A 56,913-nucleotide genomic window follows, 5' to 3' on the forward strand; every position below is an offset into this window, starting at 1 on the left:
TTTCTGCAACCGGATCACTTTACCCACAGTTCAACATCCGTCCCGATCCGCCGCGCCTTCAACCCTCCCGTCCACCCGAACAACAGGCAGGTCAGTGAGCAAGGATTCCCGGCCGGTCCGGCCCAGCGCCATTGCAGGCTATAAGAACTGGCCTGCCTACGTCCGTGACCGGCCGCGCTACCAGGCCGCCACACCGGCCGCGCAGGACCTTTCGGACGCACTGGGCGTTCCGGCAGTTGTTGTCCCGGCGGACGTCACCGTCCACAGGGAGGGAACGCACGACGGCGTCACCACCTCCCAGCTCAGCTGGCAGTTGGGCTTCGGCCCCCGCACCACGGGGTGGCTGATGCGGCCGGCCGGGAGTTCCGGGCCGCTGCCCGGCGTGCTGGCCCTGCACTGCCACGACGGAAACAAGTTCGGCGGAGCGGACCGGCTGGTCACGCTTCCCGAGCCCCACCCCTCCGCGGCGGAAGCCCGCACCGGGCACTACGGAGGGCGCGCACTGGCCACGGAGGTCGCCCGCCAGGGCTTCGCCGTCCTGGCCCACGACGCCTTCGCATGGGGCAGCCGGCGCTTCGACCTGTCCACCCCGCCGTGGCGGACGGAATCCGCACTGGAGGCGAGGAAGTCGCAGTGGCGGCAGGCCGGCGTCGTACCTTCCGACGCCGAACTGTACAACGCCGCCGCGGGAATCCACGAGGACACCGTGGCCAAGGCCGCCGGCCTGCTGGGCACCAGCCTGGCCGGGATGGTGGCCCACGATGACTTGGCCGCCCTGGAGATCCTTGCCGGCCTGCCCGGGGTGGACGCGGAGCGGCTGGGGTGCATCGGGTTCTCCGGTGGCGGCGGCCGGGCACTGGCCCTGGCGGTCCTCAGTCCGCGGATCCGGAACTACGTGGTGACGTGCATGATGACCACGTTCCAGTCGCTGCTGCCCGCCTACCTGGATGCCCATTCCTGGCTGCTCCAGACCCCGGGCCTCTGGAAGCTGGGCGACTGGCCGGAACTGACCGGACGATCCGGCGCCGACGGACTACTGGTGCAGTACGCGCTGGCCGATGAGCTGTCCCCGGAAGAAGGGATGCGGGACGCCCACCGGATCCTGGAGTCCCTGCACCGAGCAGGCTCCTACACCGGGAGTTTCTGGCCGGGCGGGCACGTCTTCACGGTCGAGATGCAGAATGAAGCCATCAGATACCTGTCCAGGACCCTGGGCGCACCGGGTCCCGCCACCCACAGCCTTTTCGCCCCTGCCGACCCCTTAGCCACCGAGGACCCCAGATGATTCAGCAATCCGCCCCCGCGGCACCCGCTAGCTCTGCAACGGAAGGTGACGTTCCGGCAACCCTCCCGCGCATAGCCCTCGTGGGTGTGCACGGTTTTGGCGAATCGCACCTGGCCAACCTCGCCAGGCTTGAGCAAGCCGGGGCCCTGCACCTGGTGGCAGTGGCGGACCCCAACCCACCGGAGACGGGCACGCTGGCCGGGTCCGTGGCCGTCTTCAACACCCTGGACCAGCTGCTGGCGGCCGGGCCGGTCCCGGACGTGGTCATCCTGGCCACCCCCATCCAGACGCACGCTCCCCTGGCCCTGGCTGCGTTGGCCGCCGGTGCCGACGTGTACGTGGAGAAGCCGCCGGTTGCATCCATGGCCCAGTTCCAGGAGGTGCTGGCCGCCGCCGAATCCGCCGGACGGCTCGTGCAGGTGGGGTTCCAGAGCCTGGGCTCGCTGGCCCTGCCGGAAATCCGGAACATCATCGCGACCGGCGGCATTGGAGAGGTGCTGGGACTCAGCGCCACCGGCATGTGGCTCCGGACCAGGGGCCACTTCAAGCGCTCCCGGTGGGCCGGCAAACGCAGCCTGGACGGCATCGACGTGGTGGACGGTGTGGCCACCAATGCCTTGGCGCATGCCGTTGCCACCGCCCTGAACATGGCCGGCGCCCACACGGTGGCCGACGTCGCTTCCGTGGAGACGGATCTTTACCGCGCCCACGACACCCAGAGCGACGACACCTCGGTGATCCGGGTGCGCACCGCCGCCGGGGCCACACTGCTGTGCGCGCTCACCCTCTGCGCCCCCGAACAGCAGCGGCCCTCCGTCACGGTCCACGGGACGAAGGGGGACATCACGTTTTTCTACACCGAGGACGAACTGGTCACCACGACGGCGGACGGCGAGCGCCGCGGGACGTTCGGCCGGACCGACCTGCTGGAGAACCTGCTCGCCGCCCGGGCGGCCGGCGCCCCCTTGCCCGGCACCCCCATGCTCAGCGCGCTGCCGGATGCCGGCGCATTTATGTGTGTGCTGGAAGCCATCCGTACCGCCCCCGCGCCCCTGGAAATCGACGCCGGCCATGTCAGCTGGGAGGGCGACGGCGATGATGCCCACCCCGTGATCCACGGCATTGCCGCGCTGATCGAACGCGCCACCAAGGCACAGGCCACCTTTGCCGAGCTGGGCGTCCCCTGGGCCAGCAGCCTGCCGCCGGTCCGGACCTTCGACCTTGCCCGGCATCCCGTGGCGGACTATCAGGACGGCAGCCGCGTCCGCGCCGTGTCCTCTCCCCGCCCGTACCTGCACCCCGTGCGCACCCTGGCCGGGACCGTTGTGACGGACCACCAGCCGCTGGACCACGTGTGGCATCTGGGGGTGGGGGTGGCCCTCCAGGATGTGGACGGCGTCAATTTCTGGGGCGGGCGCACCTACACCCGGGCGGCCGGCGAGTACGTCTGGCGCCCGGACCACGGCAGCATCGTCCGCGCGGACGAACCGTCTCCCGGCGAACCGTCCGCCGCGGAGGGCGAGCTGACCGAGAACCTCGCCTGGAACGGGCCCGACGGCGCTCCCGTCCTGACCGAACAGCGCACCTGGACGTGGGCCGCCGTCGGGCCTTCCGTCTGGCGCCTCACCCTGGACTTTGCACTCTCCCCCGCCGGCAACCAGCCGGTGAGCCTGGGCAGCCCCGGTTCCAACGGCAGGGTTGGGGGCGGGTACGGCGGGTTCTTCTGGCGGCTTCCGGAATGTTCCGGGGCGCGCGTCTGGACGCCTTCGGGGGCGGGTGAGTCCGCCGTGCACGGGAGTCTCGCACCGTGGCTCGCGTGGTCGGGCGGGTTCACGGGAACGTTCGACGGCGGGACTCACCACAGTGGCGCGGCTCCCGACGGCGCGGCTCCCGACGGCGGGGAAGCCGGCGGCGGGGAGGCTGGCGGAGCGGCCACCCTCGTGTTCGTCGCCGCCGCGAATTCAACGGACCCGTGGTTCGTCCGCGTGAACGGATATCCGGGAGTTGGCCAGTCGCTGGCCTGGGACGCGCCGGTCATCGCCGAACCCGGCAGCACGGTTCGCCGCAGCGTGACCGTGTTCATCGCCGACGGGATTTTGGGTACGGAAGACATCGAGACATTGATCAACACACAGGGGGACAACTCATGAGCCAGACAACCACCGCTGCTACACCGCCGTCGCAGCTGACTGAAGCCACGACGTTTGCGGGCCAGGGCCGCCGCACGCCGCCCGCCTCTACCGCCGACCGTGCCATCAAGCGGCGACGCGTCCTGGACATTCTGGATGCCAAAGGGCAGGACTCGTTGCTGCTGACCACGCACACGGCGCTGGCCTGGTACCTGGACGGCAGCCGCGTCCACATCAGCCTGGCCGGTGACCCCATCGTCGCGCTGCTAGTGGACCGGGACGGCGACCACCTGGTGACGTTCAACAACGAGGCGGGGCGGATCGCGGCCGAGGAGCTCCCCGCCGGGGTCGCCCTCCACACCGCGCCCTGGTACGGGAACCTGCACGAGGTTGCCGCCGCCGTCGGACATTCTTCCGGAGGGGGCACCGACACGGGCTCCGGCACCCCACTGGCCGAAGCCTCGGTGGCCACCGAGCTTAGGGCAGCCCGGCAGCAGCTGCTGCCCGGCGAGTCCGCCCGCTACGCCCTCCTCAGCGCGGAACTGGCCGGCATCATGACCGATGTGCTATCCACGGTCCGGCCGGACACCACCGAATTCGAACTGGCGTCCGCCCTGGCCGCCCGCGTGGTTGGCGCAGGCGCGGAGCCGCTGGTGCTCCTGTGCAACGGCAGCTCGCGGAGCGACTTCCGGCACCCGCTGGCCACGCACGCACCCCTCGGACGCCGCGCCATGGCCGTGGTGTGTGCTCGCCGGGACGGCCTGGTCGCGAACATCACCCGCTGGGTTAGGTTCGACGCCGGAACCCCCGAAGAGCGCGACGCCGAGTCCCGGATCGCCGCCGTGGAGGCGGACATCTTCGACGCAACCTTCCCCGGTGCCAGACTGGACCGCGTCTTCGGCGAGATCAAGGCCGCCTACGCCCGCCACGGCTTCGGCGCGGAGCAGTGGGAGCAGCACCACCAGGGCGGACCGGCAGGCTATGCCGGACGGGATCCGCGCGTCACCGCGGCCACCACCGACACCGTTGTGCTCAACCAGCCGTTCACCTGGAACCCGTCGGGACCCGGAGTGAAGGTCGAGGACACCGTCCAGCTCACCGAGTCCGGCATGAAGGTCCTGACTGTGGATGACCGCTGGCCCGCTGCTACCGTGAACGGCCTCAAGCGGCCGGTGACGCTGCAGTTGTAGGCCCCCGCCGTTAGACGGCATGGAGGTCGGTGATCGAACCGGGGGTCTTGTGGCACAGGCTGTCTTGAGCGAGACTCATTGAGCACGCGATGAACTCATCATTTGGATTGCAGGACAAAACCAGCGGGAAGGGGACGCAACGGCGCGTCCGTTTCTGCTCCGTGGCAACGACGCCGCGGGGCAGAGCCCGCAGACCGGGAGGATTTGATATGGCCGGAATGTTCGAACTGTTCATTGACGCGGAGTCGTATTTCAGGTTCCGTCTGACCGCGCCGGATGGCACCGTGATGGCAGTGTCCAAGGCCTTTGACAACAAGAACGCAGCTGTTGCCGGTATCGCTGCCGTGCGTGAGTACGCCGGTATGGGACTGATTGCCGATGTTTCCCCGACGGAGCGAAGGGCCACGCCGCCGGAGGCACGTGACGTCGCTGTCCAGGTTCGTGAAGTCCGGCGCATTCCGGCTGCTGACCTTCACGCACGTTCCAGGGAAATCCACCGGGCCCCCAGCGGAAGTCGATGGGCCGGCGCAGTTTAACGCTCTCGACTCCGACAACCCGGCCCGGGCCCTTCGTTGACGTCGCCGTAGTTAGTGCGCGCTCCAGCCATCGGGCTGTAAACCATCTATGTCGGTGAATCCGTACTCTCTGGCAAGTTGAGCGGAGCTGACCGACTGCTGGTTCCATTTCGCGCGGTCAGGGTCCGCTGCCAGCGCAGCTACGGCCCGACCGACATAGCGGGGTGACTCCGAGAAAGCGAAACCCGCGGGGGCGTCTGGGTATCCGCCCACCAGGCCGGGGTCCAAAGCGTCGCGCCAGTTGGATTCGGTGACGCCGAAGCGATCGAGCATCATCTCCGACCGAAGCCATCCAGGCGTGATGGCGACCGCCGTGGCTCCGTGCGGTTCCAGTTCGTGGCCTTGAGAAAAGGCCAACCGATTGACCGCGACCTTGGCCAGGTCGTAGAACACCGAGATCCGGTACTCAGTGGCGTTGAATTTGGTAGTCCCATCGGTGACCTCAATGAGAAGTCCCCCACGCTTGGTGATTAGCAGCGGAAGCAGATGGTGCGAGGTGATCAGATGAGTGTCAATGCCTAGTCGCAGAATGCGCAGCCCTTTGTCTAGGTCGTGCTCCCAGATAGGGGTGTTCCACTCGGCTGGGCCACCTTTCAGGACCTCAGCACCCCAGATGTCGTTGACCAGCACATCGAGACCGCCATATTCAGTTCGGATCCGCTGGGCCAAGCTTCGGACCTCTCCGGAGTCGAGATGATCGACCTGGATGGCGACCCCGTCGCCGCCAAGCTGTGTGACCAGATCGGCCGTCTCCTCAATCGTCTCGGGCCGGTCGTAGTCCGACCTGCTTCTGCCGGCCGCACTGCTGCGTCCAGTGCAGATTACCGTCGCCCCGGCTTCACCCAGAGCAGCGGCTATGCCGCGTCCAGCGCCTCGGGTCGCTCCTGCGACAACTGCAACTCGGCCTCGCAGGGCATCAGGATCCGGGGACCAGTGCATGGTTTCAGTGTGGCGACAGGATCCAGGGCAAGCAAGACCGGCTCGCTCATGGACATTTCGCCGGCTGAGCGTCTTCATCGTGCCGTCAGCCCATCGGCTTGGGGGCAATCGTCCCGGAACTTGTTCAGTCGAGTCCGGGGTCGCCACTGGAGCTAATCGGTCCGCCTTGGTAGCTTCAACGCATGGCCATCAAACTTGAGAACGTCGGTATCGCCGTTCGCGACCTCGAGGCAACAATCGCCTTTTTCACCGACCTCGGGCTCACGGTCGTCGGCCGTGACACCGTCAGCGGCGAGTGGGCCGACACTGCCGTCGGACTTGATGGCAACCACGCTAAGATTGCGATGCTCCAGACGCCGGACGGTCATGGCCAGCTTGAGCTCTTCGAATACATCCACCCCACCGCGATCGAGACCCACCCAGCCCGGCCCAACGACATCGGCATGCACCGCGTGGCCTTCTCGGTGGACGACATCGACGTAGCCCTTGAGATCGCTGCGAAGCACGGATGTACACCGCTACGCGGCGTGGCGACCTACGGTGACGTCTACAAACTCACGTACCTCCGCGGACCCAGCGGAATCCTCGTAATGCTCGCCCAGGAACTGAAGAAAGTCTGACACCGCCGATCGGCCCACGCCTGCGGCGCGACCAGCGGCGACCCTTCTCGTCTCGCGGCCGCCGTCCCGACGGCTTCCTTGCAGTGGAACGGATATCCGAACGGCCGAGCCGTAGCATTGGGCAGATGAAGGTTAGCAAGGTCCACGGACTCTCAGAGCGGAAACTGCAATGACCGGCGACAGGGATCGCGATGCTTCAAGGCGCCCCCGGCAGGCCCGGCCACGTGACGCTCTTGGACGGCCACTGCCGTACGGAAGCGCTGGCGTGGAGCCGGTCTCCGAGGAGCCGCTGCCGCCGGTGGAAACGTTGGTCTCGGCCCGGAGCTTGGTGGAAGCGGGCCGGCCCTTCGCCGCGCATGAGGTACTTGAGGCCCGCTGGAAAGCTGGGCCGGCCCAAGAACGCAACCTTTGGCAAGGTCTCGCCCAGATCTGCGTCGGGCTCACCCACGCCGCCCGGGGGAACAGCGTTGGCGCGCTCCGGCTCTTCGAGCGCGGTGCGGCCCGACTCGAGGAGTACGGTTCAGGCCAAGGGCCGACCTACGGGCTCGATTTGTCCGCCGTTGTGAGTTGCGCGCGTGATCGGATGGACACCGCCCGCTGATCTCGCTACCAGCATCCTCGCGGCAGGCGCCGGAGGCACTATTTACGGGAGACTGCTGAGAGTTTGCTTGACCATTAACTTGTCCCATAAGGGGAACCCTCTGCGGCACGGTCCGCTAGGGGATCGGTCTACGGTGTGCCTCAGTCAGACGCCAGCGGCTCTGTCCATTCATTTGCTGGCAGCCTTTCTCGCAGCAATGCGGGTTGACCTGATCCAAGAATCATCTCGGTGTCGAGATGGGCTGGGTCGACTTGTCTGATGAGCTCGCGACAGCGTCAGCAGGGAGGTAAAACGCAGCGCAAGCCGTCACCGTCTCGCCAAACGGCGACGATCTTGGCGACTTGGTACTCGCCGCTGTGAGCTGGCCAAGTCTCGCCCGCACCTCAACATCCCTGGTGGCTGCACCATCGAGTTTCACGAGGCGCAGCCAGTCCCCGGATGGTGAGCCCATGCCACGTAGCTGCAGGATGCGCCGCCGATTCGGCTCCGCCTGCACTGCAGCTACGGGGCTCGGATCCCGTCCGGATCTACGACCCACCAGAGCCCCCCGTGGGTCGAGACGTTGTGGCACTTCACCTCGCCAGGCCCCTCGTGCGCGTAGAAGTAGAGCGGATGCCCGTTGTAGGTGACCTGGGTCGTGCCGTCCCGCCGCTTCGTCGTCCCCAGCAGCGCTGAGTCGACCTCGCCGCTAGCGGCCGGCGCTCCGTCGGTCAGCACGGGTGGCCACGCTTCAGCGCAGTCGTCGTAACACTCCGGCCTGATGCTCTCCTCACTCTCCCAGATATAGATGGCCTGCTTTTTGGCATCGAAGAGCATCTGGCCGAAGTCGCTCGCGGCTGTGGTGATCGTGGTGCCCGGCTCTCGCGCGCTGGATGGCTGACTCGGCGGGGGTTGCGGGCTCTCCGGTGTCGTAGTGCTCGCCCTCGGAGGCGGGGTAAAGTCCGGGGCCTCGCTCGAGGTGCTGCTTGCGCAAGACGACGCGACGAGTGCGAGGACCACCGCAGCCGCCGCTCGCAGTCCGGGTCTGGACACGCTGTGCTCCTATCGGCAGTAGCGGGCGCCCCCGGCCAGGTCTTCGGGGTTGGGTGATGATCAGACAGTGGGGCAGTTCGGTTCCCATTATCTCAGCCTTTGTCGAAAATCGGCGGGCGGAAGGCGGCGAGTCCGGTGGCGGGGGACTGCCACGCGACTCGCCTGGGTCAGTGAGCGGCTGTGGCCGTCAGGGTGCGGGGCGACGGCGCCCGTCAAGCAGGACGGTGCCGAGCAGCAGCTTCAGGACGACGAGGCCGAAAATCGCGCCGTACAAGGGGTCGCTTCAGAAAAAGGAAAAAATCGTACGCTAAGGCCGCGTGGAGAAAAGTAACGGCTGGACCGCAGCTTGTCGATGGAAGCGGGCCAAAGTCCGTCCGTAGGGGGATCCTCCAGCGTGCAGATGCTTCTGCTCAGGACACGAGGATGATCTGTGACTCGGATGGAAGCTCAACGCCCATCGGGGTCTCAAACGCGATGGGCATTCCCCGCGCCCGTGACCATTGAGTGCTGTCGGTGACCTGCACATGCACATGCGGTTGCGTACTGTTCCCTGAGTTTCCACACTGACCGATTAGCTGGCCGGTTTCGACCACTTCACCGACATCGACGCAGACCGAACCCTTGCGCAAGTGTGCGATCAACACGAACGGCCCGTCATCGCCTAGGGCTATTACGACATGATTGCCAGCTATCGCGCCTGCACCTCGCTGGATGCGCCGTGCCTGCCCCGCCATGTATGGGAAGAGCGTGAGTTGCGATCTTCGAGCCTCGTGATCGTCTTCGCCGTCATGAGTGATGACCACGGTGCCGGTGCTAGGTGCCACTACGGCCGCACCGAATCCGACGAACCTTTCCGGTCGTTCCGTCGCTACAACTGCCCGCCAGTTCCAGGCAGCTGACCGCCCGTGAAGATCCACGGGGATGAAGTCGATGGCGAAGGTGGTACCCATCAAATCCGTACCATGACTTGGCACCCGTCGCGCGGGGCTATTCCGCGCACGGAACCTACCCGCCAGCGGGTACTTCAACACGATTGGACGGCGGCTATTTGGCAGCTGGATCATGCGTTTCATTCTCATGCTCGCACTTCACGAAAACTAGACCACACCCGCCCGTTAGCCGGTCCCCCACCGGAGCAAACACTTCTCAAATTTCCGGATCGCGTGTCGTTTTCAGAAGTCGCCTGCACGGGCGCCCGCGGAATTCCGGGGTAGTGCAGACGAGTATGGACATTGAAATGTCAGAAGTGCCCTGCACGGAACTGCATTCCGCTCAATAGTCGACTGCACCAACAGTCGTTTTTTCAGAAGTCGCCTGCACCAGCCAGCAGGAACTACTTCTTTGGTGCCTCGGTCGCGCCTGTTGCCGGGACCCATCGGTAGAGGGTGTGCACGGAGACTCCTATGGTGTCGGCAACGTCCCGGGGCGGCGTTCCCTGGTGGCCCGATCTGCTGGTTAACGACGCATGATGACCCACTGACATTGGTTCGCCTCTTTTGCCCGAAGGTTGTCCTTCGCCTGACAAAAACGCTTGTGGCGGTATACGCTTCCAGAAATCTCGGCCTAGGCGGGGGGCTATGAAGAATCTTAAGGTATTTGCGTGCCTCACTGCTGTTCTGTTCACGGGAATGACGGTTGCCTCGTGCGGTTCCAGCACGGGGGCGCCGAACCCAGGCCAGACATCACCGACGCCATCGAGTGCATGTGCCCAGTTCGTGTCTGGGGCCCCTTGCGAGAAATACACCAGCACGGCCGGCTCCGATGACGGCGCACCAATCTCCTGGGTAACTGCCGGGGAGGTAACGGCACAACTGTCCAAACGCGGTTCGGATACCTACCTCACGGTTGTGATGCCCTGCGGTCCCCTTGATGCCGTTGTGACGATCAATGGCAAGATCATGCGAATTACGGGGCAGACGGCGCTTGGCGCCTCAGGCTGCATAGAGAACCTTGGAGAGAGACAGGGTTGGGTCCTTAAGCTCCTCGAGGGGAGCGTGGAACTGGGCTACAGCAACAACACGTTGACCTGGACGAACGGTAAAGACTCGCTTTCTTTCGTTACCGGCTGACCTTTCCGGCCAGACTGCGTCCCAGTTGCGGAACGCTAAACGGGCCGATCACTGAGACGGCCGAGACTCTCCCTGTGATCCATCTCCGAGATGTCAACCAGGATCGCTGCTATTTTCACGTTGTTCTTCATATTGTTGAAATCCCGGGGAAGTCGTCTGAGCTGCCTTACGCCAAGAAACAAACTGATAATGAGGATGACGACAACCGCTACCAGGATCGGCACTTCTTCTGACGTGGGGCCTCCTGACATCAGCAGGATTAGCGCCGTGACAAGAGCACCGACACCTATCACCATAAGGGTTGAAAAATGCCACCTGGCGCGGCGCTCCCTCGGATCGATCCACGGTTTCATGCCTCGCTCCCTCTCTTCCTAATCGAAGCGTCACCTATTTGTTGGTGGCATTCAATAGCCAACCTTGAACGCGACAAATGCTGGGATTGGTCCACCTAGGGACGGTGTCAGCTTTCAATGGGCCTCGAATCAGCTACCGCCCATACGTTCAAGGACCTCTTCATTTTGCTTCCGTAGTTTCCGAAGATCGCCTGCGGGATCTTGCCTTGAAGATAATGGTCAGGACTATGGGAAGACCGGCGACAATAGTCTGGGCGTATCGGGGATGGAATGACTCAACGGTGGATCCGTCAGTCATTGTGTACGAGCAGTAGAGTCCCAAGGGCAGGAACACGTAGTCTCCTCCCACCGGCGGGTAATTCTCCGGGTTATGTATGGTGCCCTCTGGAAGATGCTCGTTGAGGCAGGGAGCGGTAATCGAATGCTCCAGCCGGATAACTGCACCCCTGTCGAAAAGACCCACGAAGCCGTACCACAGGATGGACAAAACGGCTGCGAGAAGAAACGGCCGCCACTTTTCTGCCATATCCGACCCCCGACGCTGTTGCCTGGCGCCACTATCGCACGTCAGAGCCCGTCCTGTATGTAGCCGGTGAGTCTACGAAGGGAATCGGCGAGTTGCACGGACACGGCCGATCCCGATTGGGGAACGGCTAACGGGCACCAACAGTGCGGTGATCGACTGGCCTGCGGGCACTGGCCCTAGGGTGTAGCCGGCGGCGTAAGTGCAACGTCGATGGCGGACTCGACTGCATCGCGGCACGCGTCGGTCGATTGGACAAGAAGCGACTCGATAGCTTGGATCAGCACCACAAGCCTGGGGGTTCGGATCGTTGAAAGGCGTTCCATCGAAGTGGCAAGCGATTCCCTGACGAGGACGTCTACGTGCTCTCCGAAGGCGCCCGCGTGAGACCCGTCAGGAGCTATATAGCTGCCTCCGATCGAGATGTCGCCTAGGAGCGCTAGCAGAGGTACGCGGATCCCGTCCGGAACATCGCCGGCCGCGACAGCTGCGATGAACGGCACCGCATGGGCCGTTGCTTGATATACCGTGCCCTGATGACAGATGTTCGAGTAAAGCCCTTCACTGATTGCCAGGGAAGGATCAGCTCGAAGCGCAGCCAACGATCGCGACACGTCGCCTGCGATGGCGAGCGACACGTTCCCGGCATCACCCAGCGAAACGACCCCTTTTCCGTAGCAGTGCTCCAACCGGCTCCAGTCGACCTGGTCGAGTTCGTCCAAAGCAGCGAAGCCTGTCCCGTTCGGCTGATATGGCGCATCCATACAAGTGAGAATAGCCAACCGAACGGGGAAGGATCCTTTCGGGGGTCTCCTTACACCTGTTCGTCCGCGCGCCGAGCGCTTCATGGGTCCCGTGCTCGATAGTCTCGGCGAGTGACGGATTATCGGCAACATCCCAGCGTCGTGGCATATTGGCAAGGCGACTCACTGCAGCCTCTTCCTGAGGCCTCGGAATCATCAGAGACCATATGGTTCGCGATGCCTCCCGAACCAGACGCCGAGCCGTCGTGGGAAGGACTGCGAGGCCGCTTGGAACCCGACGGCACGGCTACCGTTCTCGCCGTCCCCGCCTATCTCTACGACGTCAACTATGGCGATCGGGTGACCGTGAAGCGATCAGATGAGAACGCCCTCGTTGCAACAGGAATACATCACGACGCTCTCAACTTCACATTCAGAGTCCTGCTGAAATCTGACGACGCCAACGCGTGGCGGCCGCTGGCCACTGAGCTCGCCGAACTCGGGTGCCTCCTTGATGTCATATCTCCGCGATTCTTCGCCATTTCCTGCGGTGAACCCCTGGCACAGGAAGTCGCCGACAGACTCCTCGCCCTGCAACACGACGGCGATCTCCACTACGAAACAGGCCGAACTCGGCTACCAACGCAGAAGTAGCCCTAGCTGCTCACACTCCGGTGCTCTGCTAGCCGTGCCGTGGGAATTGAAGTTCCGCGAGGCACGGGCCACAAGGCGATGAGCTAAAGTGAGGCGCCCGGTAAAGGATCCCTTAGCGGGCGAAAGCCTCAAGCGAGAGCTGGCGCGCAATGTCGCGTGCGCACCCTTCCGTTGAGCTATGCGTGGTGTCGACCTCGACGTCGTAAACAACTCCGCCGTGCACGCTTAGGGCTTGCTGTCGCGCCATCCCTTCCACGCGGTCGACGCGTCGTGCCTCGCGGGATGCGGCGACGTCCGGGTCGCAGCGCACGGCCACCCAAATCAGCTCCACATCGCTGAAGGCTGACCGCAGACGCTCCTGTCCCGCTCCCCCTGACAGAAGGACCTCATCGAGGATCAGGTGGGCCCCTGCGCGGGCCATACCGCTGAGTCCGGTGTACCAACTGCGTTCCAAGGCCCGATGCTCAGCACTGAAAGTGATGGTGCCGTCCTGCTCGAAGGTGATTCCCGCGCGCGGGCTGTCACCCCCAGCCGGAAGTGCGTCGATGAAAGTGTCGACGCCGAAAGTCAACCAAATGCCCGGGAGGATTTCCTGAAGAGCCCGAGCAATTGAAGATTTACCGGAGCTTGAGCCGCCGTTCAGTACGATCACTTGGGGATTCTGGCTGGTAGACACCCGGCGAGCCTAGTACGGAATTGAGGATTGAGGCACGCTCGTAAGCCGGTCCCCCACCGGAGCAAACACTTCTCAAGTTTCCGGATCGCGATCGCCATGTTTCCGCGGCCGGTCCATTCCCGTAAGACCCGCCCGCAAAAATGCCCGGTGAGCGAGCGGCGAATTCTATTGGTCGACGCAACAGATGAATGAAAATGGAGGGTGTTGTCCCAGTATTTCGAGGCTACCCCAGTGTGGCCATTGGTGCTTGGCTTTCGGCCTTGAAGCGTGCGGCCGGGGTGTCGTAGGCCATGGTCTTTCTGGGCCGTGTGTTCAGTTCCCGCATGACGTGGGAGACGTGCTGGGGACTATGAACGGCGAGGTTGGTTCCTTTGGGGAAGTATTGGCGGACGAGTCCGTTGAAGTTCTCGTTGGCGCCGCGTTGCCAGGGGCTGGATCGCTCGGCGAAATAGACCGGGACTCCGGTTTCCTTGGTGAGTTCTTCGTGCCTGGCCATTTCGATTCCTTGGTCCCACGTCAGTGTTCGCTTCAAAGCAGGCGGCAGTTTGGCGAATGCGCCGATGATGGCGTCGTTGACGCTTGCAGCTGTGTGGTCGCGGGGCAGATTGACGATGATTCCATACTGGGTTTTCCGTTCCCTCAGGGTCACCATCGCCGAGACGGAACCGACCCCGATCACGAGATCCCCTTCCCAGTGGCCGGCTTGCAATCGTGTTTCGACTTCTGCTGGCCGTTGGTCGATCATGGTCATGTTGCGGATCCGTGAGCCCTGCCCTGTGCGGGTGCGCCAGCGGGTCTTGCGGATTCTTCGACCGGTGCGCAGTTTGGTGGCGTAGCGCTTGTGCAGTCCTCGGCTCTCGCGCAGCAGCAAGGCCCGGTAGATCGTCTCGGGGCAGAGCCGCAGGCTCTGGTCGTCGGGGTAGGTTTTCTTCATCCATCCGCTGATTTCATCCGGAGACCAGCATCGGTTGAGCTTACGTTGCACGAGCCCGCGCAGGCGGGGGTTCGTGGCGAGTTTATGGGTCTTGGGCCGTGCCCGTTGCGCCCGGGCGTCGTGATCGGCCGTGCGGGGCAGATAGCGGCCTTCAACGTCTCGATGGCGGTCCAACTCTCGTTTGATGGTGGAGGCGTGTCGGCCCAATTCACGGGCCACCGCCCGCATTGAATGTCCCAGCTCCAGGAGGTCGGCGATCTGTAGCCGTTCCCGGGACTGGAGGTAGCGGCCCGTCGCTGCTGGCACAGGTGTGAGGGAGGGGATCTGGTAGTTGTTGGCGCGCCGGAGTGCCGTGCCTGTTCGTCTGTGCATACCGAGGAGTCTGCATGCTTCGGCGTTGCTCTTGCCCTCGCGCATCAGCTGCCAGTACTTCGTGTCCCGTTCCGTGCGGCGTCGTTGCGCTTCGGAAACTGTTGAGGCCGCTACCTGATTTGCATAGCGGCTCGAGGACGAGATGGCTGCGTGCTGGGCAGCTATTGCCGTATTCCGTTCCTTTGCCAGTCGGGCGCGGCGTTCGCGTTCGAAACTGTGGCAGCGTTGATCAGTCAGCCGTAGAAGCGCTTGGCAACGCTTCGGGGTGACCTTCTGGCTCCGGAGCTTCTCGAACCGCTCGCGAAGCCATCGATACGCCGTGGAACGGCCAACCCCGGCCGGTAGAGCCGACTGCGACGGGCTTTGGCCGCGGTCGAAGGCCTCCCAAAATATGGCTTCGTCCTCAATGCTTGCTTGTAGATGGTGGCGGCCCGTAGTTCCGGCTACTGCTGCTTCCCACGCTGGGAGCTTGGCGGTGGTGAACCCAAGTAACGCCGTCACCTCCGCGGGACTTGATCCATCCTGGCGTAACTGCACATATCTCTCACGCAACCAGCGGTAACCGACCTCCTTATGGATGCCGGACGCCCGGGCGGAAGAATTGAGACTATTTCCTTGCTTGATCGAGGCAAGAAAGCGGACCCCTGCCGGAGACGAAGAACGAGGAAGCATATCGAACCACCTTGAAGAAGGTGTTGCTTCGATCGATAGAATCCCGCGAGCCCTATACGGGACACATGAAGAAGGATGCTCGGGTGATGGCGATGTCCGGTCCCTGAATCGCTCTCCAGAGCATGCTGTGGCTCGGACTCGGCACGCGTCGCAGGAGGAAACCTAGGCAGCGTCGTATGGGGTGTCGAACAGAGTGACTCCCCATTCCGGGTTCTGCTGGACGATACCGGTCTCCCGTTGCACGAACTGGAGCGGGTCCTGGAGATACATTGCCATCCGCTCCTGCTCCAAGTCCCACGGGAAGCCGCAGGCGCCCACAAACTTTCCAGCGTTCCCGGATCAGGCGTGATGGCTTGGCCGACAATGGTGACTCTAAGCGCGTATGAAGCGCAGCGGATCCGCACGGACATCCATGGACTGCCGCCCACGCTGGCGAACCTGATGGCGTAGTCGCCCGAGCCCACCCCCGACCGGAGGGTACGTCTGCCGGGACCATGGAGCCGGAAGTGAAGTACTGGCACACCAGCACTCCGTTGGTGAGAGCATCTTCCGGACCTTGACCTAAGCTAAGCAGTCGTCGGCGCAGGCCAATGGCAGTGGCATGCCCCATCAAGGCAGAGATCAACCCTTCTAGTTGACCCCTGCCTTGATGGCCCGCGAACAGTTACGGAAGAACCAGCTCACCGTCCACGCGCCGCGGGATGCCCAGCGGGTTGCTTTCGCGCAGCGCCGGGTGCAGCACCGTTTCCGGAGCATCCTGGTAGGCGACAGGGCGCTGGAAGCGGCGGACCGCCGTCGCGCCCACCGAGGTGAACAGGGACGTGGTTGCCGGGTACGGGCCGCCGTGCTGCTGCGCCCAGTTCACTGCGACGCCGGTGGGCCAGCCGTCGAACAGGACCCGCCCGGCGAGGCCGGACAGCTGCGCCACGAGGACCCCGACGTCCTCGCCCGGCTGGGCGTGGACAGTGGCGGTGAGGCTCCCGGGAACTTTGGCCAGAACGGCGGAGAGTTCTTCCTGGTCAGAGTATTCGATCAGCATCGTGGTGGGGCCGAAGCACTCCTCCAGCAGCTCGTCCGGGCGCTCCAGGGCATTGGCGGCGGAGGTGGAAAACACCACCGGCGCGGCGCCGTTGAGGGTTGCGTCTTGGTCCGCGGTGCCGCTCACGATGGTCACGTCGGGCAGCGAAGCCACGTTGCGCAGGCCCTCCGGGTAGGCGTCGGAGATCCGGGTGGTGAGCATGGCCGCCGTCGGCTTGTCCTTGCTGGCCTCAGCCAGTTCCGCGGCGAATTCTGTGCCCGCCGGGATGAAGACCAGGCCGGGCTTGGTGCAGAACTGGCCGGCGCCCATGGTGAATGATGCTGCAAGTTCCGCCGCGAGCTGGCCGGAACGTTCGGCCAGCGCGGCCGCGGTGATGACCACCGGGTTCAGGCTGCCCAGCTCGCCGTAGAACGGGATGGGGTCGGGCCGCGAAACCGCGAGGTCAAAGAGCGCCCGGCCGCCCGGGATGGACCCGGTAAAGCCCACGGCCTTGATGGCGGGATCCTGCACCAGCGCGGTACCTACCTCGCGACCTGCCACAAGCGCGAACAGCCCCTCCGGCGCACCGGCGGAATGCAGGGCTTCGGTGACCACCTCGGCCGTCCGCTCGGACAGCTTCAGGTGGCCCGAGTGGGCCTTGACGATCACCGAGGAGCCCACGGCCAGGGCGGATGCGGTGTCGCCGCCGGCCACGGAGAACGCGAACGGGAAGTTGGAGGCCGAGAAAACTGCCACCGGGCCGATGGGACGCAGGATGCGGCGCAGGTCCGGCTTCGGCGGCGTCGCGGACGGGTCCGCGTGGTCAATCACGGCTTCAAGGTAAGAGCCTTCGGTGATCACTCGGGCGAACAGCCGCAGCTGCCCGGAGGTGCGGGCCACCTCGCCGGTCAGTCGGACGGTGCCGAGGCTGGTCTCCGAATCGGCGATCTCCACCAGTTCGGCCACGTTGGCGTCCAAGGCGTCGGCGACGGCGGTAAGCCAGCCTGCGCGCTCGGCATCGGAGGCGGCAGCCGCGATGGAGGCCGCCCGGGTGGCGGCGGCCGTGAGCTCGGAGAGGGAAAGGGTTGCAGTTGTCACTGGGGTACCTGAATTTCGTCGGGAGGTGTTGTGTCTGCGGTCAGTCGTGATTGCAAGCTGTCAGCCCTGCGGGTTCTCGGTGAACCGGAAGCCAAGTCCCGGCTGGTCCGTTAGCGTGAGGCGGCTGTTGCTGAAGCGGACCGGCGCGGGCCCGGCCAGGATGCCCAGCTGTTCGAAGGACGCGTCTTCCACGTCCTCCACCAGGGTGGGCTCGGCCAGGGTAAGGGCGAGCTGTCCGGACAGCTCCGGCAGCAGGTGCGGCATCACGCGGATGCTGTTGGTCCGGGCCAGCTCCACGATCCGCCGGAACGGCGTGATGCCGCCGACGCGGATGATGTTCGGCTGGATGATGTCCACAGCCTCCGCCTCAATAAAATCGCGGAAACGGTAGATCGTGTGCAGGTTTTCGCCCAGGGCGATGGGCACCGGTGAATGCTTCCGCAGCCTGCGGTACGCCCAGAGGTCGTCCGCGCGGAGGGGCTCCTCGAGCCATTCCAGCCCGTACTCCGCGAGCACGTCCAGGGCCTTGAACGTAGTGGGCAGGTCCCACCGCTGGTTGGCATCGATCATAAGCTTCCGGTCCAGTCCGAGGACGGAGCGGACTGCGGCGACGCGCTCGGCGTCCTCGCGGATATCGGGCTTGCCCACCTTGATCTTGACCGCCCGGTGGCCCGCGGCGATCCAGCGCTCCGTCTGTGCCACCAGCTCCTCCAGCGTGTACTGGAGGTTCACACCCGAGCCGTACACCTCCGCGGACTCGTGCCGCTGGCCCAGCAGGCCCGTGACCGACGTAGCGGCACGGCGTGCCTGGAGGTCCCAGAGGGCAAGGTCGACGCCGGCCATGGCGATGGTGGTCAGTCCCCCGCCTCCGGCCTCGTGCAGCCGCTTCCACAACGCGTCCCATACCGTCTCCGGATTGGCGGGCAGCCCCGCAATGAAAGGTGCGATGTCGTAGTCGAGGAGCGCTTTAACGGCCTGCGGGCCGATGGTGGGCGTCCACGAAAAACCGTGCCCCGCGCCGCCGTCGTCCGTCTGGATCTCCGTGACGATCACGTGGTTTTCCGGTGCCTCCACTCCCCAGCTGCGGCGCAGCGGGACAGTCAAGAGGCGGGTGGTCAGACCGGTAATGAGCGGAACGGTCCGGACGGCTTCGAGCGCCGGCGCACTCATCAGCGGCCGGCCAGCTCGTAGCCCTTGGCCAGGATGGACTTCAGCTGGAGCAGCTGGTCCTCGGTGGGGTCCACCAGCGGCGGCCGGACCGGGCCAACAGGAAGTCCGCCCAGCCGCAGGCCGGCCTTGACCAACGAGACGCCGAAGCCGGGGGTCTGGTCCCGGAGCCGCACCAACGGAGCGTAGAAGCCCTCCAGCAGGGCGTTGCGGCGGTCCTCATCGCCGGCCATGTACGCGTCGTAGTATGCCTTGGCGATTTCCGGTGCCATGGCGAATGCCGCCGAGGAGTAGAGCGGAATGCCCAGGCCCCGGTAAGCGCCCTGGGTCAGTTCGGCCGTCAGGAGCCCGTTGAAGAACGCGAAGTCCTCACGCCCCGTAGCGCGGACCGCGGACACAATCTCCTGGGCCAGGCCCACATCGCCCAGCCCGTCCTTGAGGCCGATCACCTTGGGGTTAGCGGCGAGGCGGACCATGGAGGCGGCTGTGAACTTGGCGTTGCCGCGGTGGTACACGATCACCGGGAGGCTGCTGGCGTCCGCCACTGCCTCGATGTACGCCACCAAACCGTCGGTGGGGCCGGTGACCAGGTACGGCGGCAGAACCAGGAGTGCATCGGCGCCGGCTTCCTCGGCAACACGGGCGGCAGCAAGGGCGTGCCCCAGCGGCCCGCCGGCTCCGGCCACCACCGGAACCTTCCCTGCCACAACCTCGACGGCGGCGGTCACCACGGTGCGCACCTCGTCGATGCTCAGGGCGTGGAATTCGCCGGTGCCGCAGGCAGGAAACACGGCGCCGGGTCCGAACGGCAGCCGCGAGCCGATGTGCTCCTTGAGGAGCTCCACATCCACGGTGCCTTCCGGCGTGAACGGGGTGACGGGAAAGAACAAAACGCCGTCGAATTTCATGATGTCTCCTTGGCACCGCTGCCGGCGCTTACCAGCCGGGCGGATGTCTCGTCGTTGAGGTGGTTGGTTGTCTTCAGTTCGGTCCGCCAGCTGCGCTTGGGTTCCCAGCCCAGCAGGTCACGGGCCTTCGCGATGGAGAAGGCGGGGCTGGTGCCGGTCAGGCCGGCGGCCAGGGCCTGGCTGCCGGGCAGGAAGCGGGGCATCAGCTCGGCCAGCGGTGTCGTGGCCAGGGCATCCGCGGCTCCGACAAAGAAGGTCTCGCCGTTCGGGATGCTGTCCATTTTCTGCAGGAGCACGTCCAGGAAGTCGGCCACATCGCGGGCGTCCACGTAGTTGAACAGTGCTGGCGCGGACAGGGCCGGATCGGCCAGGCGTTCGGCCAGAGTGTGGCCCTGCTGTGTGGGCGCGCCGTCCCATTCCTCCGGTGAGATGACGTAGCACGGGCGGAAGGCGGCGTAGCGGATCTTCTCCCCCTTGGCCGCGGCAAACATCTGCACGGTCTGTTCGGCGATCAGCTTGGACAGCGCGTAGGCGTTCCAGGGCTTTGGCACCGTGCGCTCATCCAGCGGGAAGCTGTCCGGCAGCCAGCCGGCCGGGCAGCCGTAGCCCAGCACCGTGGGGCTGCTCGCCGTGACGATCTTGCCGATCCCCAGTTCGGTGGCCGCGCTGATGACAGCGAAGGCCATGCGGGTGTTGGTGGCGAAGATGACGTCCTCCGGCGCGCTGAACGGAACGGCGATCGCTGCAAGGTGGATGACGGCGTCGGGCATGGTCTCCCGGAGGAGGCGCAAAGCCTCGCCCGGGGCCAGCAGATCGCCGGTTTCCTGCACAACGCCGGCCGGCAGCTGGTCCGCCGGGATCGCGTCGCGGTCCACCGAGATGACCTCGTGGCCGGCTTCCGCAAGCCCGGCAACCACGCTGCGGCCCAGGCGGCCGGAGCCGCCGGTGACAAAGATCCTGCTCATGTTGGTTCCTTTAGGATTTCGGGCGGACTAGGCGTCGCGGCGAAGGTCTGCGCCGAGGTGGAGATCCTCGATGCGGACGGGAAGGGAGGACTCCAGCGAAAGGTTGCCGGCAATGCCCACGGACACGGAGCGGAGGCCGTCGAGGTAGCCGGATGGACGGCCCAGCGGGTCCTCGCCGGGACCGTTGAAGAGGTCGGAGAGGAGCAGGTCGTCGCCGCCGCCGTGGCCGCCTTCGCCGTTAAGGATGGGCACTTCGTAGGCAGCTTCCCAGTGGCGCTGGACCACCAGGCGTTCGCCGTTGCGGCGGACGGCGTCTTCCTCCTCGATGGGGGTGGCACTCGGGTCAACCACTGTCTTCTTGTCCGTGCTGTTCAGGACGGCGGCGCGCTCCACCACTTCGAGTTCGGCCCGGCCTTCGGTGCCGTTGACGGCCACGCGGTAGCCTTCCCACGGGCTGTGGGCGTTCAGGGAGTAGCTCAGGCGCGAGCCGCCCTGGTACTCCACCACGAGTGCCAGATTGTCCTCGATGGTGATGCCGCCCGTGAAGACGTCCTGGTCGCGGCGGTAGCCGTCGTAGTGCTCGTTATCCAGGAAGAGGGCCTTCAGGCGCTCATCCTCACGCAGGTCCAGCGCGAACGGATCCTTTGCGGCTGTTTTGTCCCCGATGACGGGGGTTTCGGCGTCGGGCGTTCCACGCTCCGGACGGGGCCCCAGGCCCCGCTCGGCGGCGTTCTTGTCGCCATAGAACTTGAGGCCGCCGGATGCGAAGACACGCTCCGGGACGTCGTTGATCCACCAGTTGACCAGGTCGAAGTGGTGCGAGGCCTTGTGGATCAGCAGGCCGCCGGAGTTCTTCTTTTCGCGGTGCCAGCGGCGGAAGTAGTCGGCGCCGTGGACGGTGTCCAGGACCCAGCTGAAGTCGATGGAGGTGACCTTGCCGATCACGCCGCTCTGGATGATTTCCTTGAGGGCACTGTTGCGGGGTGAGTAGCGGTAGTTGAAGGTGACCACCACGTTGCGGCCGGTTTCTGCCACGGCCTTGGTGATGCGGCGGCAGCCTTCGGCGTCGATAGTGAGGGGTTTTTCGACCACGACGTCGGCGCCCGCCTCGAGTGCCTCCACGATGTAGTCCGCGTGGGTGTAGTCCGGCGTGGTCACCACAACGCGGTCGATGTTGTTGGCCTGGATGTAGGCGGTGAGGTCTGCGGGGTCAAAGGAAGCGACGGGTCCGGGCGCACCGAGTTCCTGGATGAGCTTCTGGTAGAACTCGACGCGGCCGGGGTTCACGTCGGAGAAGGCCACCAGTTCCGCGGTATCAGCGTGCTTGCCGAAGATGGCCCGGATGTACATCTCGGAGCGGCCACCGGTGCCGATGAGGGCGATGCGGGCCCTGGTACTTGTGCCTGGCTCCGGCGCTGAAGTGAAGGCAGCGGTAGCAGAACTCGATTCGGCTGTGTTGACCATGAGGGTCCCTTTCGAAGGCTTCAATACTCGGCCGTGCTGCGGCCGCGGGTGGTGCGCTGGACTGTGGTGCTCTGGACTGTAGTGCTTGGAACCTGTGCTGCTCTGGACCGGGGCCCGGAAGTCGCCGCGGCCGGCGAGAAAGCGTTTTCTCCGTGCCGCTACATGATTTCTATCAATAGACGCGCGGTCCCGTCAACCCTTATCCTCTCTAAGAGAAAGCGCTTTCTGATGGAAAGGCCTGTTTCTGCGGCGGCACAGCCCTCATCCGGCGCGCCGAACGAATGGAAACCGGTTTCCGACAGCGTTGTATGCTGTCCCACGGGCACCGGTAATCACGGGGACCGGGACTTACGAAAGGCAGGGCCATGGCCAGGAAATCGGCAACCGGCAGGATCGGCATTGCGGACGTTGCGGTGAAGGCAGGGGTTTCGCACGCCACTGTTTCGCGCGTCATGAACGGCAACTTCACCGTGGACCCGGACATCGCAGCACGGGTGCGGGCGGCCGCCGTCGAGCTCAAATACCAACCCAATCCCGTGGGGCGCAGCCTCGCGCTGGGCAAGACGGACACCATCGGCATTGTGGTGCCCGACCTCGCCAACCCCACCTTCCAGGCGATCCTGCGCGGCTTGAGCCGGGCCGCGGCGGAGGACGGCTACCGCGTCCTGATTGCCGATTCCTTCGAAGTCTCCAGCGAGGAAGCCATCCTGGCCGGCGAGGCCCGCCGGCGCTGCGACGGCCTGGTGCTCTGCGCCCCGCGCATGAGCGACGCCGAGCTCGAGGAAATCGCGCCGTCGCTGCACCCGCTCGTCCTGATCAACCGGACGACGGCGGCTGCCGGGATTCCCAGTCTCGTGGTGGACTACGGGCAGGGGGTCCAGGACCTCGCCGAGTACCTGGTGGGCCTCGGCCATACACGCCTGGCCTTCCTGGCCGGCCCGGCAGGCAGCGCCTCCAACGGCCTCCGGCTCGAGGGCCTGGAAGCGTTCAAAACCCGGCACCCGCAGGTGGACGTCACCATGCTCGACGGCGGCTCGGACTTCGACACCGGCCACGGGGCAGTGGACTCGGTCCTGGCCAGCGGCGCCACCGGCATCCTGGCTTTCAACGACCTCGTGGCCATGGGCCTGATGAGCGGCCTGCACGAACGCGGCGTGGACGTTCCGGGCGACATCTCCGTCACCGGCTTCGACGACATCCCGTTCGCCCGCTACACCACACCCACCCTGACCACCGCCGCGGTTCCCATTGCCGAGCTCGGCGGCCAGGCCTGGCGTGAACTGCGGGCACTCATCCGCAAGGAAGACCACAACGCCCCGGGCAGCCGGTACCAGCCGCGACTGGAAATCCGGGCCAGCAGCGGGCCCGCCAAGGCGCCACGCACTGCGGCCCACGGCTGAGTCGCCGCGATTCCCTCCGCCGGATCCACGGAGTTTTTGTCCAGATAAAGCGACCCAATCGCCCGCCACCCCTCTTTGCCAAGCGATGTCTGGACAAAAACTCGTCTACTGGGGCTCGACCTCGGCCGCCGGGCGCCCGACCCCGCCCTCGCGGTAGTACCCCTCGATGTGGGCAGCCACCAGCGCTGCCGCGCGCGCGCCGTCGTCGTTCCTGATGGCGGCCAGAATCTCCCGGTGCTCCGCCTGCAGGCGCGACGCCGTGGCATCCCAGTCCGGGAGATTGGCCGTAAACCGGGCGGTGTAGCCCTGGATGGATTCGCGCAGCGAGCCCATCATGGCGCTGACCACGGCATTGCCGGCGGCGTCCGCCAGGGCCAGATGGAACCGGATATCCAGCGCCAGGAAGTCATCCGCCGTCCGGGCAACGCGTTCGACGGCGTCCATCTCACCCAGGAGCGTGGCGGCCAGGTCCAGCTCCGGAGCGTCGGGCTTGGCCCGTGCAGCCGCCCAGGTCTCCAGCAGGATGCGCGTTTCCACGATGTCGGACACGGGCAGATGCTGCGTGGCAACGTGGAGCCGTAACGCGGAGCCGAGCGCCGCCGTCGGATCCGATATCACCACCGTCCCCGCTTCTGGGCCGGAGCCAACCCCGGCCCGGACCACGCCCATGGCCTCCAGGATGCGGATGGCCTCGCGCACCGACGTCCTGGAAACCGCCAGCTGCTCGGCGAGTGTCCGTTCCGCGGGCAGGCGTCCGCCCACGCTCAGCTGTCCGTCGGAGAGCTGCTTTTCGATCCACGTCAGGACAAGTTGGTGCGTACGCATATCGCTATCGTAGTTGATGTGGTTGGACCACATGGCCTAGAGTGTGGTTAGACCACAGCCCGATCCCCTGCGCGAGGCCCACCAACGGAGGCAGCCATGACCCACACCATCCAGCCGAACAACCCCGAGGTCACGCTGGCCACGGACGTCCCGGCCGCCACGGCGCCTAGGTCTGCAGCTTCGGCGGTGCCGGCCGCGCTGAAGCGCCGCATCCCCAAGTACTCGGACTTGGCCCCGCTGATGCAGTTCAAGAAGCCCGAGTTCAGCAAGGAAGCCCGGCTCAAGCGTGCCAGCACCATCTGGGACCTGCGGGACATGGCCAAGCGACGCACCCCGCAGGCCCCGTTCGACTACACGGACGGCGCCGCCGAGGGCGAGATCACCCTGCGCCGCGCCCGCGAGGCCTTCCTGGACATCGAGTTCCGGCCCGGCATCCTGCGCAACGTCTCCAGCATCGAGCTCAGCACCAACATCCTGGGCAAGCCGTCCCGGCTTCCCGTGGGCATCGCCCCCACCGGCTTCACCCGCATGATGCAGTCCGAAGGTGAATACGCCGGCTCGCAGGCAGCAGAGGCCGCCGGCATTCCGTACACCCTTTCCACCATGGGCACCGCGTCCATCGAGGACGTTGCCGCCGCCGCCCCGAACGGCCGCAACTGGTTCCAGCTGTATCTGTGGACGGACCGCGACCGCTCGCTGGAACTGATCGAGCGCGCCGCCAAGGCCGGCAACGATACGCTCATGGTCACCGTGGACACCGCCGTCGCCGGCGCCCGCCTCCGCGACGTCCGCAACGGCATGACCATCCCGCCGGCACTGACTATCAAGACCGTGCTGGATGCGTCCTACCGCCCGGCCTGGTGGTTCAACTTCCTCACGCACGAGCCGCTGACCTTTGCCTCGCTGTCCCGCTACACCGGAACCGTCGCCGACCTCATCAACTCGATGTTCGACCCCACCCTGACCTTCGAGGACCTGGACTGGCTGCGCGAAACCTGGAAGGGCAAGCTCGTGGTCAAGGGCATCCAGACCGTTGAGGACGCCCGCAAGGTGGTGGACCACGGCGCCGACGGCGTGGTGCTCTCCAACCACGGCGGCCGCCAGCTGGACCGCGCACCGATCCCGTTCCACCTGCTGCCCGGCGTCAAGGAAGCCTTCACCAAGGACAACTCGGACGCGGCCATCATGCTGGACACCGGCATCATGAGCGGCGCCGACATCATCGCCGCGCTGGCCCTGGGCGCGGACTTCACGCTGATTGGCCGTGCGTACCTGTACGGCCTGATGGCCGGCGGCCGGGCCGGTGTGGACCGCACCCTGCAGATCCTTGAGAAGGACATGGCCCGCACCATGGCGCTGCTGGGCGTCAGCAAGATCTCCGAGCTGACCCCGGACCACGTGCACCTGCTCAACAAGTAACGCGCGTCTGGTGGTTGAGCCGGGCCCACGGCCGCAGGGTCCCCTGACCGAGCTTGCGAGGTGAGGGAGCGGCTGGGGAGCGAAACCTGGATCTCGACAGGCTCGATCACCGGTGGGTTAGGGCTACTTTTTGCGGCCGAACTTGGGGAGATTCGGGAGGTTTGCCAGCAGGTCCGCGGCCTTCGTGGCGGCGCGGCCCACGGTGCGGCCGATCTGCTGCGGGACGGTGTCGTCGCTGAGCGGGGCCACCGTGCCGCCGGGAATCACGACGGCGGGGCTCAGTTCGGCGCCCGGGCGCTCGAGGACGGCGGCAACGGCCACGTTGTCCGACAGCGGGGTAGCCACGGCTCGCTCGGTGCCCGCGTCCGCCTCCGCGCGAGGTGGCTTGGCGACGGCGGCCACCGGGCCGACGTCGAACGTCTCCAGCCAGCTGGCGATCCCCTCCAGCGGTTTGGGGTTCAGCGCGTAATAGCGCTTCTGGCCCTGCGCCCGCATGCTGACCAGCTGCGCCTCACGGAGGACTTTCAGGTGCTTGGAAATGGTGGGCTGGCTTGCGGAAAGTTCTTCCACGAGCTCACCCACTGCCTTGTCCCCGGCGCGCAGGGATACCAAAATGTCGCGCCGGGTTGCTTCCGCAATGACGGCAAATACGTCGTCTGTCACCATGACTCCCACCCTAGCGACATATACGCCGCCGGGCATCAACTATTTCGCCCGTGACCGCCCCACGGGGTCGAAGAAGGATCAGTCGAACCAGGGATCAAGGCCGTGCAGCGGAAAAACCGCTTTGCGGGTGGCCATCACTGTGCGGTCCACGGCGTCGTTGGGGTCAAAGCCCACTTCCCAGGACCGCCACCAGAGCTCCACGTCGTCGCCCATCAGGCCCGGTGTGTCCATGCCGAACTTCTCCGAAACATACGCGCGCCAGTCCTCCGGCACCGGGGTCCTGAGCGGAACGGGACGCCCGGCGGCGATGGCGATCAGGTGGCTCCAGGAGCGCGGAACCACGTCGGTGACGCTGTACCCGCCGCCGCCGGTGGCGATCCAGCGGCCCTCGCAGTGCCGGGCGGCGAGATTCCCGACGGCGGTGGACGCCTCGCGCTGGCCGTCCACGCTGATGTTCAGGTGGGCCAGAGGGTCACGCCGGTGCGAGTCGCAGCCGTGCTGGCTGACGATGACTTCGGGCTGGAACGCGCCCACGAGCTGCGGCACCACGGCGTGGAATGCCCGCAGCCAGCCGGCGTCGCCGGTGCCCGACGGCAGGGCAACATTGACGGCGCTGCCCTCAGCCTGCGGACCGCCGATCTCGTTCGCGAATCCGGTCCCGGGGAAAAGCGTGAGTCCGCTTTCATGCAGCGAAATGGTCAGGACCCGGGGGTCGTCCCAGAAGATGCTTTCCGTCCCGTCCCCATGGTGCGCATCGACGTCGATGTACGCCACGCGGCTGATGCCGCCGTCGAGCAGTCTCTGGACGGCCAGGGCGGAGTCGTTGTAGATGCAGAAGCCGCTGGCGCGGTCACGGGCGGCGTGGTGCATGCCCCCGCCGAAGTTCACGGCGTGGAGCGCGGATCCGTCCAGGATGGCGGACGCGGCGACCAAAGATCCTCCTGCAAGCCTCGCGGCGGCATCATGCATGCCGGCGAAGGACGGATCGTCGTCGGTGCCCAGTCCGCGGGCTTCATCCGGCGAGGTCGGGTCGTCGCTGACCCGGCGGACCGCAGCCACAAACTCAGGCGAGTGAACCGTTTCCAGTTCGGCATCGGACGCAACCTCCGGAGCCTCCACGGACACATGCGCAAGGTCCAACAGGCCGAGGCTGCGGGAAAGCCGGGCCGTCAGGTCCAGCCGTGCCGGCGCCATGGGGTGGCCCGGGCCGAAATTGTAGGCCGTCATGGCTGAATTCCACACCACCATCGTCGGTGGCGCGGGCTGGCTGAGACCGGGCAGGAATGTCATCAATGACAGGCTACCGGAGGACGCCACTGCCCCAGCCCGGCCATTACGCGGGCATTAGTGGTTTACTACTGGAGGAAACAGTTTCAACCGAGGAAAAGCCCCCCCCCATGACGCAACGCCAGTCGAGGCCCCGGAACCCGGCCAGCTGGCACCCCGCCGCACCGGAGCGCGAAGGTCTCTGGATCTTCACCCGCGTACGCGACTTCGTTGACGATATTGCCAATACGTCGCCCGCCCGGCTTGCCCTGAGCGCCTTCGGGGCGGTCTGTCTGGTCTTCACTTTCGTCCTCTCCCTGCCCGTCTCCTCCGCCACCGGTGCGGCCACTCCGATACACCAGGCCCTGTTCACTGCGGTCTCCGCCGTCTGCGTGACCGGCCTGACGGTTGTTTCGACGGCGGTGCACTGGTCCTTCTTCGGCCAGCTGGTCATCCTGATCGGCATCTTCGTGGGCGGTTTGGGAACCCTGACGCTCGCGTCGCTGCTGGCCCTCATGGTGAGCAAGAAGCTTGGCGTCCGCGGCAAGCTCATCGCGCAGGAGGCCATGAACAACGCCGGTCGGCTCGGTGAAGTGGGTACGCTGCTGCGGATCGTCATCGTGACCTCCGTGGTGATCGAGGGCGTGCTGGCACTGGCCCTGGTCCCCCGGTTTATGACGCTGGGCGAGCCCTTCTGGCAGTCGGTGTGGCACGGAGTCTTCTACTCCATTTCCTCGTTCAACAACGCCGGCTTCACGCCTCATTCGGACGGGATTGTGCCCTACGAGACCGACCTGTGGATCCTCATCCCGCTGATGCTCGGCGTGTTCCTGGGTAGCCTGGGTTTCCCCGTGGTGATGGTCCTGCAGCAGAACGGGCTCAACTGGAAAATGTGGAACCTGCACACCAAGCTCACCATCCAGGTGTCCTTCATCCTGCTGGCCGCCGGCACCGTGCTGTGGGCGCTGATGGAGTGGGACAACGTGCGGACCATCGCCCACATGGACCTCGGCGACAAGATCACCCACTCGTTGTTTGCGTCCGTTATGACGAGGTCCGGCGGGTTCAACCTGGTGGACCAGAACCACATGGAATCCACCACCATGCTGCTCACCGACGCCCTTATGTTCGCCGGCGGCGGTTCGGCGTCGACGGCGGGCGGCATCAAGGTGACCACCATCGCCGTAATGTTCCTCGCCATCGCCGCGGAGGCCCGCGGCGACTCCGACGTGAAGGTGTACGGCCGCACCATCCCGCAGGGGACCATGCGAGTGGCTATCTCAGTGATCGTTGCCGGCGCCACCCTGGTCTCCGTCTCAGCCTTCCTGTTGCTGCAGATCAGCGGCGCGTCCCTGGACCGGGTGCTGTTCGAAACCATTTCCGCCTTCGCCACCGTGGGGCTGAGCACCAACCTCAGCGCCGAGCTGCCGCCGTCGGGCGTTTATGTCCTGACGGCCCTGATGTTCGCGGGCCGCGTCGGCACCGTCACCCTTGCCGCTGGGCTGGCACTGCGCCAGCGCAGCCAGCTGTTCCACTACCCGGAAGAGAGGCCCATCATTGGCTAATTCCTCAGGCGCCCCCAACCGCCCCGCCCATAACGCGCCGGTCTTGGTGATCGGGCTGGGCCGCTTCGGCTCGTCCACCGCCGAGCAGCTCGTGAAACAGGGCCGCGAGGTGCTCGCGATCGAGCGTGACCGGTCCCTGGTCCAGAAGTGGGCACCGCTCCTCACCCACGTGGTGGAGGCGGACGCCACCAATATTGATGCGCTGCGCCAGCTCGGTGCACAGGAGTTCAGCTCCGCCGTTTGTGGCGTGGGCACCTCGATCGAGTCCTCCGTGCTGATCACGGTGAACCTGGTAGACCTGGGCATCGAGCACCTCTGGGTCAAGGCCATCACGCCATCGCACGGCAAGATCCTCACCCGGATCGGCGCGAACCACGTGATCTACCCCGAGGCGGACGCCGGCGTCCGCGCCGCGCACCTGGTCTCCGGCCGCATGCTGGACTTCATCGAGTTCGACGACGACTTCGCCATCGTAAAAATGTATCCGCCGCGCGAAACGGTGGGCTTCACGCTGGATGAGTCCAAGGTGCGCTCCAAGTACGGCGTGACCATCGTGGGCGTGAAGTCTCCCGGCGAGGACTTCACCTACGCCCGCCCTGAGACCAAGGTGTCCGCCCGCGACATGCTGATCGTTTCCGGGCACGTGGACCTGCTGGAACGGTTCGCGGCGCGGCCGTAGTCAGCCGAGCTGCCTGGTGATCTCCGCCGAGCGGTCCGCTGCGGCGCGGGCGCCGGCGGCGATGATGGCCGGAATGCCGCGGTCGTCGAAGGTGGCGATGGCCCGTTCGGTGGTGCCGTTGGGGCTGGTCACGCCCTTGCGCAGGGCTGAGGGGTCGGCGCCCGGCTCGGCCAGCATAAAGCCCGCGCCTGCGACTGTCTCGCGGGCCAGGAGCAGCGACAACTCGGGATCCAGGCCCAGTTCGACACCCGCCGCTGCCATCGCCTCGGCCAAGTAGAACGCGTAGGCGGGACCGGAGCCGCTGATGGCCGACAACGCGTCCACCTGCTCCTCGGGCACCTCCACCACGGTGCCCGCGGCCCGCAGGATGTCCTTGACGGTCTTGAGCTGTTCCGGCGTGCAGTTGGTTCCGGGTGAGACGGAAACGACGCCGCGGCCCAGCTTGGAAGGGGTGTTCGGCATGGTGCGGATCACCGGCTGTCCGGGAGGCAGTGCGGCTTCCAGCTGCGCCAGCGATACGGCTGCGGCGACGCTGACAACAATGGCGTCCGGGGACAGGGAGCTGCTGATTTCACGGGCCAGGTCGACGATGCCCACCGGTTTGACGCCAAGGATTACGACGGCGGATCCCTTGGCCGCGTCCTTGTTGTTGTCGGGTTCCTCTTCGCCTGCGACGGCCGTAATACCGAGGTGGCGCAACGCCAGTTCCTCGGCGCGTTCCGCACGCCTGACTGTAGCTATGACGTCGGCGGGGTTGGTCCCGGCGGCCAGAAGGCCGGAGAGGATGGCTTCGTTCATGGATCCACAGCCCAGAAAGGCGATTCGGTTGCTCATGGTTCCATCATTGCAGTTCGAGTGGGCGGCTGCAGAGATGGAACGAATCGGAAAAAGCGGGAACCCGCCGAAACCGATTCACAGCGGACTCCCATGTTCGCTGCAGCTTGCACACAACTTCGCCGCCTAACGTAGTTATTACCTCATTGAGGGTGCGAGTGATGCGGCAAGCATGGGGATGTTTGCCCGAGGCGCCGGTGGTCCGCAGCAGGTTTTCCCCCATTTTCCTGCTGCGGACGCCGGCGCTTTCGCGTTGAACACGATGTTCAGGTCAGATCGGCACAGGTCCCGGCATACGGTTTCTCAGACAGCGAAGGTGTCTGCGATGTCCAGCACTTCGTCCAGGATCGCGAGGCCGGCCTTCAGGTCCTCCACGCTGATGTTGCATGGCGGGACCACGTGGATGCGGTTGAAGTTCGCGAACGGGATCAGGCCGCGGGACCTGCAGGCGGCAATGAGCTGGTTCATCTCCGGGCTGGAGGCCCCGTATGGGGCCAGCGGCTCGCGCGTCGCACGGTCCTTGACCAGTTCAATGGCCCAGAAGACACCCGTGCCGCGGACTTCGCCCACGGACTTGTGCCGTGCGGCGAAACCGGCCAACGCCGGGCCGATGATGTCACCACCTAGGGCGGCTGCGTGGTCCACGATGCCTTCCTTTTCCATCGCGTTGATGGTGGCAACGGCTGCCGCGGTGGCCAGCGGGTGGCCCGAGTACGTCAGGCCGCCCGGGTAGGGCTTGGTGGCGAACGTCGCCGCGATTTCCGGGCTGATCGCCACGCCGCCCAAGGGAACGTAACCGGAGTTGACGCCTTTGGCGAAGGTCAGCAGGTCCGGGACGACGTCGAAGTGCTCCACGGCGAACCACTTGCCGGTGCGGCCGAAGCCGGCCATGACCTCGTCCGCGATGAACATGATGCCGTACTTGGTGCATAGTTCCCGCACCCCCTGCATGTACCCGGCGGGAGGCACGTAGATGCCGGCCGAGCCTGGGATGCTCTCCAGCATCAGGGCCGCGATGGTCGCGGCCCCTTCGAGCACGATGAGCTGCTCGAGGTGCTGCAGGGCGCGCTGGCTCTCCTCCGCTTCCGTGGTGGAGTGGAAGGCCGTGCGGTACAGGTACGGCGGGAAGAAGTGCACGGTGCCGGTGCTGGCGGTGTCATTGGCCCAGCGCCGCGGGTCGCCCGTGATGTTGACGGCCAGCTGCGTGCCGCCGTGGTACGAGCGGTATGCGGAGAGGACCTTCTGCCGACCGGTGTGCAGCCGGGCCATGCGCACGGCGTGCTCGTTGGCGTCGGCGCCGCCGTTGGTGAAGAAGATCTTGTTCAGCTCGCCCGGGGTGCGCTCGGCGATCAGCCGTGCCGCCTCGGAGCGGGCCTCGTTGGCGTAGCTCGGGGCGATGGTGCACAGCTTGGCCGCCTGGGCGGCTATGGCCGCAACCACGGCAGGGTGCTGGTGGCCGATGTTCGTGTTGACCAGCTGTGAGGAGAAGTCGAGGTACCGGTTGCCCTCGCCGTCCCACACATACGAACCCGCAGCAGCCGAGATGACCATCGGGTCCAGCAGCTCCTGGGCGGACCAGGAGTGGAAAACGTGCTCGCGGTCCAGCGCGTAGGCCCGCCGGGCCGCGGCGGTGTCGACGGCGGGGTGCGGCTCGGTCCGTTCGGGAAGGAGCACGCTGTCTATGGTGGAAATCATGTCTCTGTCTCCTGTTCGAATGGCGTGGATCAGGCGTTCTGCGGGAAGCCGAGGTTGATGCCGCCGTGGCTCGGATCCAACCAGCGGGTGGTGACGGCTTTGCCCCGGGTGAAGAAGCCGACGCCCTCGGCGCCGTGCGCGTGGGTGTCTCCGAACAGCGAGTTCTTCCAGCCGCCGAAGGAGTAGTAGGCCATGGGGACGGGGACGGGGACGTTGATGCCCACCATGCCCACCTCGACCTCGTTCTCGAAGCGGCGGGCCGCTCCGCCGTCGTTGGTAAAGATTGCGGTGCCGTTGCCATATGGGTTGGCGTTGATGGTGGCGAGTGCATCGTCGTAGCTGTCCACGCGGACCACCGAGAGGACCGGGCCGAAGATTTCGTCGCGGTAGATGGTCATGTCGGTGGTGACTTTGTCGAACAGCGTTGGGCCGACGAAGAAGCCGTCGCCCTCGGCGTCAGGCGCAATGTTCCGGCCGTCGACGACGAGCGTGGCACCTGCCGCTTCACCGGCGTCGACGTACCCGGACACCTTGTCACGGTGCTGGGACGTGACCAGCGGGCCCATGTCGCAGCCACGAAGGCCGTCGCCAGTGCGGAGCCCCCGGGCGCGCTCGGCGATCTTCGCCACGAGCTCGTCGGCGATGTCACCCACGGCAAGGAGGGCGGAGATGGCCATGCAGCGCTCGCCAGCGGAACCGAAGCCGGCGTTGACGGCGGCATCGGCGGCGAGGTTCAGATCGGCGTCGGGCAGCACGATCATGTGGTTCTTGGCGCCGCCCAGGGCCTGGACGCGCTTGCCGTTGGCCGTGGCGGTCTCGTATACGTACTTAGCGATGGGGGTGGAGCCGACGAAGGAGACGGCCTTGACGTCGGGGTGGGTGAGCAGGGTGTCGACGGCGACCTTGTCGCCCTGAAGGACGTTGAAGACGCCGTCCGGCAGGCCGGCTTCCTTCCACAGCTCGGCCATCCAGTTGGCGGCCGTGGGGACCTTTTCGCTGGGCTTGATGATCACGGTGTTGCCGGCGGCGATGGCGATGGGGAAGAACCACATGGGCACCATGGCCGGGAAATTGAACGGGCTGATGATGGCCACCGGGCCCAGGGCCTGGCGGATGGAGTGGATGTCCACCTTGGTGGAGGCGTTCTCCGTGTAGCTGCCCTTGATCAGGTGCGGGATGCCGCAGGCGAATTCCACCACTTCCTGGCCGCGGGTGACTTCGCCCAGGGCGTCGTCCAGGACCTTGCCGTGCTCCGAGGTGATGATCGCGGCGAGCTCGTCCTTGCGGGCGTTCAGGAGCTCGCGGAACGCGAACATGATCTGGACGCGGCGGGCCAGGGAGGTATCGCGCCATGCCGGGAAGGCAGCCTTGGCGGCGGCGACGGCGGCGTTGCCGTCCTCCGTGCTCGCCAGTGCCACCTGCGCGGTGATCTTGCCCGTGGCCGGGTTGGTGACGGAGGCGGTGCGCTCGCCGGCGGGAACGTAGCTGCCGTTAATCCAGTGCTCGATCGTGTTCACGGGTTCTCCTGGTTTGTTCAGAAAAGGGTTGGTTGCTGTGTGCGTTGCGTCCAGTGTGTCCGCTGCGGAGGCCTGACGTAAGTTGCGGCCTGTAAAGGAAATGGCATCCTGCTTTACACTTTGTAAATGTTGCCCACCGTCCGCTCCATTCTCGAGCTCCCCGTGCTGCGGGAGGCCAAGCCGCGGCTCCTGGGTGCCCCCAGCGGCCTGGACACCCCCGTGCGCTGGGTCCACGTGAGCGAAGTGCTCGACATTTCCGGGTTGCTTTCCGGCGGAGAGCTTGTTCTCACGACGGGCATGGAACTGGAAAAGAACCCCAGCCTCACTGCGTCGTTCATCCGGTCCCTGGAGAACGCAGCAGCCTCCGGCCTGATCGTGGAAGTCATCGGAAACCGGAAGCGCAGCCTGGACGCCCTGCGCATGGCGGCGCTGAGCACTTCCCTACCCGTGATCGTGGTGGAACGGCGCGTGCGCTTCGTGGAGATCACGGAGATTGTGCATCGGATGATCGTTGCCGAGCAGCTGCAAAGGGTGGAACGAGCCCGCGACGTCCACGAAGCCTTCACGGTGCTGAGCCTGGAAAGTGCCGGGACCGAGGAAGTCGTGGAGCAGGCCGCCGCCTTGATCGGCGCTCCGGTGGTCCTGGAGGACCTTTCGCATCTTGTCCTCGCCTACTCGGCCCGGCAACTCCTGACTACCGAGTTGCTCGACGACTGGGAGCGGCGGTCGCGGACCACGCCGTCCCCGTCGGCGACGTCCCGGACCGGGCCGGAGGCGTGGCTGCAGACGCCGGTCGGAGTGCGGCGGCAACTATGGGGGCGGCTGGTGGTTCCCGTGCCGCTGGAGGACGACGACGCGGCAGCCATGGTGCTGGAGCGCGCTGCCCAGACGCTGGCCATCAACCGGCTGGCTGAACGGGACCGGCGCGAGCTGAGCCATCAGGCCCAGGCCGGGCTCCTGAATGCCTTGCGTCAGCCCCGCGGGCTGAGCGAGGGCGAAGCGCAGGCCCGCGCCGCCGCACTGGGCCTCAGACGCTCGCCCTACTACGTGCCGGTGGTGTTCCGGACCGCTTTTCCCGGGACCGCGGCACCACCCGGGGATCCGCTCGCGGGGCAGCAACAGGAGCGGGCCCTGCTGGAGCTGCTGGCCCGGGTGTTGAAATCCACCGCGAGCATTGCGCTGACAGCGAGCATCCAGTCCGGCTCGGTGGGCATGATTCTGGCCCTTCCTGCAAAGCAGGTTGAGGAACCGACGCTGCACCGCCTCGCGGACGCGCTGGCCGCCCACGCCGGTGACGTGCCGCCTGACTGGACCATCGGCGTCGGGCGCAACTGTACCTCGCTGCTGGAAGCGGCGGCGGGCATCGACGAAGCCGCACATGTGGCCGAAACCGCGGCGACCCTCCGCGAACCCGGCAAGCCGTTCTACCGTGCCACGGACGTCCGGCTCCGCGGCTTGCTCGCCCTGCTGCGCAATGATCCGAGGGTGCAGCAGTTCGTCGAATCGGAGCTCTCTGCAGTGCTGCAGGCCGAGGCGAAAGGCAAGGGCGGGCTGCTCGAGTTGCTGGGCCGGTACCTCGAGTCCAGCGGTAACAAATCAGCCATGGCGCGCAGTGGGTACCTGAGCCGCCCCACCATGTATTCCCGGCTGGGCCGCCTTGAGGAGCTACTCGGCGTGGACCTCGACGACGCGGAATCCCGGACCTCGCTGCATGTCGCCCTTCTCCTGCACCGGCTCCGGGGCCTGTGACCGCGCGGATCCGCGCAGAATGCGAGCATTGACGAATGGCAAAGCCCTTTACCTTGACCCAGCTGCGGTATTTCGCGGTGGTGGCCGAGCTCGAAAACATGACAGCGGCAGCCGAACGACTGCTCGTGACACAGTCCACCCTGTCCACCGCAATGGCCCAGCTTGAAGCAAGCCTGTCGACCCAGCTGTTTGTCCGGCTCAGGACGCGCGGACTGCGGCTGACACCGTCCGGCCGGCAGATTGCCCAGGACATCAAGGTGCTGCTGGAGCATGCGGATTCGCTGTACGAGTCCGCCCGGGGGCTTGCGACAAGCCTGGTCGGAGAGCTCAAGGTGGGCGTGTTCGCGCCGCTGGCGCCCTTCCGGCTTCCCGCAATCCTGCAGACCTTCAAAGTCCAGCATCCGGGGGTCGAGGTCTCCTTCCTTGAGGCCGACCTGGCGAGCCTGCAGACAGCCCTCCTCGAAGGGCAGTGCGATGTCGCGTTGATGTATGGTCTCGGCCTGGGCCGGGGCTTCACACACACGGTGCTCGAGCGCGTGCCCCCTCATGTGCTGGTCCATGCTGAGCACCCGGCGGCGTCCCGGCCCGAGCGGAGCATAGCGCTGCAGGATCTCGACGGCGAACCCTCGGTGGTGCTGGATCTCCCGCACAGCCGGGAATACTACGAGCAGCTGTACGCGATCGCCGGGGTGGTGCCCAACGTCCGGCACCGCTTTGCCGGATATGAAACGGTCCGCTCGTTTGTCGCGAAGGGGCACGGCTATGCCATGCTGAACCAGAGACTCCACAGTGACCTGACGTATTCCGGCGGCAGGGTGGTTGCCCTGACCCTGACGGATGACTTCCCGCCGATCGAGGTGATGCTGGTCCGGCCGGAGGGAGTCCAGCCCACCCGCAGGGCCCTCGCTTTTGAGGAGACGTGCATCCGGCTTTATGGAGCCGCCCGGCAGTAACTGCGGGGGACTCCCCTGGCCCATCGACGACTGCGGCTCGCAAATCCGGAACATTTGGCATCGATAAAATCCATCGGTTCGGTCAAAACAATCAATTGGACAGATGTGAACCGGATCACACACAGTTGGTGCAGTGCGGTGGTGCCGGCGGGATTCCAACGGCAAATCCCGCTCAAAGACGGCCCTTGGCCGAGTCCCGAAGCGCGACAACCATGTTGATCAAAGGAGATTCAATGGTTCCGATTCACGCCCAAAGTGTCCGACGTATGTCCGGACCGTGGCCTGCCGGCAACACCGCGGCAACATCAGCAGATTTCATTTCCCGGGCCCGTAACACCGCAGGGGACATCGGAAACACCGCGAAACTAGCGTGGCTGTCATGACGATCAACGACCTCAAGGACCAGTCACCGGTCCCCGGGACCACCCCGACGACGACCCAGGACCGGGACGCTTCCCGGTCCGGAACCCCCCGCATCACCAAGATGCAGAAGCGGGTCCTGGCCGGCGGCAGCATCGGCCAGTTCATCGAGTTCTACGACTTCACCCTTTACGGCCTCACCGCCGTCATCTTCTCGCAGCTGTTCTTCCCGGGCAGCAATCCCGTCACCGCCATGCTCGCCACCTTCGCCACCTTCGGCGTCGCCTTCGTGGTCCGTCCCATCGGCGGGCTGTTCTTCGGAGCTCTCGGTGACCGGATCGGCCGCCGCCGCGTCCTGACCATCACCCTCATCGCCATCGGCGGCGCAACCGCGCTGATGGGGCTGCTCCCTACATACGGCCAGATCGGCGCCTGGGCACCTGTCCTGCTGGTCCTTTGCCGCCTAGTCCAGGGCTTCTCCGCGGGTGGCGAGTCCGTGGGAGCGCCATCGTTCGTCTTCGAGCATGCGCCCGTCGAAAGCCGCGGGTTCTGGCTCAACATCACCATCGCCGCCACCGCGCTGCCCTCGGTGGTTGCCGGGTCGATGATCCTGATTCTCAGCCAATCGATGCCCAACGAATCCTTCATGGCATGGGGCTGGCGGCTGCCGTTCCTGCTGGCACTGCCGCTGGCCCTCTTCGGTGTCTGGATCCGCAGCCGCACGGTGGAAAGCGATGCGTTCAACGAGGCCAAGGCGTCCCGGACCAAGGAATTCAGCCCGGTCCGCGAGGCTTTCCGCGAAAACAGGCTCCGCATGGTGCAGGTCATTTTCGTCATGGGTCTCACCGCGATGGGCTTCTATTTCCTCTCGGCCTATTTCGTGTCCTACGTGCAGACCACGGGCCACTTGAGCCGTGAGCAGTCCCTCCTGGTCAACGCCGCCGCCCTTGCCCTTTACGCCGTCCTGCTTCCCATCGGTGGCCGGATCGGGGACCGCTTCGGCCGCAAACCAATGCTCATTGCCGGTTCCGCCGCGCTGGCCCTGCTTTCGGTGCCGAGCTTTATGCTCGTGACCAGCGGCAGCCTTCCGCTCGCCCTCCTGGGACAGGCGGTCTTCGTGGTGGCGCTGTGCATCTACGGCGGCGGCTGCTACACGTTCTTCGTCGAAATCTTCACGACCCGGACGCGCTTCACCTCGGCGGCGATCAGCTACAACGGCGCCTACGCGCTCTTCGGCGGCACGGCACCGTTCATCGGCACGGCCCTCGTCGGCGGCACCGGAGTGCCGCACGCCCCCGGCTTCTACATGGCCGCCGCTGCCGCCGTCGTGCTCCTTCTGGTGCTGTTCACCAAGGTTCCCGAAACGCGCGGCCGCATGGGCTAAGCCCGCCGCCTGCTCCTCGTCACCGCAACATACAAAGGACTTCCCATGAACTCAGCAGCTTTCCTCCAAGACTTCCACCATGTGGCCACCATCGGCGCCACCTCCAACAATGGCGTCGACCGCCAGGCAGCCACGGCGGAGGATGCGCAGACACGCCACTGGTTCGCCGGGTGGGTGCGCGACGCCGGATGGGAACTCCGGGTGGACGGGATCGGCAACATGTTTGGGCTGCTGGAGTGGACGCCGGGGGCGCCCTATGTGCTGATCGGATCCCACCTCGACAGCCAGCCGCTCGGCGGCCGGTTCGACGGCGCCTACGGCGTCGTCGCCGCCCTGCACGCGGCCCGGCATCTGGATGCCGAGGTTGCGGAGGGCGGGGCCGCGCCGCGGTTCAACCTGGCGGTGGTGAACTGGTTCAATGAGGAGGGCGGCCGGTTCGCGCCGAGCATCATGGGAAGTTCGGTGTTTGCGGGACTCCTGCAGCGGAAACAGATGTTGGATGTGGCGGACCTGCAGGGGGTCACGGTCCGTGAGGCGCTGGACGGCATCGGGTACCTCGGCACGGCCGAGGGGCCCGAGGTTGCCGGCTACGCGGAGATCCATATCGAGCAAGGCCGGATCCTGGAGCGCGAAGGGATCTCGATCGGCCTGGTTGACAGCAGCTGGTACACCCAGAAGCTGGACATCGAGGTGCTTGGAGAACAGTCACACACCGGCGCCACCGCCATGGCCGACCGCCACGACGCCCTTGTTGCAGCGTCCAAGATCATCCTTATGGTGCACGATGTCACGAAGGACTTCGCGGACGAGGCCCTCGTCTCGTCCGTGGGACAGCTGACGCTGGAGCCGAACTCACCCATCGTGGTGGCGCGCCGGGTGCACCTCGTGGCGGACCTCCGCTCTGGCGATCCGGACATCGTCAAGGCAGCACGCGCCAAGCTCATCGAGGACATCGATGTGCTGGCGCGCGAGCATGACATCAAGGTCAACATCAAGGACTTCGATATCCGCCCCATCCGCCACTTTCCCGAGGCCGGCCTGGAACTCGCGGACAAAGTGGCGGCTGATCTGGGGCTCTCCGTGCGGCGGATCCAGACCATGGCCGGGCACGATTCCGTTGCCATGAACACGGTGGCACCGTCCGTGATGCTGTTCATCCCCAGCGTGGATGGCGTCTCGCACTGCGAACGCGAATTCACCACCGACGCCGACATGGTTGTCTGTGTGGACATGCTCACCGGCGTGGCCCGAGAGCTCACACACGGGGCCCTCGCAGAGTCCTTCCCGCTGCCGGCGGAGGCGCTGGCATGACCGAACTGCACTACCTCGACGCCGCCACAGCCTTGCGGCTCTTCCGCGCCAGGGAGCTCTCGCCCGTGGAGCTCCTGGACGCGGTGATCGCGAGGACGGAAGCCGTCAACGGCCAGATCAACGCCCTGACAGAAACCCTCTTCGAAGAAGCGCTGCCCGCCGCACGTCAGGCGGCCGCGAAATACGCGCGGGGCCGGGACCTGACGCCGCTGCTGGGGCTGCCGGTCGCCGCAAAAGAAAAGCACGGGATCAAGGGACTCACCCTCTCGCAGGGACTGGTGGCCCGTAAGGGCGAGCTTGCGCAGGCGGACCATCCCGTCATCGATCGAATCCGCCGGGCGGGCGGAATCATCCACATGCGCACCACCACGCCGGAATACAGCTGTGCCACGGTCACCCACAGTCCGCTGTGGGGTGTCACCCGCAACCCGTGGAACCAGCGGTTTTCCCCGGGTGGCTCCTCGGGCGGCTCGGGTGCGGCCCTGGCCGCCGGACTCACGCCGCTCGCCACCGCCTCCGACATCGCCGGCTCAACCCGGCTGCCGGCGTCGTTCACAGGAACCGTCGGCTACAAAGCACCATATGGGAGGATTCCCGGTCTGGCCCCGCTCTCTGCCGACCACTACCGCGGCGACGGCCCGATGGCGCGGACGGTCGCGGACACTGCCTTGCTGGCGAACGTCATGTCCGGCCGGCATCCCGGGGACCATACTTCCCTCGCCGGCGGTCCGGGACTGTCCTGCCCTCCGGCTGCCGACGCTACCTCGGCAGTGTCCGGCATGCGCATCGCGCTGTGCATCCGGCTGGGGAACTACCCCGTGGCCGCGGACATAGAGGCCAACACCCGCGCCGTGGCCTCCGCCCTGCGCGCAGCCGGAGCTGTGGTTGAAGAGATCGAACTGCCCTGGACCACCGCAGATATCAGCGCGACGATGTTCACGCATTTTGGTTACCTCCTGGGCCCGGCCATGGACGATGACACCGCAGACGCACCGGAGCTGCTTGCTGCCTACACCCGACGCTTCATGGCGGACGCTCGCAAAGCTGCAGAAGAAAACCGCTTCGTCGACGGCATTAGGGCGGAGACGCGCCTCCAGGCTGAACTGGCCGCTGCGATGGCTGGCTTCGATGCCTTGATCTGCCCGACCTCTGCCATTGCCGCGCTCGACGCTGACGGCATGTACCTTGACGGCATAGAAGCCGGCGAGGTGCATTTGGAACATTACTGGCAGGGCCACATGACGGCGCCGTTCAATATCGCCAACCGCTGCCCGGTGCTGGCCGTACCGAGCGGATTGGCAGACTGTGGCATCCCCACCGGGGTGCAGATTGTGGGCCACCCGTTCGACGACGCCACGGTCTTCGCCGTTGGCGCCGCCGTGGAAGCTGTGCGGCCCTGGGCCGCACGCCGTCCGGAGCTCTTGCTGATGAGCCACTCATGAGCCAGGCGGCCCCGGTGTCTGCGCCCTAGGCTAGCCCGGGCCTCAGGCGGGTGTGGCCCCGATCGCCTGCCGTGCCGCGGCGGGCTCCGCGATATGCGGGGCCGGATCCAGCGGACCGGCGAAGACCAGCTGGTCGAGCCGGCGCAGGATCAGCCCTTCACGCAGCGCCCACGGGCAGATCCTGATCTTCTTGAACTTGAACATTTCCAAGGCGGCCTCGGCTACCAGGGCCCCGGCGAGTAGCTGGTGCGCGCGGGCCTCTGACACGCCCGGCAGAAAGAGCCGGTCCTCGGACTTCATGGCTGAAATGCGCTGCGCCCAGACGCCCAGATCCGTGGCGTTAAGTGTGCGCTTCACGTACGGCCCTGCGGCGCTGGGGGCTGCTCCGGCGACCCTGGCGAGCGACCGGAAGGTCTTGGAGGTTCCAGCCACAACGTTGGCGCGGCCCAAGCCGTCGAACTGCCTGACTGCCGGGGCGAGGGTGGCCCGGATGTAGCGGCGCAGCTCTTTGACGCTCTTGGCGGAAGGCGGGTCCTCAGCCAGCCAGTCGCGGGTCAGGCGGCTGGCGCCCAGCGGCACCGAAGTGGCCACTTCGGGCAGTTCGTCCTGCCCGAAGGCCATTTCGAAGGAGCCGCCGCCGATGTCCAGGTTCAGGATCGGTCCCGCACCCCAGCCGTACCAGCGGCGGACGGCGAAGAAGGTCATGGAGGCTTCTTCGCTGCCGGTCAGTTCCTGCAGGGTGACAGTGGTTTCGTGCTTGACCCGGGCCAGCACGGCAGGGCCGTTAGTGGCTTCACGGATGGCAGACGTACAGAAAGCCAGCAGGTCGTCCGCTTTGTGCCTGGCGGCAAACTCCCAGGCTTCAAGGACGAATTCGGTCAGCTCGTGCTGCCCTTCGTCGGTGATGTTGCCGTCGGTATCCAGGTATTGGACCAGGGATATGGGCCGTTTGTGCGACGCGAAAGGCACCGGACGCGCGCCAGGGTGGGCATCCACCAGGAGAAGGTGGACAGTGTTTGACCCGATATCAAGGACGCCTAGCCGCATCCTGCCATTATTCCCCCGCCCGGGCCCTCACTCACAACCTGCACTAAAGATGTCAGTTTGCGGAGGCGTCCTCGGGTGCGCCGTCGGGAAGCTCATCCGCCCGCTTGAAGTCGCGCTTGATGTTGGCGACGCCCTCCGGGTTGATCTCAAACCCGTACGCAGCGCCGGGGTTGATCACCATGCCCAATTCCTCGCCAATGTTGGCGATGATGGCTGCACCCTGGGTCCCCAGGACGTTCGGGGCCGCCTCAAGATACTGCTCGTCAACGCGGCTGGGGTGCGAGAACACCGCAAGGACGGGCTCGCCGTCGGCGTTCGCCAATACCAGCGGCTCCACCTGGGAATCCTCCCCCTCGATCCCGTCGGTGCTGATGACGTAGACCTCGCTGTTGAGGAAGGACAGGATGACGTCCACCGGGCTGCCCTCGGGCTGGCCGCCCAGGGCGAGCTTCTCTTCGAGTTCGTTGAGCGGCGTGAGATCGGCTGTGCCGGGCTGTTCAGTCATGTATCTACTCGACCACGTTGTGCCCGCCACCGCAATTCCGAGGATGACACACGGGCCGGGATGGGAGGAATCCGGCAGCGTGCGTCTAAGCGAGGAACGAGCGAGCACGCCGAGGATTTCTGCCATCCCGGCCCTGAGTTACTTCTTGGCTGGTGCCTTCTTCTTGGCCGGGGCCTTGCGGGCCGTTGTGGCGCGCTTGACCGGACCCTTGGCCCGCTTCTCGGCGAGGAGTTCAATGGCCTGTTCGCGGGTCAGTTCCTCCAGCGACGTGGACCGCGGGACGGTGATGTTGGTGATGCCGTCGGTGATGTACGGGCCGAAGCGGCCTTCCTTGACCACGATGTTCTTCTCGGAAACGGGGTCCGGTCCGAACTCGGCCAGCGGCGCCACCGCGGCCCGGGCGCCGCGCTGCTTGGGCTGCGAGTAGATCTCCAGCGCCTGCTCCAGCGTGATGCTGAAGATTTCCTCTTCGGTGCCGATGGAGCGGGAGTCCGTGCCCTTCTTCAGGTACGGGCCGAAGCGACCGTTCTGCACGGTGATGAGGTTGCCTTCGGCGTCCTCACCCAGGGCGCGGGGCAGGCTCATCAGCTGCAGCGCTTCGTCCAGGGTCACAGAATCCACGGTCATGGATGCGAACAGCGAACCGGTGCGCGGCTTGGCCTTGACGGGCTTTTTCGGCGGCTTCGGCTTGCCGTTCTTGTAGTACTCCACGGGCTGGTTGGCCAGCTGTTCCTCGGTCATCTCCGGGATGACTTCGGTGACGTACGCGCCGTAGCGGCCGTTCTTGGCGACAACGCTGTGCCCGGTGTGGGGGTCGTCGCCCAGTACGCGTTCTTCCGGCGCAGCCGTTTCCATGAGTTCGATGGCTTTCGCCGCCGTCAGTTCGTCCGGCGCCAGGTCCTCGGGGACGTTGGCGCGGGAGTTCTCCACGATTTCACCGGTCTTGGCGTCCACCGTGGCAGCGGAGCTTTCCAGGTACGGGCCGAACTTACCCACCCGCAGCGTGATCTCATCCGTGATGGGAATGGAGTTGATTTCCCGGGCATCGATCTCACCCAGGTTGTTCACGATGCTGAGCAGGCCCGGATCGGAGTCTTCACCGTAGTAGAAGTGCTTGAGCCAGGCAGACCCAACGGCCTGGCCGTTGGCGATCTTGTCCAGGTCGCCTTCCATGTCCGCCGTGAACTCGTAGTCCACATAGTCGGTGAAGTGCTGCTCGAGCAGCCGGATCACGGAGAACGCGATCCAGCTGGGCACCAGCGCGGAACCCTGCTTCCGGACGTAGCCGCGGTCCTGGATGGTGGAAATGGTGGAGGCATAGGTTGAAGGTCGGCCGATGCCCTTCTTCTCCAGCTCGGCCGTCAGCGAAGCTTCGGTGAAGCGCGGAGGCGGCGACGTCTCGTGACCCACGGCAACAATGTCCGACGCCGTGAGGGCATCGTCCTTGGCCACGTTCGGCAGCCGCCGGGCTTCGTCGGATTCGTCGTCCCCGCGGCTTTCGTCCTTGCCTTCTTCATAGGCGGCCAGGAAGCCCGGGAAGGTGATGACGGTGCCGGAGGCGGAGAACTCGGCGTCCCGGCCATCGGTGGCCACGGCACCCAGGCGGATGGTCGCCGTCGAGCCCTTGGCGTCACCCATCTGGGATGCGACGGTGCGCTTCCAGATCAGTTCGTACAGGCGGAACTCGTCGCCGGAGAGCTGCTTGGCCACCTGCGCCGGGGTGCGGAAGGAGTCACCGGCGGGGCGGATGGCCTCGTGGGCTTCCTGCGCGTTCGCGGCCTTGCTGGTGTACACGCGGGGCGACGCCGGGATGTACTCCGGGCCGTACAGCTCGGAGGCCTGGCGGCGGGCGGCCGTGACGGCTTCGTCGCTCAGCGCCGAGGAGTCGGTACGCATATAGGTGATGTAGCCGTTTTCGTACAGCCGTTGGGCCACCTGCATGGTGCTCTTCGAGGAGAAGCGGAGCTTGCGGCCGGCCTCCTGCTGCAGCGTGGACGTGGTGAACGGCGCGGCCGGACGGCGTGTGTACGGCTTGGTGTCCACGGACCGGACGCGGAAGTCCGCATCCTGGAGACCGGCGGCCAGCGACGTGGCGAGTTCCTCGTTGAGGTGCGCCGCATTGCGCGAGGTGAGGACGCCGTCGTCGTTGAAGTCGCGGCCCGAAGCGACCTTGGCCCCGTCAACCGCAGCGAGTTTCGCCTTGAACGAACCGGCACCGGCGCCGAACTGGCCCGTGAGGTCCCAGTACGAGGCGGCCTTGAAGGCCATGCGTTCGCGTTCACGGTCCACCACCATGCGCGTGACCACAGACTGCACGCGGCCGGCGGAAAGTCCGCGGGCAACCTTGCGCCAGAGCACGGGGGAAATCTCGTAGCCGTAGAGGCGGTCAAGGACGCGGCGGGTTTCCTGCGCGTCCACCAGGGCCGTATCAACATCGCGCAGGTTGTCCATGGCGCGGTGGATGGCTTCCTTGGTGATTTCGCCGAACGTCATCCGGTACACCGGGACCTTGGGCTTAAGCACTTCCAGCAGGTGCCACGCGATGGCCTCGCCCTCGCGGTCCCCATCGGTTGCGAGATAGAGGGCGTCGGCATCCTTGAGCGCGGCCTTCAGCTCGGTGACCTTTTTCCGCTTGTCCGCGGACACCACGTAATACGGTTTGAAGTCGTTTTCGATGTCGACGGCGAACTTGCCCACCGAGGTTTTCTTCAGTTCTGCAGGAAGCTCAGACGGCTGCGGCAGGTCGCGGATGTGACCAATGGAGGCCTCTACGATGAAGCCCTCGCCGAGGTACTTGGCGATGGTCTTGCTCTTGGCCGGAGACTCCACAATCACGAGTTTCTTGCCTGTTTTGGCCTTGCTTGGCACGGTGCTCCTACAGAAAAAGGTTGCTCGGGCAGATGAGCCCATATTGGCCTAGTTCACCATATTTTGGACAATAGTGCGCATTCATGTGGAAAACCCGCCGACTCATCGGGCACGTCCGAGACCCCGATTTGGGGTGTTCCGGGGCCCGCCAAACCACTATTCGGCAGGCTCGGAAGGGACCAGGAAACCGTCGCTGACCAGGTTCGCGACGTCGTCGAGCAGCCTGGTCTGGAACGCGTCGCCGTCGAACCCGTCCTCCCCGGCGAGGCTCCCGCCGAGCAGCGCGGCAAGGGCTCCGATGATCTGGCCGACGGAGAGGTCACCGTCGCAGGCGGAGACAAATCCGGCGAGTTCGGTGCTGAGCAGATTGGTCCGGCGCAGGCCCGCACCCTGGCGCAGCAGGATCACGCCGGGGTGCTCCGCGCCGGGGCGCTGATGGCGTTCCTCGGTGACGTCGTCCGCCACGAGCAGGTGCGCGTCCGCCAGGCTGTTGGCGGCCAGCCAGTCGGAACGCTCGACGGCGGCGCCCAGGTGAGGCCCGATGGGCTGCTCAATGGGGTACGTGATTTCCTCAAAGCGGCTGATGGAGGCGGCGCGGGATTCCGCCAGCGGCCGGCGCAGCCAGATCATGCCGAAGCCGATCCCCGCCACGTTCCGGGACGCGAAGTCCGCCAGGTACGCGGCATAGGCGTCCCGGTAATGCTTCCGGTCGCGGGATTCGGACGCGTCCTGCAGCCACGTTTCGGCGTACTGCTCCGGGCCCACCTGCTCGCGCTGGATGAACCAGGCGTCCGCGTCCGGACCGATCCAGCTCCTGGGCCGTACGTACCACTCGGTCCCCGCAGGAATTTCCCAGTTGCCCAGCATCTGTGCGGTGCCGCCGGGGGCCAGGGCACCGGGCAGCGCCGCCACGAGCGAGGACACAATGTCATCGCCGGGCAGGCCGCCGTCACGGTAGGTGAACTGCCCGGACGCGGCTTCGCCCAGGATCCGCGGGGTGATGACGAATGGCGGGTTGGACACCACCAGTTCGAATTCCTCCCCGGCCACCGGCTCCAGGAGCGACCCCAGCCGAAGGCTGACCCGGTCCTCCAGCGTGTCCGGGTCCAGGTGCAGGGCCGCGGCATTAAGGATGAGGTTGAACCGGGTGAAAGCCAGCGCCCGCTCCGAGATGTCCGTTGACGTCACGTGCTCGGCATGGTGCAGGAGGTGGAAGGACTGGATGCCGCAGCCCGTGCCCAGGTCCAGGGCCTTGGCGACGTGGCGGCGGACGGTGGTCTGCACCAGCGTGGTGGACGCCTGCCCGATCCCCAGCACGTGGTCGTGCCGCAGCATGCCAGCCTGCTGGTGCGCGGCGAGGTCGCTGGCCACCCAGAGCTCGGCGCCCCCGCTGCCGTCCTCATTGGCGTCCCAGCCGTACGGCCGCAGATCCGCTTTCGCCTGCAGCAAGTCCTGCGCCGGCTGATCGGCGGCGGGCAGCTCGGGGCCGGGCCGATCTGGGCCGGGCACGGGCTCGAGCAGCCCCAGCTCGATCAGGCCGTCGGCCCGGATTCCCGGCAGGGCGGCGTCGAGCGTTTCCCGTGTTTGCGGTTCTGCCAGGAGCCAGAGACGGACGACGGCGGCGAGCGCCGCCGTCGTCTTCTCACCGTGCGCACCCTCTGCCGCATCAATCTGAAGGGCGCTTTCGGTGGCCAGCAGCGCCGGGATGATCTGGTCCCGGTTTAGCGCGCGGTAGGCTGACTCGCCCAGCAGCCCCGCCACGCCGTCGAGCGTGTAATCCACCCGGCGCAGGTCCGCGGCGAGCGCCGTCAGCAGCCCGGGGAGGTCGCTGCGCGGGGCATCGGGGGTGTTGCCGGCCAGGAAAAGCGTGGAATCAGTCACTGGCCAAGTCTATTGGCGGGGTGCACCCACGAAGTCGCCCAAGTAGCTGGCAGTTAACGTCGCCATTCGCGCGGATGACGACGTTAACTGCGACTCAGTTGGGAGGTGCGGCTACAGGTTTTCCGCCGCGTAGATCTTCAGGGCATCCCGGACGAAGCCGGCGCCCTCCGCGCCGCCGTAGTTCTTCGCGAAGCGGGGGTCAGCAACGTACATTTCGCCGAGCCCGGTGACGTATGCCTTGACGTCAGCGTTGCCCTTGCGGTCAGCCTGGCCGCGGGCGTCCGACGCCGGCGTGCCCGGGATGCCGGTCAGCCATTCGACGTGCCGCCTCGCGATGTCCTGGGCCGCCGCGCTGTCCGGTGCGATACCCGCCGTGGCGGCTGCGATCCAGTCCTCGCCGAGCTTCTGCGAGCGCTGCTTCCACGCGGCCTTCTCCTCGGTGCTCATGCCGCGCCACCACGAATCCCCCTTCGCGTAGGCGTCCTTGCCCCAGCGTTCCTCCACTTCGTCCTTGTACTGCGTGTGGTCGAAACCGTTGAACATGTCCTCTGCCATGATTTCGCCACCTCCTTTCACTGCTTCGATGGTTTGTGTGACCGACGCGATCTGCCGCGCCAGCCTGTCCTGTTCCTGCTTGAGCCATTCGAGATGCCCGGTGAGGGCCTGGACGGCGTCCGTTTCGTCGTCGAGCACCTGGCTGATCACCGGCAGGCCCAGCCCCAGCCCGCGCAGGAGCAGGATGCGCTGGAGCTGCACCAGCGCCGCCTGGTTGTAGTAGCGGTAACCGTTGTGGCCGGTGCGGCTGGGCTTGAGCAGGCCGATGTCGTCATAGTGCCGCAGCGTCCTGCTGGTGGTCCCTGCGATCCGGGCGATGTCCTGGATGGACCAGTCCATGTGTTCCTCCTTCCTGCCCTATTTGCGGGATGGTCCGGACGTTCTGGTCCGGCTGATGGTTCAACGATAAATGTTGACGATGCGTCAAGGTCAAGGGACTGAATCACGGAGCACAGATGGAGCCGGGTAAGTTGGAAGCATGGCTGTTATTCCTTCGTCCTTTCCGCGCGCCCTCTCCGCTGTGGCTGCCGCAGCTGTCCTCCTGGGCCTCTCTGCCTGCGCGCAGCAGCTTTCGGTGGAGAACGCCGATGTTCCGGCCTGGAAAGCCACGGCTATGCCGTCGGCCAGCGGCGTTGTTGCCGAGGACTCCGGCAAAATTCTCAACGCCCAACCCATTGACCATACGGAGAACGTGCCGGCAGGCAAGTACACGCTGACACTCGTCTGTGAAGGCGGCGGCAAGGCCTTCCTCGCAGTGCGGTCCGGCGGCAAGGAACTCGCCGACCTCGGGGCCGCCTGCTACGGTGCCCGGGAGTCCATCAAAATCACACTCCCGGAATCCGGACCGCTGCAGCTCAGTGCCTCCAGCGTCGACGCACCGCTGATCTACGCCTACCAGCTGGTAACCGCGGGTTAGTCCCGTCGAATCCACCGTGCAGCTGACCGCCGAACAGGTGACCGCTACGCTGCCGCCCTCCCCCTGACCGGCACGCCCCTCACTTCCCCGAGGCTCTGGATTGGGGTCCGTGCCGGGCATAGAGTCGGAGTATGCCCGCAACGCAGGGGGCGCCGCCGCCCCGCAGGGCGGTACTTCGTCCGGGCACTTGCCCGTCCCGGTCAGTCTCCGTGCGCACCCGGGTGAGGGCCGCCGTCGTGCTCTGGACGGCGGGCGCCCTGGTGGTCGGAACTGCGCTCGCCGGATGTGAATACACGTACAACGAAGGGTGGCGTCCCGCCGAGGCCCCGGCCGCGCCGGAGGTGACCGAGCCGGGGCCACGCGCTGATTTGTGGCGGAACGATCCCGTCAGCGAGGCTGAAATGGAGGCCTGGCTGACGGAGTCCCAGGTGGGGCCCGGCCTGCAGGTGGCGCATAGGACATTCGGCCTGTTGCGCGCCGAGGAAATCCGAACGGAGGCGACGGCGCCCCTCCCCACCGGAACCTACGTCCTGGTGCTGGTGTGCCGGAGCCAGCGGCGCGTCGAATTCAAAGTCCGCAATGACGAATTCACCATGGTGGACCTCAGCCTGCGCTGCGGATCGCGGCGCGAAAGCGTGATCTACCTGTCCAAGGAAACGGTGCTGCATTTCCAGGTCGAAGCGCAGTCCCCCGCCAATTTCGCGTACCGGCTGTCCCGGCTTTGAACTGTTATGCCTGCCACGCAACTCAGGCCGCACCGTTCAGGCCACGCAACTCAGGCCGCACCGTTCAGGCCGCGCAGCCTTCGGGGCAGCGCAGCGTCTCCGGGCTGGCGGCACACTCGGCGCAATACAAGGTCAGCGTGCGGCAGCTCGGGTTGGAGCAGTTCTCGAATTTGCTGGTGGGCGCGGCACAGCGGACGCACTCACCGATGGTCTTGGCGTCCGCACTGAATTCCAGGTGCATGCGCTTGTCGAACACGTAGAGCGAGCCTTCCCAGAGGCCCTGGTCCTTGAACGTTTCGCCGTAGCGGACGATGCCGCCGTCGAGCTGGTACACCTGCTTGAAACCGCGGTTCACCATCAGGCTGGAGAGCACCTCGCAGCGGATGCCGCCGGTGCAATACGTGACCACCGGTTTGTCCTTGAGGGCGTCGTACTTGCCGGAGTCGAGCTCCTTGATGAAATCGTGGGTGGTAGCCACGTCAGGGACGATCGCGTCCTTGAACTTGCCGATCTGGGCCTCGAAGGCGTTGCGGCCGTCGAAGAACACCACGTCCTCGCCGGCCTGTTTGGTGGCCGCCACCAGTTCGTGCAGTTCCTCGGGCTTGAGGTGCGTGCCGCCGCCCACCACACCGTGCTCATCCACCTTGAGTTCGCCGGGCGCGCCGAAGGAGACGATCTCGTCCCGGACCTTAACGCTCAGCCGCGGGAAGTCCTCCGCGCCGCCGTCGGACCATTTCACGTCGATGCCGTGGAATCCCTTGTATTCGCGTGTGGTCTTCACGTATTGCTTGACGGCGCCGATCTCGCCGCCCACCGTGGCGTTGATGCCGTCCTTGGAAAGGAGGATGCGTCCGGTCAGCCCGAGTTTTTCGCACAGGGCACGCTGCCAGAGCCGCACCGCGTCCGGATCAGCGATGGGGGTAAAGCCGTAAAAGAGCACAATTCGGTTCAAAGCCACGTATTTAAGGGTACTGGGTTGCCGGGCACCGGGCCCGCCAGGTGGCCGGGGCTAAGGCTGCGCCGCTGCGATGGCGGCGTCGCGCCTGTTCAGGGCGGTTTCGGCCGTCCGGTACCCCAGGACGACGACGGCGAACGGCACCGCGGTGGCCGTCACGGCGGCCCCGAAAGCACCAGCGCCATTGTTGAGCGCGAGTTCTGCCGCACCGTCACCAACGAGGCGCGGCAACACAAACAGGACCAGCGCGGTGAGAAGCCCACCGAATCCCGGCCGGTGCACTCCTGCGGGCTCGGAGCGTGATCCCAGAAAATCCAGCGGGCGCTTCGAATTCCGGTAGGTCAGGGCGCCAGCCACCAGCGGGACGAGCCCGCCCGCAAGCCAGATCAGGTAGCCCACACCCGTGGCCGCCTCCCAGTATCTTGCGCCGCCCACCATGGCCACCATTAAGGCGACACAGACCAGCAGGGGCAGCGGAAAGGTGCTCTTGGACGGTTCCTTGGCGGCAGGCATTCGGTCAGTCTTGTCCTGTCACGATTGCATAAGCAAGTCACATCGGGGGCACCCGACCCCTGTTGCTTGCGTCGGGGCTGGAATACTCTCATGACATGAGTCCGGACGCCTTGGTTGAAGACATCACACGCCTTCTTGAAGTCTGGGTAGCTGGCTGGGCCGGCTGCCGCGGTTACCCGACAACAGTTGAGGGCCGATTCCCCGCCGCACTGCGGGCCGACACCACCGGGGATTGGGAATACTTCGCCCACGACCCCTCCGCTGACGAGTTCGCGGCCCTGGCTGCGAAGACTGCCGAGGCACCGCCGAGGGTCCTGACTATCCTCACCAACGACGTTGGCCGTTTCACGGCGCTGGCCCAAAAACACGGGCTGAACGTCACGTCCGCATCGCAGGCCATGATGATTGTGGACATGGCCACGCAGGATACGGAAGATCCGTGGCTCTCCGACGACGAATTGAACCTGGTCACCTCCCAGCTCGACGGCGTCCACCACGCCGTGGTCCGATCGGGTGACATGGTTGCGGCGAGCGGCAGGGTTTTTGTGGTGGGCGAGACTGCGGTGTTCGACAAGATTGTGGTCCAACCCGCGTTCCAGCGCCGCGGCCTGGGCAGCTTCATCATGAAGGCCCTTGCGGCGCAGGCCATCGGACCGGATGTGGAGAACGGCCTGCTGCTGGCCTCGATCGACGGCCAGAAGCTGTATTCCCACCTGGGCTGGTCAACTGTTTGCCGCGTGCTGATGCTGTCCACGTCCGACGAAGGCGCAGACCTTTCGGTGGGGTGATTTTTCCCCGGGTGAAAGAATGTTGGGGTGAACCCCCATGACTCCCTGATTCCATTGCTGGGCCGAGGCCCGGACCCGGAACAGCTGCGTCATGTCCGCACCATCCCAGCCCGGCAGGCAGTCCACGAGCCGTGGCCGGCGTGGGCACATCCAGATCTCGTGGCCGCGTACGGCTCCCTGGGCATCCACGAGCCCTACCGGCACCAGATCCAGGCCGCCAACCTGGCCCACGGCGGCGAGCACGTGGTGATCGCCACCGGCACCGCCTCCGGTAAGTCCCTGGCCTACCAGCTGCCGGCGCTTGACGCCATCCACCGCTCCGAACTGCGCGTCCTGTCCGAACCGGGAAAAATCCACGACGACGGCGCCGTAACGCTTTATCTCTCCCCCACGAAGGCACTCGCTGCCGACCAGCTCGCAGCCATCCGTTCCCTGAAACTGCCCACCGTACGGGCCGAGACGTACGACGGCGATACCGACCCCGCGTCCCGCCGGTGGATCCGGGACCACGCCAACTTCATCCTGGCGAATCCGGACATGCTCCACTTCGGCATCCTCCCCAATCACGCCTGGTGGGCCAGCTTCTTCCGGCGGCTGCGGTACGTGATCGTGGATGAGGCCCACAGCTACCGCGGGGTGTTCGGCTCGCACGTGGCCAACCTGATGCGCCGGCTGCGCCGCATCTGCGCGTACTACGGTGCCGGGACAACCCATCCAGGGCCGGTGTTCATCGCCGCTTCGGCCACGGCTTCTGAGCCAGGCACATCGTTCGGCCGCCTGATCGGGGCGCCGGTCCGGGCCGTTGCCGAGGACTGCTCGCCGCACGGTTCCACTACGGTGGCTTTCTGGGAGCCTGCCCTGACCGAGCTCAAGGGCGAGAACGGCGCCAGGGAACGCCGCACCGCCGTTGCTGAAACGGCCGATCTGCTGGCGAACCTGGTTTCGTCCCGCATCCGGACCATCGCCTTCATCAAGTCCCGCCGCGGTGCGGAGACAATCGCTTCGATCACCAAGCGCCTTCTGGACGACGTGGATCCCAGTCTTCCCCAACGCGTGGCCGCCTACCGCTCCGGGTACCTTCCGGAAGAACGCCGGGCCCTGGAAAAGGCCCTCCGCTCCGGCGAACTGCTGGGTGTCTCCAGCACATCCGCCCTTGAACTGGGGATCGACATTTCCGGGCTGGATGCCGTCCTGGTGGCGGGCTGGCCAGGCACCAGGGCGTCGCTGTTCCAGCAGATCGGCCGGGCCGGGCGCGCGGGCCAGGATGCGATTGCCGCGTTTGTGGCCAGCGATGATCCGCTCGACACCTACCTGGTGAACCATCCCGAGGCGATTTTCGACGTGTCGGTGGAGGCCACCGTCTTTGATCCGTCCAATCCCTATGTGCTGGGGCCCCATCTCTGCGCCGCCGCCGCGGAGCTTCCGCTGGGCGTGGCCGAACTGGGCCTTTTCGGCAGCACAGCAGAGACGCTGTTGGGCCGGCTGGTAGCGCAAGGGTATCTGCGGCGCCGGCCGGCGGGCTGGTTCTGGACGCACTCCCAGAGCGCTGCGGCCATGGTGAACCTTCGTGCCGACGGCGGCGGACCGGTGAGCATCGTTGACGCCGACACCGGCTCCCTCCTCGGGACCATGGATTCGCCCCAGACGCACTACCAGGCGCACACGGGTGCCATCTATGTGCACCAGGGCGACAGCTATGTGGTGGAGGACCTGAACGAAGACGAGCACTGTGTGGTGGTCCGGCGCGCCAACCCTGACTACTACACAACGGCCCGGGACGTGACCCAGATCGAAGTGCTCGAAACACTCCGGACTGAGCACTGGGGCGATATCGCCGTCCACTTCGGCGATGTGAAAGTGACAACGCAGGTGGTTTCCTTTCAGCGCAAGGCCTTGATTTCAAACGAAATCCTGGGCGAGGAGCCGCTGGAGCTGGGCGCCCGGGACCTCTTCACGAAGGCCGTCTGGTTTGTGGTGGAGAACCGTTCGCTGACAGGCGCCGGGCTCATCGAGGCGCAGTTCCCGGGGGCCCTGCACGCCGCCGAACACGCAGCGATCGGGCTGCTGCCGCTCGTGGCCTCCAGCGACCGCTGGGACATCGGCGGAGTATCAACCGCAATCCACGCCGACACCGGCGTGCCCACCATCTTTGTTTACGACGGGCATCCCGGCGGTGCCGGCTTTGCCGAACGCGGCTTCGACAAGGCAAAGGTGTGGCTCTCGGCGACGCGCGACGCCATCAAGGCGTGTGAATGCGAGTCGGGCTGCCCGTCCTGCGTCCAGTCCCCCAAATGTGGGAACAAGAACAACCCGCTGGACAAGGCTGCCGCCGTCACGCTCATCGACGTCCTCCTCAAAGACGCGCGCGAAATGCCTCTCCGCAGTGCGGAATTCCTGGCGAGCACGGAGCCGTTCAGCACCACAGCCGCTCAGGGCGGCGGTCCGGCCCGCGCCTGACCGGTGGCGGCGCCAACCAGTATGCGTGCATTCAGCTCCGTTCGGACCATGACGGTCTGACCGGCCCCTTCCGTACAGCTGACGAGTGCCGCCTCATGGCGGGCTGCTACCTCGGCGGCCACCGTGCAGGGGTCTCCGGACGTGATCCCGCGCAGGGCATCGGCCGCGGCAAGGGCCGCGAGGTCCGCCGCTGCCGCTGCCCTGCTGGCCATCACTGCGGACTGTGCGAACAGCAGCATCAGGGCCATCGCCATGATGACAACCAGCGCCAGTCCCGCAGCCAGTACTGCTCCGGAACCGCGCTCCGGATTGTCCCGGAATTGCCTATTCACAACGGCGCCTCCTCCGGGGCCCCGACCGGCTCCAACCCCGGGATGGCCGCGGCTGCCGGCGTTTCGCTCCGCGTGGTGGCCTTGGCCGTGAGTGTCCAGGGCACAGTTGCCCCCAGCGGTCCGCCCACACCGTCAGCCACCGTAACGCTGAGCCACTCGCCCTCGGCGGCAACGGACGCCGTTGCCGACGTCCCCGCCAAGGTCCTGACGATCCCCTCCACTGAAGCCGGGTCCTCGCCACGGGCCAGCGCCCTGGCGCCGGCCCGCGCCGCCTCCTCGAGCCTGAGCTGCGTGACGCCCGCGGAGGCTCCCGCCAAGAGCATTGCGAGGAGCAACAGTACTGCCGGCAGCGCTACCGCGAACTCCGCCGTCACGGCGCCGTGGGCATTCCCCGGCCCACGGCGGCGACGGAACCGGCGACGGAACGCGGCTGCCGGTCCCAGCGCCACGCGGCTTTCCACACCCTGGTTCCGGCAGCGGCCACGGCGGCTGCTCCGGTCATCAGCCCGTGGCAGCGCTGCCGGCGGCAGACTCATGGCAAGGCCAGCGCCGTGCGGATGAGGTTCAACAGGAATCCGCGCACTTCGTCGCTGCGGAGAATGAAGACAAGAAGTCCGGCGAAGCCAACCGCGGCAAGGGTGGCTATGGCGTATTCGGCCGTCGCCATTCCGGCCTCTGAAGCTGTGAGCCGCGGCCGGGACTTTTTCGCCTCGCTGGCACCGGGGTAAAGCTCCACGACGTTGCCAGCGGGCTCCGGGGCCTCCTCCCGTTGGCAGGTGCAAGCGCCCAGTCCTGCATTGGCAAGGACTACGGAGTCCCGTGCGGGGATACCCGCACCTCCCGTGCTGAGCTCCGGCGCGGCGGCGGAAAGGCTGTTTTGGATGATGGTCATGGTGACGGTTTCCCTTCTGTGCTCCGGCCGAGTTGCCGGCTGATTTCGACTCTTCCCGGCTCCGCAGATCTCGGTAAGTGCAAACATCCCGTAAGTGGACAAGTGCCGCTTGGAGCGGATTGTGGAGGACGGGACGGGGTGTGGAGGAATGGACCGTAGCCCAAATCCCGCGGTCAGGACCCGGACGGCACCAGTGCCAGCAGGACCGGGACTACGCCCAGGCAGATGAAGGCCGGGAGCGAGCACAGGCCCAGCGGAATGACCAGCTTCACGCCGAGCGAGGCCGCCCGTTTCTCCGCAGCGCGGAATCTTTCCCTGCGCAACCTCGCGGCCTGTGCGTAAAGGATGGCCGACGACGGCGCTCCGGTCAGGGCGGCGAATCCCAGTGCGTCACGCAATTCCAGGATTTCGGGAAGACGGACCTCGGAACTGCGCCAGGCTGTCTCCCAGTCGGCTCCGATGGCGAGCGCAGACACCACCGGACGCAGCGCCTTGCTGTAGTCCGCGGAGGCCGAGGCCGCGACGAGTTCCAGGGACCGGCCAATGCCAGACCCCGCGTCCAGCATCGCGGCCACGAGCTCAAGCATCATGGCCGTGTCACGCAATCCGTGAAGGCGGCCGCCTTGAGCGAGTGATTCATCGGCCCCATGCGGCCCGGCGCCCGCGTCCCCTCGCAGTCTGCGCAGTCGCTTTCGGACCCGGCTTGGCTGCGAAAGGGCAAGGCAGGCGGCAGCAGCCAGAACAACGGCCAAGGCAAGCCCCGGCACAAGGATGTCCGTCATGGCACACCGGCCCCGGCGGCAGCACCGACCAGGCGGGCGGACCAGATTCTTCCGGCGATGGTGAGGCCCACACCCGCTGCGAGGGCCGCCAGTCCCAGCGGGGTCCCGATCAGGATGGCCAAGGGATCCACGCCCAACGCTATTCCCAGGCCCAGTCCCATCAGCGGGAGCCACGTCAGGAGACCGACCGTGGCCTTCGGCCCGGCGAGGGCTGTCTGCCGCGCGGCCTCGGCGTCGTCTTCCACCTCCAGCTGTGCCGCAAAGCGCGCCAGGACATCAGCCAGAGGACAGCCGCTGGCTTCGGCAATGTCAAAGCAGGCGGCCAGCTCACACCAGATCCGTAACTCCCTGCCGTCGGCGCGCGAATACTCCGCAAGCGCGGCCTTCCGGATCGCCTCAGACACGGGAGCGCCCCGGAACGCTGCTGCCCGGACGGCGCCAAGCATCACCAGGGAGCCTGTGCTGAGGCTCGGACCGCTGCGCCCGGCCGCTGACCCGCGGATTGGTTCCGCCCTTCCGCCAAGGTCCTGCGATGCGCGTGAACCTGCGCCCGTAGTTGCGGAATCTGGCTCCCGACGGCCACCGTGGACCAGCCACAGTTCATCCCATAGCCGTGCCGGAGTGCGGCCGCCCTTCAGCAGCGCA

General features: G+C 66.0%; 51 protein-coding genes (1 of these 51 only partly in view). 21 read left to right on the forward strand and 30 right to left on the reverse strand.

Translation table 11 applies throughout. From position 1 onward, the window contains the following. The first annotated feature begins 94 nt into the window (after positions 1-94). The 4 genes from CXR02_RS02045 (at position 95) to CXR02_RS02060 (ending at position 5,140) form a co-directional block, all read left to right on the forward strand. Positions 95-1,285 carry an acetylxylan esterase gene (locus CXR02_RS02045; RefSeq protein WP_104060477.1) on the forward strand — a complete coding sequence of 397 codons (1,191 nt, stop codon included), beginning with the start codon at positions 95-97 and terminating at the stop codon, positions 1,283-1,285. Then, complete coding sequence (locus CXR02_RS02050) at positions 1,282-3,435, forward strand: DUF6807 family protein (protein WP_104060478.1); 2,154 nt, start codon at positions 1,282-1,284, stop codon at positions 3,433-3,435. The genes CXR02_RS02045 and CXR02_RS02050 overlap by 4 nt, the downstream gene beginning before the upstream one ends. Beyond that, positions 3,432-4,604: a Xaa-Pro peptidase family protein gene (locus CXR02_RS02055; protein ID WP_146072461.1), complete on the forward strand. Its 1,173-nt coding sequence runs from the start codon at positions 3,432-3,434 to the stop codon at positions 4,602-4,604. The genes CXR02_RS02050 and CXR02_RS02055 overlap by 4 nt, the downstream gene beginning before the upstream one ends. A 209-nt stretch (positions 4,605-4,813) precedes the next feature. Then, positions 4,814-5,140 carry a DUF1508 domain-containing protein gene (locus tag CXR02_RS02060; RefSeq protein ID WP_104060479.1) on the forward strand — a complete coding sequence of 109 codons (327 nt, stop codon included), beginning with the start codon at positions 4,814-4,816 and terminating at the stop codon, positions 5,138-5,140. A 51-nt stretch (positions 5,141-5,191) separates the two neighbouring features. Here CXR02_RS02060 and CXR02_RS02065 read toward each other — a convergent pair whose 3' ends face one another. Then, complete coding sequence (locus CXR02_RS02065) at positions 5,192-6,118, reverse strand: SDR family oxidoreductase (RefSeq protein ID WP_104060480.1); 927 nt, start codon at positions 6,116-6,118, stop codon at positions 5,192-5,194. A gap of 182 nt (positions 6,119-6,300) precedes the next feature. Here CXR02_RS02065 and CXR02_RS02070 point away from each other — a divergent pair, with 182 nt between their 5' ends. Further along, complete coding sequence (locus CXR02_RS02070; protein ID WP_104060481.1) at positions 6,301-6,738, forward strand: VOC family protein; 438 nt, start codon at positions 6,301-6,303, stop codon at positions 6,736-6,738. 169 nt (positions 6,739-6,907) lie between these two features. Continuing rightward, positions 6,908-7,339 (forward strand): DUF309 domain-containing protein, encoded by a 432-nt coding sequence (locus CXR02_RS02075; protein WP_104060482.1) that lies wholly within the window; start codon positions 6,908-6,910, stop codon positions 7,337-7,339. 501 nt (positions 7,340-7,840) lie between these two features. On the opposite strand, the gene CXR02_RS02080 is transcribed toward CXR02_RS02075, so the two are convergent. Then, the gene (locus CXR02_RS02080; RefSeq protein WP_104060643.1) at positions 7,841-8,155 is read right to left on the reverse strand and encodes a hypothetical protein; all 315 of its coding nucleotides are present in this window, start codon (positions 8,153-8,155) and stop codon (positions 7,841-7,843) included. A 626-nt stretch (positions 8,156-8,781) separates the two neighbouring features. Further along, the gene (locus CXR02_RS02085; protein WP_258060668.1) at positions 8,782-9,321 is read right to left on the reverse strand and encodes a M23 family metallopeptidase; all 540 of its coding nucleotides are present in this window, start codon (positions 9,319-9,321) and stop codon (positions 8,782-8,784) included. A 627-nt stretch (positions 9,322-9,948) separates the two neighbouring features. On the opposite strand from CXR02_RS02085, the gene CXR02_RS22045 reads away from it, so the two are divergent. Beyond that, entirely contained in the window at positions 9,949-10,440 is a 492-nt protein-coding gene (locus CXR02_RS22045) for a hypothetical protein (RefSeq protein ID WP_146072462.1), read from the forward strand. A 35-nt stretch (positions 10,441-10,475) separates the two neighbouring features. On the opposite strand, the gene CXR02_RS02100 is transcribed toward CXR02_RS22045, so the two are convergent. Together CXR02_RS02100 and CXR02_RS02105 are read right to left on the reverse strand one after the other, a co-directional pair. Beyond that, positions 10,476-10,793 (reverse strand): hypothetical protein, encoded by a 318-nt coding sequence (locus tag CXR02_RS02100; RefSeq protein ID WP_104060484.1) that lies wholly within the window; start codon positions 10,791-10,793, stop codon positions 10,476-10,478. Positions 10,794-11,495: 702 nt separating this feature from the next. Further along, positions 11,496-12,080: a hypothetical protein gene (locus tag CXR02_RS02105; protein ID WP_104060485.1), complete on the reverse strand. Its 585-nt coding sequence runs from the start codon at positions 12,078-12,080 to the stop codon at positions 11,496-11,498. 216 nt (positions 12,081-12,296) lie between these two features. Between CXR02_RS02105 and CXR02_RS02110 the strand changes: the two genes are divergently transcribed. Continuing rightward, positions 12,297-12,713 carry a DUF4265 domain-containing protein gene (locus CXR02_RS02110; protein ID WP_104060486.1) on the forward strand — a complete coding sequence of 139 codons (417 nt, stop codon included), beginning with the start codon at positions 12,297-12,299 and terminating at the stop codon, positions 12,711-12,713. A 112-nt stretch (positions 12,714-12,825) separates the two neighbouring features. On the opposite strand, the gene CXR02_RS02115 is transcribed toward CXR02_RS02110, so the two are convergent. From CXR02_RS02115 to CXR02_RS02145, 7 genes are all read right to left on the reverse strand, one after another. Then, complete coding sequence (locus CXR02_RS02115; RefSeq protein WP_104060487.1) at positions 12,826-13,365, reverse strand: chloramphenicol phosphotransferase CPT family protein; 540 nt, start codon at positions 13,363-13,365, stop codon at positions 12,826-12,828. Positions 13,366-13,612: 247 nt separating this feature from the next. Next, on the reverse strand, positions 13,613-14,695 hold the full coding sequence (locus CXR02_RS22750; RefSeq protein WP_258060669.1) for an IS30 family transposase: 1,083 nt from the start codon (positions 14,693-14,695) through the stop codon (positions 13,613-13,615). 1,336 nt (positions 14,696-16,031) lie between these two features. After that, positions 16,032-17,483 (reverse strand): aldehyde dehydrogenase (NADP(+)), encoded by a 1,452-nt coding sequence (locus CXR02_RS02125; protein ID WP_104060489.1) that lies wholly within the window; start codon positions 17,481-17,483, stop codon positions 16,032-16,034. A 60-nt stretch (positions 17,484-17,543) separates the two neighbouring features. Then, positions 17,544-18,653: a mandelate racemase/muconate lactonizing enzyme family protein gene (locus CXR02_RS02130; RefSeq protein ID WP_104060490.1), complete on the reverse strand. Its 1,110-nt coding sequence runs from the start codon at positions 18,651-18,653 to the stop codon at positions 17,544-17,546. Then, positions 18,653-19,558, reverse strand: a complete 906-nt coding sequence (locus CXR02_RS02135) for a 5-dehydro-4-deoxyglucarate dehydratase (protein WP_104060491.1) — start codon at positions 19,556-19,558, stop codon at positions 18,653-18,655. The genes CXR02_RS02130 and CXR02_RS02135 overlap by 1 nt, the downstream gene beginning before the upstream one ends. Then, entirely contained in the window at positions 19,555-20,523 is a 969-nt protein-coding gene (locus CXR02_RS02140; RefSeq protein ID WP_104060492.1) for an NAD(P)-dependent oxidoreductase, read from the reverse strand. Before CXR02_RS02140 ends, CXR02_RS02135 begins: the two co-directional genes overlap by 4 nt. A 27-nt stretch (positions 20,524-20,550) precedes the next feature. Next, a complete protein-coding gene (locus tag CXR02_RS02145; RefSeq protein ID WP_104060493.1) occupies positions 20,551-21,987 on the reverse strand; it encodes a Gfo/Idh/MocA family oxidoreductase in 1,437 nt (478 codons plus the stop codon). Positions 21,988-22,352: 365 nt separating this feature from the next. Here CXR02_RS02145 and CXR02_RS02150 point away from each other — a divergent pair, with 365 nt between their 5' ends. Beyond that, positions 22,353-23,387, forward strand: coding sequence for a LacI family DNA-binding transcriptional regulator (locus CXR02_RS02150; RefSeq protein WP_104060494.1), 1,035 nt, complete (start codon positions 22,353-22,355; stop codon positions 23,385-23,387). A 105-nt stretch (positions 23,388-23,492) separates the two neighbouring features. Here CXR02_RS02150 and CXR02_RS02155 read toward each other — a convergent pair whose 3' ends face one another. After that, positions 23,493-24,212, reverse strand: coding sequence for a FadR/GntR family transcriptional regulator (locus CXR02_RS02155; protein WP_104060645.1), 720 nt, complete (start codon positions 24,210-24,212; stop codon positions 23,493-23,495). A gap of 96 nt (positions 24,213-24,308) precedes the next feature. On the opposite strand from CXR02_RS02155, the gene CXR02_RS02160 reads away from it, so the two are divergent. After that, positions 24,309-25,631 (forward strand): alpha-hydroxy acid oxidase, encoded by a 1,323-nt coding sequence (locus CXR02_RS02160; protein WP_104060495.1) that lies wholly within the window; start codon positions 24,309-24,311, stop codon positions 25,629-25,631. A 123-nt stretch (positions 25,632-25,754) separates the two neighbouring features. On the opposite strand, the gene CXR02_RS02165 is transcribed toward CXR02_RS02160, so the two are convergent. Together CXR02_RS02165 and CXR02_RS02170 are read right to left on the reverse strand one after the other, a co-directional pair. Beyond that, positions 25,755-26,297, reverse strand: a complete 543-nt coding sequence (locus tag CXR02_RS02165) for a helix-turn-helix transcriptional regulator (protein WP_104060496.1) — start codon at positions 26,295-26,297, stop codon at positions 25,755-25,757. Between the two features lie 78 nt (positions 26,298-26,375). Further along, positions 26,376-27,587 carry an acetoin utilization protein AcuC gene (locus CXR02_RS02170; RefSeq protein WP_104060497.1) on the reverse strand — a complete coding sequence of 404 codons (1,212 nt, stop codon included), beginning with the start codon at positions 27,585-27,587 and terminating at the stop codon, positions 26,376-26,378. Positions 27,588-27,694: 107 nt separating this feature from the next. Here CXR02_RS02170 and CXR02_RS02175 point away from each other — a divergent pair, with 107 nt between their 5' ends. Both CXR02_RS02175 and CXR02_RS02180 read left to right on the forward strand, forming a co-directional pair. Further along, a complete protein-coding gene (locus CXR02_RS02175; RefSeq protein WP_104060498.1) occupies positions 27,695-29,128 on the forward strand; it encodes a TrkH family potassium uptake protein in 1,434 nt (477 codons plus the stop codon). Beyond that, positions 29,121-29,807 (forward strand): TrkA family potassium uptake protein, encoded by a 687-nt coding sequence (locus CXR02_RS02180; protein WP_104060499.1) that lies wholly within the window; start codon positions 29,121-29,123, stop codon positions 29,805-29,807. The genes CXR02_RS02175 and CXR02_RS02180 overlap by 8 nt, the downstream gene beginning before the upstream one ends. Here CXR02_RS02180 and proC read toward each other — a convergent pair whose 3' ends face one another. From proC to CXR02_RS02195, 3 genes are all read right to left on the reverse strand, one after another. Next, complete coding sequence (gene proC, locus CXR02_RS02185) at positions 29,808-30,641, reverse strand: pyrroline-5-carboxylate reductase (protein WP_104060500.1); 834 nt, start codon at positions 30,639-30,641, stop codon at positions 29,808-29,810. It lies immediately after the preceding gene. 303 nt (positions 30,642-30,944) lie between these two features. Continuing rightward, positions 30,945-32,336, reverse strand: coding sequence for an aspartate aminotransferase family protein (locus tag CXR02_RS02190; RefSeq protein WP_104060501.1), 1,392 nt, complete (start codon positions 32,334-32,336; stop codon positions 30,945-30,947). A gap of 29 nt (positions 32,337-32,365) precedes the next feature. Beyond that, positions 32,366-33,853 carry a CoA-acylating methylmalonate-semialdehyde dehydrogenase gene (locus CXR02_RS02195; protein ID WP_104060502.1) on the reverse strand — a complete coding sequence of 496 codons (1,488 nt, stop codon included), beginning with the start codon at positions 33,851-33,853 and terminating at the stop codon, positions 32,366-32,368. Positions 33,854-33,979: 126 nt separating this feature from the next. Here CXR02_RS02195 and CXR02_RS02200 point away from each other — a divergent pair, with 126 nt between their 5' ends. The 5 genes from CXR02_RS02200 (at position 33,980) to CXR02_RS02220 (ending at position 41,052) form a co-directional block, all read left to right on the forward strand. Further along, entirely contained in the window at positions 33,980-35,602 is a 1,623-nt protein-coding gene (locus tag CXR02_RS02200) for a PucR family transcriptional regulator ligand-binding domain-containing protein (protein ID WP_104060503.1), read from the forward strand. A 35-nt stretch (positions 35,603-35,637) separates the two neighbouring features. Then, entirely contained in the window at positions 35,638-36,555 is a 918-nt protein-coding gene (locus CXR02_RS02205; protein ID WP_104060504.1) for a LysR family transcriptional regulator, read from the forward strand. Between the two features lie 379 nt (positions 36,556-36,934). Then, positions 36,935-38,299 (forward strand): MFS transporter, encoded by a 1,365-nt coding sequence (locus CXR02_RS02210; protein ID WP_258060670.1) that lies wholly within the window; start codon positions 36,935-36,937, stop codon positions 38,297-38,299. Positions 38,300-38,344: 45 nt separating this feature from the next. Continuing rightward, a complete protein-coding gene (locus CXR02_RS02215) occupies positions 38,345-39,610 on the forward strand; it encodes a M20 family metallo-hydrolase (protein ID WP_104060505.1) in 1,266 nt (421 codons plus the stop codon). Then, a complete protein-coding gene (locus CXR02_RS02220; protein ID WP_104060506.1) occupies positions 39,607-41,052 on the forward strand; it encodes an amidase in 1,446 nt (481 codons plus the stop codon). The genes CXR02_RS02215 and CXR02_RS02220 overlap by 4 nt, the downstream gene beginning before the upstream one ends. A 42-nt stretch (positions 41,053-41,094) precedes the next feature. Here CXR02_RS02220 and CXR02_RS02225 read toward each other — a convergent pair whose 3' ends face one another. From CXR02_RS02225 to CXR02_RS02245, 5 genes are all read right to left on the reverse strand, one after another. Continuing rightward, entirely contained in the window at positions 41,095-42,099 is a 1,005-nt protein-coding gene (locus CXR02_RS02225) for a Ppx/GppA phosphatase family protein (RefSeq protein ID WP_104060507.1), read from the reverse strand. A gap of 52 nt (positions 42,100-42,151) precedes the next feature. Next, on the reverse strand, positions 42,152-42,604 hold the full coding sequence (locus tag CXR02_RS02230) for an SseB family protein (protein WP_104060508.1): 453 nt from the start codon (positions 42,602-42,604) through the stop codon (positions 42,152-42,154). Between the two features lie 138 nt (positions 42,605-42,742). Beyond that, a complete protein-coding gene (gene topA / locus CXR02_RS02235) occupies positions 42,743-45,472 on the reverse strand; it encodes a type I DNA topoisomerase (protein ID WP_104060509.1) in 2,730 nt (909 codons plus the stop codon). 156 nt (positions 45,473-45,628) lie between these two features. After that, positions 45,629-47,353 carry a methyltransferase gene (locus tag CXR02_RS02240; RefSeq protein ID WP_104060510.1) on the reverse strand — a complete coding sequence of 575 codons (1,725 nt, stop codon included), beginning with the start codon at positions 47,351-47,353 and terminating at the stop codon, positions 45,629-45,631. A 111-nt stretch (positions 47,354-47,464) separates the two neighbouring features. After that, a complete protein-coding gene (locus tag CXR02_RS02245; RefSeq protein ID WP_104060511.1) occupies positions 47,465-48,247 on the reverse strand; it encodes a MerR family transcriptional regulator in 783 nt (260 codons plus the stop codon). A 139-nt stretch (positions 48,248-48,386) separates the two neighbouring features. On the opposite strand from CXR02_RS02245, the gene CXR02_RS02250 reads away from it, so the two are divergent. Next, a complete protein-coding gene (locus CXR02_RS02250; RefSeq protein ID WP_104060512.1) occupies positions 48,387-48,824 on the forward strand; it encodes a hypothetical protein in 438 nt (145 codons plus the stop codon). A gap of 131 nt (positions 48,825-48,955) precedes the next feature. Then, positions 48,956-49,549: a hypothetical protein gene (locus tag CXR02_RS02255; RefSeq protein WP_258060671.1), complete on the forward strand. Its 594-nt coding sequence runs from the start codon at positions 48,956-48,958 to the stop codon at positions 49,547-49,549. 64 nt (positions 49,550-49,613) lie between these two features. Here the strand turns inward: CXR02_RS02255 and CXR02_RS02260 are convergent, their stop codons facing one another. Then, positions 49,614-50,507 carry a rhodanese-related sulfurtransferase gene (locus CXR02_RS02260; RefSeq protein ID WP_104060514.1) on the reverse strand — a complete coding sequence of 298 codons (894 nt, stop codon included), beginning with the start codon at positions 50,505-50,507 and terminating at the stop codon, positions 49,614-49,616. 51 nt (positions 50,508-50,558) lie between these two features. Then, entirely contained in the window at positions 50,559-51,017 is a 459-nt protein-coding gene (locus CXR02_RS02265; RefSeq protein WP_104060515.1) for a hypothetical protein, read from the reverse strand. A 95-nt stretch (positions 51,018-51,112) separates the two neighbouring features. On the opposite strand from CXR02_RS02265, the gene CXR02_RS02270 reads away from it, so the two are divergent. Continuing rightward, on the forward strand, positions 51,113-51,805 hold the full coding sequence (locus tag CXR02_RS02270; RefSeq protein ID WP_104060516.1) for a GNAT family N-acetyltransferase: 693 nt from the start codon (positions 51,113-51,115) through the stop codon (positions 51,803-51,805). 27 nt (positions 51,806-51,832) lie between these two features. Then, a complete protein-coding gene (locus CXR02_RS02275; RefSeq protein WP_258060672.1) occupies positions 51,833-54,262 on the forward strand; it encodes a DEAD/DEAH box helicase in 2,430 nt (809 codons plus the stop codon). Here CXR02_RS02275 and CXR02_RS02280 read toward each other — a convergent pair. From CXR02_RS02280 to CXR02_RS02300, 5 genes are all read right to left on the reverse strand, one after another. Further along, positions 54,235-54,594, reverse strand: a complete 360-nt coding sequence (locus CXR02_RS02280) for an Rv3654c family TadE-like protein (RefSeq protein WP_104060517.1) — start codon at positions 54,592-54,594, stop codon at positions 54,235-54,237. The two genes, CXR02_RS02275 and CXR02_RS02280, sit on opposite strands and share 28 nt — an antisense overlap. After that, on the reverse strand, positions 54,591-55,130 hold the full coding sequence (locus CXR02_RS02285; protein WP_104060518.1) for a TadE family type IV pilus minor pilin: 540 nt from the start codon (positions 55,128-55,130) through the stop codon (positions 54,591-54,593). The genes CXR02_RS02280 and CXR02_RS02285 overlap by 4 nt, the downstream gene beginning before the upstream one ends. Continuing rightward, positions 55,127-55,486, reverse strand: coding sequence for a DUF4244 domain-containing protein (locus CXR02_RS02290; RefSeq protein WP_104060519.1), 360 nt, complete (start codon positions 55,484-55,486; stop codon positions 55,127-55,129). Before CXR02_RS02290 ends, CXR02_RS02285 begins: the two co-directional genes overlap by 4 nt. 173 nt (positions 55,487-55,659) lie before the next feature. Next, positions 55,660-56,268, reverse strand: coding sequence for a type II secretion system F family protein (locus tag CXR02_RS02295; protein ID WP_104060520.1), 609 nt, complete (start codon positions 56,266-56,268; stop codon positions 55,660-55,662). After that, a protein-coding gene (locus tag CXR02_RS02300; RefSeq protein ID WP_104060521.1) for a type II secretion system F family protein crosses the window boundary here: on the reverse strand, positions 56,265-56,913 show its 3' portion. 233 nt of this gene lie beyond the right edge of the window; the window shows 649 of its 882 coding nt (coding positions 234-882); its start codon lies off the right edge, out of view; the stop codon is at positions 56,265-56,267. Before CXR02_RS02300 ends, CXR02_RS02295 begins: the two co-directional genes overlap by 4 nt.

Source organism: Arthrobacter sp. 4R501 (assembly GCF_002929755.1).
Lineage (GTDB): Bacteria > Actinomycetota > Actinomycetes > Actinomycetales > Micrococcaceae > Arthrobacter.

Bases quoted from the DNA above. Each gene is read 5' to 3' on its own strand.
- CXR02_RS02150 (WP_104060494.1), top strand. From the start codon at position 22,353: ATGGCCAGGAAATCGGCAACCGGCAGGATCGGCATTGCGGACGTTGCG.
- CXR02_RS02255 (WP_258060671.1), top strand. From the start codon at position 48,956: ATGCCCGCAACGCAGGGGGCGCCGCCGCCCCGCAGGGCGGTACTTCGT.
- CXR02_RS02190 (WP_104060501.1), bottom strand. From the start codon at position 32,336: ATGATTTCCACCATAGACAGCGTGCTCCTTCCCGAACGGACCGAGCCG.
- CXR02_RS02065 (WP_104060480.1), bottom strand. From the start codon at position 6,118: ATGCACTGGTCCCCGGATCCTGATGCCCTGCGAGGCCGAGTTGCAGTT.
- CXR02_RS02085 (WP_258060668.1), bottom strand. From the start codon at position 9,321: ATGGGTACCACCTTCGCCATCGACTTCATCCCCGTGGATCTTCACGGG.
- CXR02_RS02250 (WP_104060512.1), top strand. From the start codon at position 48,387: ATGGCTGTTATTCCTTCGTCCTTTCCGCGCGCCCTCTCCGCTGTGGCT.
- CXR02_RS02075 (WP_104060482.1), top strand. From the start codon at position 6,908: ATGACCGGCGACAGGGATCGCGATGCTTCAAGGCGCCCCCGGCAGGCC.
- proC (WP_104060500.1), bottom strand. From the start codon at position 30,641: ATGAGCAACCGAATCGCCTTTCTGGGCTGTGGATCCATGAACGAAGCC.
- CXR02_RS02290 (WP_104060519.1), bottom strand. From the start codon at position 55,486: ATGACCATCATCCAAAACAGCCTTTCCGCCGCCGCGCCGGAGCTCAGC.
- CXR02_RS02210 (WP_258060670.1), top strand. From the start codon at position 36,935: ATGACGATCAACGACCTCAAGGACCAGTCACCGGTCCCCGGGACCACC.
- CXR02_RS02105 (WP_104060485.1), bottom strand. From the start codon at position 12,080: ATGGATGCGCCATATCAGCCGAACGGGACAGGCTTCGCTGCTTTGGAC.
- CXR02_RS02205 (WP_104060504.1), top strand. From the start codon at position 35,638: ATGGCAAAGCCCTTTACCTTGACCCAGCTGCGGTATTTCGCGGTGGTG.
- CXR02_RS02060 (WP_104060479.1), top strand. From the start codon at position 4,814: ATGGCCGGAATGTTCGAACTGTTCATTGACGCGGAGTCGTATTTCAGG.
- CXR02_RS02220 (WP_104060506.1), top strand. From the start codon at position 39,607: ATGACCGAACTGCACTACCTCGACGCCGCCACAGCCTTGCGGCTCTTC.
- CXR02_RS02295 (WP_104060520.1), bottom strand. From the start codon at position 56,268: ATGACGGACATCCTTGTGCCGGGGCTTGCCTTGGCCGTTGTTCTGGCT.
- CXR02_RS02100 (WP_104060484.1), bottom strand. From the start codon at position 10,793: ATGAAACCGTGGATCGATCCGAGGGAGCGCCGCGCCAGGTGGCATTTT.
- CXR02_RS02055 (WP_146072461.1), top strand. From the start codon at position 3,432: ATGAGCCAGACAACCACCGCTGCTACACCGCCGTCGCAGCTGACTGAA.
- CXR02_RS02245 (WP_104060511.1), bottom strand. From the start codon at position 48,247: ATGGACTGGTCCATCCAGGACATCGCCCGGATCGCAGGGACCACCAGC.
- CXR02_RS02265 (WP_104060515.1), bottom strand. From the start codon at position 51,017: ATGCCTGCCGCCAAGGAACCGTCCAAGAGCACCTTTCCGCTGCCCCTG.
- CXR02_RS02175 (WP_104060498.1), top strand. From the start codon at position 27,695: ATGACGCAACGCCAGTCGAGGCCCCGGAACCCGGCCAGCTGGCACCCC.
- CXR02_RS02145 (WP_104060493.1), bottom strand. From the start codon at position 21,987: ATGGTCAACACAGCCGAATCGAGTTCTGCTACCGCTGCCTTCACTTCA.
- CXR02_RS02200 (WP_104060503.1), top strand. From the start codon at position 33,980: ATGTTGCCCACCGTCCGCTCCATTCTCGAGCTCCCCGTGCTGCGGGAG.
- CXR02_RS02050 (WP_104060478.1), top strand. From the start codon at position 1,282: ATGATTCAGCAATCCGCCCCCGCGGCACCCGCTAGCTCTGCAACGGAA.
- CXR02_RS02080 (WP_104060643.1), bottom strand. From the start codon at position 8,155: ATGCTCTTCGATGCCAAAAAGCAGGCCATCTATATCTGGGAGAGTGAG.
- CXR02_RS02215 (WP_104060505.1), top strand. From the start codon at position 38,345: ATGAACTCAGCAGCTTTCCTCCAAGACTTCCACCATGTGGCCACCATC.
- CXR02_RS02170 (WP_104060497.1), bottom strand. From the start codon at position 27,587: ATGACATTCCTGCCCGGTCTCAGCCAGCCCGCGCCACCGACGATGGTG.
- CXR02_RS02225 (WP_104060507.1), bottom strand. From the start codon at position 42,099: ATGCGGCTAGGCGTCCTTGATATCGGGTCAAACACTGTCCACCTTCTC.
- CXR02_RS02160 (WP_104060495.1), top strand. From the start codon at position 24,309: ATGACCCACACCATCCAGCCGAACAACCCCGAGGTCACGCTGGCCACG.
- CXR02_RS02230 (WP_104060508.1), bottom strand. From the start codon at position 42,604: ATGACTGAACAGCCCGGCACAGCCGATCTCACGCCGCTCAACGAACTC.
- CXR02_RS02165 (WP_104060496.1), bottom strand. From the start codon at position 26,297: ATGGTGACAGACGACGTATTTGCCGTCATTGCGGAAGCAACCCGGCGC.
- CXR02_RS02155 (WP_104060645.1), bottom strand. From the start codon at position 24,212: ATGCGTACGCACCAACTTGTCCTGACGTGGATCGAAAAGCAGCTCTCC.
- CXR02_RS02270 (WP_104060516.1), top strand. From the start codon at position 51,113: ATGAGTCCGGACGCCTTGGTTGAAGACATCACACGCCTTCTTGAAGTC.
- CXR02_RS02070 (WP_104060481.1), top strand. From the start codon at position 6,301: ATGGCCATCAAACTTGAGAACGTCGGTATCGCCGTTCGCGACCTCGAG.
- CXR02_RS02130 (WP_104060490.1), bottom strand. From the start codon at position 18,653: ATGAGTGCGCCGGCGCTCGAAGCCGTCCGGACCGTTCCGCTCATTACC.
- CXR02_RS02140 (WP_104060492.1), bottom strand. From the start codon at position 20,523: ATGAGCAGGATCTTTGTCACCGGCGGCTCCGGCCGCCTGGGCCGCAGC.
- CXR02_RS02135 (WP_104060491.1), bottom strand. From the start codon at position 19,558: ATGAAATTCGACGGCGTTTTGTTCTTTCCCGTCACCCCGTTCACGCCG.
- CXR02_RS22045 (WP_146072462.1), top strand. From the start codon at position 9,949: ATGAAGAATCTTAAGGTATTTGCGTGCCTCACTGCTGTTCTGTTCACG.
- CXR02_RS02285 (WP_104060518.1), bottom strand. From the start codon at position 55,130: ATGAGTCTGCCGCCGGCAGCGCTGCCACGGGCTGATGACCGGAGCAGC.
- CXR02_RS02110 (WP_104060486.1), top strand. From the start codon at position 12,297: ATGCCTCCCGAACCAGACGCCGAGCCGTCGTGGGAAGGACTGCGAGGC.
- CXR02_RS22750 (WP_258060669.1), bottom strand. From the start codon at position 14,695: ATGCACAGACGAACAGGCACGGCACTCCGGCGCGCCAACAACTACCAG.